Here is a 51,448-nt window from a genome sequence, read left to right as displayed (position 1 = left end):
AACACCATATTTGTTATCAACAAATCTAAGGTTTGTTATTTATGCAAATGATAACGCGAAAGAAGCCGGCCTTTACCGAGCTGTATCAGACCGGAGTTCTGACCCGTATTGTTGCAGTCAGAAACGCAGATAGCGGAGGCTGGCGACTGTTTGGCCTGTGGAGAGATAAGCAAATCGGGGTATACGTAGAGGCTGCGCGCGGAGGTGTCCGGGAATGGTCAGGGCTGAATTACCTGGCTAACTTCTGCGGCAGCTGCGGAATCAGTTTGTGGGAGGTTCACTGCAAGGTCGAGCCCAAGTTACTTCAGTGATTATTAGTCCATCACCTTAAGCCCGCTTTTGCGGGTTTTCTTTTTCTTGCCTGGAAAATAGTGGGTTGCACACTACACAAAATGTGCATTCTTTGTCGCGCTAGTGTTTTCTGCTACTTCATTTTACATGCAGTTAATTAAATTCTGAAATTGGCTTAATTCTTCTATCTGAGTGAAATAGGGGGTTGCACCAGAGAAAAAATGTGAATGACTTTTTTATATTTAGTGGTTTTCCATAATGCATTGAATTTATTGCTCTTTGTATTTTCATTGTCATTCTATTTTGTCTGTAAAAATAGGGTCTTGATGGACGATCTAAATATGTCATTGTATTCCAGAGCGTCGCGAGTTCATTTTTAGCCATCCCTGTACAGGAAAAGAAAAATCTACGATTTATGAAATATTCACAAGGTGCGGACTGATGAATAAGAAAGAAATGAATGAAGCAATGGACGTTTTGGGTACGTATGTTGTCAACCACCTTTCTGGTGGAGTTTATGTTGTAACCCCGCTTAATGAAGGAGAGATTGTAATCACAAAGGAATCTCACGAGGAGTGTAAAGTATTCTTCCGGAAGAAGAAAAAGTGATTTATACTAATCACCTCGGCTGAACACCGAACCTATCGCGCCATCACCGGAGTAAAGTGATGACGCAAAAACGCATCAACGCCATTTTACGCCGTGCCTCAGTGCGCGGTGTTTCCGTTTGTCTGTCGCATCCAGGTGGTGCGGTATGAGCAAATCAAAAACCAAAGCTGAAAAGCTGCATATTAGCCGCGTAGCCGCTCTGGGCTGCATAGTTTGCCGCAACCTTGAATACGGTGAATCACCCGCTGAAATCCATCACTGCAGTTCTGGTACTGGCTTGTCTGTCCGCGCTGATAATTTCCACGTAATCCCTCTTTGCCACGCACATCACCGCACCGGCGGCCACGGTGTTGCTATTCACGCTGGGCGTAAGTCATGGGAGGAAAAATTTGGTACTGAAGCTGAGTTACTGAGCCAGGTTCTCCAGGAGTTAGGGGAGACCACAGCATGACTAATCCTTACGGCGAATCTCTCACAGCCCTTCGCAACGCACCATCACATTATTTAAAAGAGGTTGGCGACCAGTGGCGAACGCCGGATCCGCTTTTCTGGGGTATCAACGCAATGTTTGGTCCGTTGATGCTGGACCTGTTTGCTGATGACAGCAATGCAAAATGTCCTGTCTGGTACACCGTAGAAGATAACGCGCTGACACAGGACTGGTCGGAAATGCTTTCCTCAATAGGTGGTGCTGCATTTGGCAACCCGCCATACAGCCGCTCTCAATATCATGAGAAGCAAGCTATCACAGGCATGACTCACATCATGCTCTACGCAGCTGCGCAACGAGATAAGGGCGGTCGCTATGTGTTCCTTGTGAAATCTGCAACGAGCGAAACATGGTGGCCGGAAGATGCGGATCATGTCTGCTTTATCCGCGGGCGAATTGGTTTCGATCTGCCTGTCTGGTTTAACCCTGCCAACGACAAACAAAGGCCAACCAGCGCGTTTTTTGCGGGTGCCATTGCTGTGTTTGATAAGACCTGGCGAGGAGAGAAATTCAGTTATATCAACCGCACCGAACTGGAGGCAAAAGGCCACGCATTTTTGGCGCTGGCGCAGTTTGCCATTGATAAAAAGGTGACCGCATGAGCCGTGACGCAATCGAGCGGATCCGCTACCGCTGGATGAAGCTTCGCCTTTGCCGTCATCGCGGCACTGTATTAGTTGACTACCGCATCCTCAAAAACTTTATACGCATCTGTCAGATCCGGGGAGAGACAGCATGACTCCAATGCAACGCCGTAGACATAATGCGGCCCTTAATGAGGTTGCCCTGGCTACGCATAAGCGCTATCTGGGGCGAGCAAAACTCTTGACCGGCATCCAGTCAGGCTGGATTAAATCATTGCTTACCGTATGGGGCGATACCATGCGCGGTGAAGCCGCGCCACGATTGCCAAGAAGCCATGAATGCTGGCGAGTTATTAGAGGAGATCGCTGGTCTGATAAATCTCTTGAGCGCTTTACTGCGGCAATTAAGCAGGCGAGGGAGGAGGGTTATCGCGGTCAGCATGCGTTAAATAGAGCACACGCAATTTTATGGCCGAAAACCACTACCAGCATAATAGATACCGCTATAAGAGATGATGATGCGGATTTCGTTGAGGAATGTGTGTTAAAGGCATTCGACACAACGGATCCGGTTTATATCGTAGGGGTGAGCTTTTACACCACTCGTAAAAAAGTCGCGGATATTGCCCGCGAGCTGGAACGAGCTGCTCCATGGCTTACGTTCAAGATGGCAAAGGATCGGGTTAACTGGTGCTTACAGGTATTTCAGGCGAAAACTTTCCTGTCTGCAAGGCAAAGCCTGAAAGCTGAATCTGAATGATTTTTAGCAATTAGTGCTTATTTTGTTATTGGTAGTTGATTTCAGGTCTAAAAATTAGATAATCCGTTCATGCTTGGCAGAGCTGCGCCACTCGGCAGCGACAAAAAGCGACAATTTGAACATAACGAGAACCCCGCCAATGCGGGGTTTTTGCTTTCCGGCGATCCGACAGGGGTATTCGCGAGATGCATTGCATCAGTACCCCTGTCACATCGTCGTAGAGCATTGAAACGAGTTTCATCAGATGTTAAATTTTTGGTGTGGTGAATCCCCCTATGCGGAGGGGCATTGCCAGTCTGATATGTTTTTTTGCGCATTGCGAGTCGTCTGTGGACTGGCGGCGACTTACCGGGAGGCACCCGGCACCACACCTAATAAAAAATGATGATAGCTGTAAGGCCCACTTCGGTGGGCTTTTTCTTTGGGCAAAAAAAAGCCCGCATGGTTTCATGCAGGCAAGGCAGTTACATTTAGATTTTGTCCCGGTATATGTTTTTTTGTCCGGAAGTCGAAAGATACTGTCTCGAATACATTTTGTAAATAACGGATTCAAATCACAAGGCCATGCATTTGCATGGCTTTTTTATTATCAGGTCCCGCAGGAATCATCATCGACACGCTTCGTTGTTAAATCCAGCCTGACGGGCCTGACCCTTTTCAAACACAGCTTCCCGATCTTTCATCGGAGGCGGTAACTATGGCTAAACGTATGCAAGACAAAGAGAGCATTGCCGGGATGTCCTGGCTGGTTCTGCTGATCATTGCTTGCTGGGGTGGACTTGTCCGCTACCTGATAGATGTGAAGCAGAGCAAGGCAACATGGAGCTTGATCAATGCTCTTGCCCAAATGGTGGTTTCAGGGTTTACCGGCGTTATTGCTGGCCTGGTGAGCATTGAAAGCGGACTGAGCATTTACATGATACTGGCCACTTCCGGAATTAGCGGGGCAATGGGTTCTGTTGCTTTGACCTATTTCTGGGAGCGCATTACCGGAGTCAAGGCGCCATGACAGCAGATCAGATTATCGAGGGCATCCTCGGTAAAGAAGGGGGTTACGTAAATAACCCGAATGATAAAGGCGGCCCAACGCGCTGGGGTATCACGCAGACTACCGCCCGCGCATATGGCTATAGCGGCGATATGAAGGCGTTACCACGGGATACAGCCAAAGCAATTTATCTGTCGCAATACTGGACTGAACCGAAGTTCGACCGCATTGCCGAGTTGTCGCCAGTAATTGCACAGGAATTGTGTGATACCGGCGTGAACATGGGGCCATCTGTAGCGAGTAAGTTTTTCCAGCGTTGGCTCACTGCTCTGAATATGCGTGGGAAGCTTTATCCCGACCTTATCCCGGATGGTGCGATTGGACCGCGAACTATCACCGCTCTAAAGGGGTATCTTTCTGTCCGCGGGAAAGAAGGCGAGCAGGTGCTGCTGAGAGCGCTTAACTGCAGCCAGGGCGCCAGATACCTCGAACTGGCGGAGGGCCGCGAAGCCAACGAAGATTTTCTCTACGGCTGGGTTAAGGAGCGTGTCCTGTGAAGATGATTATTTTCGCTTTGCTCGTGCTGGTGGCTGTGCTCGTTCTGTTACTTCTGCGCAAATATACCCGGCTGGAGTTCGTAGGCCATGCCAGCCTGCTGCTGAAAACGTGGTCTGTAAAGCTGGGAGCTATCGGCGCGCTGGTTGGTGTATGGGCACAGTCGTTCCCGGATGCTGCGCTGCACGCCTGGGCGATGCTGCCACCGGATATCAAAAGTATCCTGCCGCCAAACATCGTTGCGTTGATTAGCCCTGCGCTGGTGGTGCTGGCCGTGCTATCGCAATACGTGCGACAGCCAGCATTGAAAGATAAGGCCGACAAACTGAAGGAGCCGCAGCAATGAGCTTTGAAATTATCGCGGGGGTGGTGGTTGTCATCCTGGGTGCTATCGCTGGCGCGTTCGGCATTGGTCATGCTCGCGGGACCAGTAAGGCGGAAGCTAAAGCCGAACAGCAGCGTACCGAAGAAAACGCCGCTGCTACTGTCGCCGCGGCAGAACGCCGTGCTGAAGTCACGAAAGGGGCCAGTGATGTACAGGAAGACGTTAAGCGTATGGGCGATGACTATGTTGATCGCGAGCTGCGCGAAAGATTTACCCGCCCCGGTAGTCGTTGATACGGCCTGCAGCTGGGTGCGGATCATCTACCTGACCGACCACGATATCGACGTGCTGGATATGCAGACCAAGCGTGACATTCTGGCGCACAACAAAGCAGTGCAGGCTAACTGCCCACAACCAACCGAAAAGGCTACGAAATGAGTGAAGCAAAACCGCAGGACGGCACCACCGTAAAGGGTTATCGGACCCTTACCGCTGACGATATCGCGCAAATGAATGAGCTGAAAGAAATTAGCCGTGATTTTTGCGAGAAGCTTGATATCGAACGTACTCACCTTTCTCTGGAGGTTGTAGAGGTCAACTCTCAGGAGGCTATCGAGCGTGCTGAAGCGCTGCGTTGTCTCGCCATTGCGCGCACCAAAATGCAGGAAGCCTGTATGTGGGCATGCCGCGCAGTTGCCCGGCCAGATGCTGACTGTTAACCCCACTAAGGGATAAACCAGCCTTCATCCCCACGTGAGGATATTACAGAAGCCACTGACTGAGTGGCTTCGATGGTTTCTCTCGCTGGAAGATGCGCAGGACAAACTCGACAACTGGCGCAGGGAATATAATCATGAGAGAACGCATTCATCATTAAATGACATGACTCCGGCTGAATTCATCCGAAGTCTCCGGAAAGACGAAGATCTCTGATTTAGCACTGCACTGAATTTGGGCCAGGGTCAAAAAACGGAACTCTCAAAAAGTGCGTGGAACTAAAACGGGTGCGCTTACAGAACAACAATGGGCCTCGCAATAACGGCGAAGGTTATCTACAAGCTCGGTGTAATAGCAGGGCTTTATCATAAGGTAGAATAAAATGGAAAAACAAGATCTTGGGTTTATCTCCGTGACCAATACCGTTGATGAAATTAGCCGTATGTTTGTAGAAGGAATAATCCCACCAGAGGGCTCTAAGCTAGAGGTGGTGTTGTTCAAGAAAAAACATATTGACGAAAAATGTTCAATCACGCTAAAGCTACAATCTATCCAACCTCAAAAAGTTGATTGAGGTGTTGTTTGGAAAAATGATGCATTTAACTTGACATACAATCGAATGATTCCACCATTAATACTGGAATCAACGATAAGTGGAGAGTGAGGATGTACCAAAATTTAGCTAATGCAACATTTCAGGTAATTGCGGGAGATTCTTGCGGAAGTGGCTTCAGTTTCATGCGAGAAGACTTGGTTGTAACCAATTTTCATGTTGTGGCCACCTGTTGTGACTTACAGGAAATGCGACAAATTAATCCCGTTATTCTTCAAACTGAAGCGAATGAGCATATCGGTGCTCAAATATTGCATATTGATGGTGACAACGACTTTGCGATTATGCGATTGCAATCCCCTCTTCCTGGCGGGAGAACTGTTCTTCAGCCATCTGCTGGGTTTACTCCAACTCGAGGCAAAAAGTTAATCTTTGCTGGGTATCCGCACGGGATGCCGCAATTGTTAACCCATGAGGGAATAATTTCAGCCCCTCTTGAGAAGGGGATGTTTTCTATTGATGGGATGGTTAACGGTGGAAACTCTGGTGGCCCAGTAGTTGATGCAAGCACTGGTGACGCCATAGGTATGGTAACTCAGCGCCGTTTTATGTTGGGTGGAGATGCTGAGAAGTTAAGTAGGGAGGCCATTCAGCTAAGGAATTATTTAGCCCAAGCTTCACAGGGTATGAGCGTTGGAATTATGGGGATAGATTTTGGGCAGTTAGCTGATATGTTTGGTCGTTCTTTGCAGGTAGTTACCAAGATGCTTGAAATGAATGCCAACCCTGGTATTGGCGTAGGCTTCTCGTTAACGCCTATCATCAATGCGATTAGTAAATTTCCTGAAGATTAATATTTATACTATCGCATCACAAAGGCCACCTGCGGGTGGCTTTTTTAGTCGCATTACAACAGGCATTCATTGAGTGCCTGTGATAATGCTCATCTCATAAGGACGTAATCATGCCCGATTGAATGTTGAGTTAGCTGAAGGTAAAAAATCATTCTTGGTTTCCGATCCAAATGATAACAATGTATTCTTTGAAGTTTGTCGTGGTATCAAGGAGTTAGTAGTTTCAGGTGTTACTGACTCTCGCTTAGATTGATGTAATTCTTATGACTTTTTCGAAATGAAGCCACCGGCATTTGCTGGTGGCTTTTTATTGGAGTGAATATGGCTTCCAGTTCACCCTGGCATCATCTCTATAACACCAAACGTTGGTACCGGTTGCGTTATCACCAGCTTCAGAAGCAGCCACTCTGCGAGTTTCACCTCAGACGAAATCAGGTGATATCCGCAACCGTTGTTGACCACATCAAACCTCACAAGGGCGATGAAACCCTTTTCCACAACCCGGACAATCTTCAGTCGCTATGCAAGCGCTGCCACGACTCGGTTAAGCAACGCATGGAGAAGGGCGGAACGGTTACCGAGTTCGACAATGAAGGCAGGGTAATCTGGTAACAGGAGCGCGCAATGCAAGACCTGAAGATTGAATACCGGGATGGCAAGCTGGTGGAACTGAGCATTGATGGTGTGAGCTTTCTTTCTGCATCCGCCATCTCCTTCAGTCATACAGCAAACGAGACGCTACCAACGATCATCCTGACAATGTCTGTCGGTGTCGGTGAGCGACTGGAGCCCCCCAGCCCTCCCCGTGAACACCTGCGGATCATCGAGAAATGATAGCTTTTCTCATTATCAGCCCGACAGGGTGGGGGGAGGGGTAAAACTCTGGCGGCAATCGTAAAAAGACCGCGCCCCCAGTTATCTTTTCAAAAACGTCCAGAAAAAAAGGAAAAAAGCGATGGCACAGCGAGGCAGAAAATCTCTTGCCGCGACGACGGCTGTGTCGCTTCCGGCTCTGGCTGAAAGCAGGCTGCAGCCCTCGTTACACCTTAGCGATCCAGAGATAAACGTCTGGATCAGACTGGTTAACGATAACCCGGCCAGCTCATTTACTGAAACACATCGCGACATGATGGAAATGTACTGTCGGCATGTGGTGCAGGCGAGACTGTTAACCACTCAGATCGAGGAGTTTGAGCTGGAGTGGCTGGCTCGGGATGATGGGCTGAAGCGCTACGATAAATTGCTCACGATGCGCGAGCGTGAAGTGCGTTCTGCGTCTTCACTGGCAACGCGACTGCGTATCACCCGGCAGGCGACTGCTGATCCTAAAACAGTAGGACGCGCCAACAAAAATCTGCCGCGGGAGAAAAAACCCTGGGAAATTGAATAAGGCTCTTCGATGGCTAAAAAAACTCTGACAAGAGCCGAGAGGAATATCCTCTGGTGCGAAAGAAATATTTATATTCCCGAAGGTAAGTTTGTCGGCCAGCCGCTGAAAATGGCTGAGTTCATGAAGGATGACTTCAGAGCCATTTTCGACAACAAGCATGGTACACGTCGCGCAATCATCAGTCGCGGGCGAAAAAACGCCAAAACGGTGGAAACCGCCATGCTGATGTTGCTCTACCTGGTAGGGCCCGAGGCTGCACCGAACTCGCAGCTGTATTCTGCGGCACGCTCACGCGACCAGGCGGCCATTCTGTTTAACCTGGCCTCGAAGATGTGCCGGATGAACCCGGTACTAATGCAGTACGTTGCGATCAAGGATTCAGCTAAAGAAATCCACTGCCCTGAGCTGGGTTCTTATTACCGCGCACTGAGTGCCGAAGCTACCACGGCCTATGGTTTCTCGCCGCGATTTGTTGCACACGACGAACTGGGCCAGGTTCGTGGGCCGCGAGACCCACTTTATGAAGCGCTGGAAACCGCCACCGCTGCACAGGATAACCCTATTTCGATAATCATCAGCACCCAGGCGCCCGATGCGAGCGACCTGCTTAGCCTGCTGATTGATGATGGCCTGACCGGAGCCGATCCCCGGACGGTGGTCCGGCTTCAGACCGCGCCGGAAGATATCGATCCTTTCTCTGTCGAGGCCATCAGGCTGGCAAACCCGGCCTTCGATGTGTTCATGAACCAGAAAGAAGTGCTGGATATGGCCGCCAGTGCGAAACGCCTGCCGTCTCGCCAGGCAGAGTTTGAGAACCTTGTGTTAAACCGCAGGGTTGAAGCGAAAAGCCCGTTCGTTAGCCAGAGTGTCTGGCATATGAACAAGGAGGAACCCGGCGAACTTGCGGGGGCTACCGTATGGGGCGGGCTCGATCTTTCCAGCGTGTCAGACCTGACCGCACTGGTGCTGAACACCACGCAGGGCGATGTGCACTGTAAATTCTGGCTACCGGAGGAAGGGCTGGCAGATAAGGCGCGTAACGATCGTGTGCCTTATGACATATGGGCGAAGCAGGGCTGGCTAAACACGACACCTGGTAAGGCTATCGAGTATGGATTTATCGCGAGGGAGCTGCGGCGCGTTTTTGAGCTCTGTAACGTCAGGGCGCTGGCGTTTGACCGCTATAACATGCGCTTCCTTCGCCCGCATCTCATCGATGCTGGTTTCACCGATGTGGAGCTCGAACGATTCGTAGAGTTCGGTCAGGGGTTTGTTTCCATGTCGCCTGCTCTCAGGGAGCTGGAAGCCAAACTGCTCGGTGCGCAGCTGAAGCACGGCAATCATCCGATCCTCGAAATGTGCGCCAAAAACGCCACGGTAATCACTGACCCTGCCGGTAACCGCAAGTTTGTGAAAGGTAAGTCGAGCGGACGTATCGACGGCATGGTAGCGCTGGCGATGTCTATTGGCGCGCAGACCAGTGACGAGGTAGAGGAGCAGGGTGACGTTAATGATTTCATTTACAACTTTTTGAGCGTGTAAAAATGGCAGATACCGATTACAGCATTGACCTGCGGACGCGATCGCCATTCTGGGCGCGCATGGCCTCTATCCTGATCGGCGGCCGCCTGGTGACACCCGATAAGGGCTCGCAAATGGCGGGTACGTCAGCGCACGGTGTGGTTGGTGATTCTGTTGTGACTGATGAGCGTAATATGCAAATCAGTACGGTATGGGCCTGCATCAGGTTAATCTCCACCGTAACAGCATCTTTACCACTCGATGTTTATCAGACCAAAAATGATCAGCGCACGAAAGTGGACAACAGTCACCCCCTTGCGAAACTGCTGAGATTCCGTCCCAACAACTTCATGACCGCTCTTGAGTTTCGCGAAGCAATGACTATGCAGCTATGTGCCTACGGCAACGCCTATGCACATGTTGAGCGAAACGGTGTTGGTGACGTGATTAGCATGGTTCCACTGATGAGCGCCAATATGGAAGTTCGGCTCAGCGATAACGGTAAAAATATTATCTACCGCTACCGACGGGACACTGAATACGCTGACTTTTCACAGAAAGAAATTTTTCATCTCAAAGGATTTGGCTTCAATGGTCTGACTGGTCTTTCGCCGCTGGCGTTCAGTGCGAAGTCTGCTGGTGTGGCCATAGCGATGGAAGATAACCAGCGTGAATTTTTCGCCAACGGTGCGAAGTCTCCGCAGATCCTGATGACTGACGGCAAGGTGCTGACGAAAGAGCAGCGCGGGCAGCTGGAGGAAAACTTTAAGGAGATCGCTGGTGGTCCGGTCAAAAAGCGGCTTTGGATCCTTGAGAGCGGCTTCACCACGCAACCTATCGGCGTTTCGCCTCAGGATTCAGAAATTCTGGCTGCGCGTAAATTTCAGGTCGCCGAACTGGCGCGATTTTACGGCGTGCCTCCACATCTGGTCGGCGACGTGGACAAAACCACCTCCTGGGGATCGGGGATTGAACAGCAAAACCTGGGCTTTCTCCAGTATACCCTCAAACCCTACCTTGATCGGTGGGAGTACAGCATTGAGCGCTGGCTGGTCAAAGAGTCAGAACAGGGCATCATTCACGCCGAGCATAACCTCGACGGGCTGTTGCGCGGTGATTCAACAAGCCGGGCATCATTTATGCAAATCATGGTCAATACCGGGATTCGGACCGTTAACGAGGTTCGAAGGCTCGATAACCTGCCGCCGCTGCCCGGAGGTGATGTGGCGACACGGCAGTCGCAGAACGTGCCCATTACCGATCTCGGAACAAACAAAGAGCCCCGCAATGCCGGGGCTTAATTTTTATGGGGGCTATGATGCCTGACATTCAGAAGACGCTGGCTTTCGACCAGACAGAAATCAAGTTCATCGGCGACGGCAGTAAGGGAACATTTGAAGGGTATGCCTCGGTTTTTAATAACACCGACGCCGATGGCGACATTATTTTGCCAGGTGCTTTCGCTGGTGTGATTGCTAACCAGAGTCGCAAGGTGGCCATGTTCTTTAACCACCAGACACGTGCTATCCCGGTCGGTAAATGGGATGCCATGCATGAAGATGACAAGGGGCTATTTGTCCGTGGTCAACTTACTCCAGGGCTTAGCCTGGCCGAAGACCTGAAAGCTGCCATGCAGCATGGCACGGTTGAAGGGATGTCTGTGGGGTTTTCCGTTGGGCCTGATGATTACACCGTTGGCACGTCAGGGCTCATCTTCAAAAACATCTCTTACCTGCGGGAAATTAGCGTCTGTACTTTCCCGGCCAACGAGCTCGCTGGCGTAACGGCCATGAAGAGCATCGACAGCATCAAATCTATTCGCGATGCGGAGGCCTGGCTGAGGGATTCAGTCGGGCTTTCGCGTTCAGAAGCACAGGCATTTATTGCCCGTGTTAAGTCTGCAGGCCGAAGCGAGTTCGGTAGCGACGACATTGACGCGCTGGCACAGCGCATTAACTCATTTGCCGCTAACCTGCGGACACCTTAACGGAGTGACACATGTCTGAATTATCTGTACTGGAAAAAGCTATCGAAAACTCCCAAAAAGAAGTAAAGGAGCTTATCGAAGAACAGCGTAAATCCATCAACCAGACAGGTGAAATCAACAAGCAGCTGCAGATCGATCTGACGAAAGCACAGGAAGAACTGAAAGCCACCGGCACCCGCCTGTTCGATCTTGAGCAGAAACTGGCCGGAAACTCTCCTGATCAGACTGCGCAGAAGTCATTTGCTCAGCGCGTATCTGAAGACCTGATGAAGGGCTGGGACGGCTCGCGTACCAAAGCGAAAGTTACCAGTTTTGATAAAGCGATTGGTTCGGGCGCAGCGTCGGCAGGTGCCCTGGTCCAGCCGCAGCAGCTGCCGGGTATTCTTATGCCTGGTCTTCGCCGTCTGACCGTGCGTGACTTGCTGGCACAGGGGCGTATCACCAGTAACGCGCTGGAATACGTGCGCGAAAACGTGTTTACCAACGCTGCAGCACCAGTGGCAGAAGGTACCCTCAAGCCGGAAAGCAACATCACTTTCACCAAAGAAACGGCGAACGTGAAAACTATCGCCCACTGGATCCAGGCATCGCGCCAGATCATGGATGATGCCCCGGCCCTCGAGTCTTACATCAATTCCCGCATGATGTACGGACTGGCGCTGGTGGAAGAGAACCAGATGCTGAACGGGGACGGTACCGGCGATAACCTGCAGGGGCTCAACGTAGTAGCGAACGACTACGAAACCACACTCAACGCAACCGGAGATACTGGCGCTGATGTTCTGGCACACGCCATCTATCAGGTATCGCTGAGTGAGTTCGAAGCCGACGGCATCATTCTGAACCCTGCGGACTGGCACCGTATTGCTCTGCTGAAGGACGCTAACGGCAATTACATCCTCGGTGGCCCGCAGGCGTTTGCCTCGAAAGTGCTTTGGGGCCTTCCGGTGGTGTCGACCACAGCGCAGACGGCAGGAAAATTCACCGTTGGCGCGTTTGGCCTGGCGTCGCAGGTTTGGGATCGCATGGATGCCACCATCGAGATCAGCAACCAGGACCGCGATAACTTCGTTAAAAACATGCTGACCATCCTTTGCGAAGAGCGCCTGGCGCTGGCCCACTATCGCCCGGCAGCGATTGTGACGGGTGATATTGCTGTCAGCACTGGTGCATAACAAAAGGGCGCGGCCAGCAATGGCCGCGTAAATGCGATGAAAATTAAAGCTCTCCGTATGTTCTCGCATTATCACCTGGGTACGGTATCTCAGGGGGAAATCCGCGAGGTGCATAAAGAAATCGGCGAAGTACTGGTGAAACTGCATCTGGCCGAGGCGGTTGAGCGGGAAAAGGCAACGGACTCTGGTTCTGCGGAGCCTGCTAAAGCCAAACCAGGGGGTAAAGGTGGAAATAAGCGAGGAACAGCTGGCGCAGATAAAGGCGCATCTGAAGGTTGATGGTGACGACGAAGATACGCTTATTGCTGCCTATGCTTCGGCCTCCGTCGATTATGTTGAGCGGTTCTGCGACGGTGCGCTGGTCGAAACATTAACGCCGCCAGTGGAAGGGGAAACTCAGCCCCGTGAGGTTATTTTTACTTCCGGCATCTGGGCGGCAATGCTTTTGCTGATTGGACACTGGTATGCGAACCGCGAAGCGGCAGCGCAGAACCTATCGGAAGTTCCGCTGGGCGTTGAGGCGCTGCTGATTAGGCACCGGAGGTGGAACTAATGGGCTGCTCAGGATGTGCTAAACGGCGTGAGTGGTTAAAAAAGTGGACGAAAATAGCCTATGAACGAGCAACTGGTAAACGCGCTGATAGCAGCGCTGAGAGAACAAACAGCAGCACAGAGAGAGCAGACGGAAGCGATAAACCGCCTGGCTGAATCAAACGTGGCCCTGTGCGATGTCATTATCCAGTCCCTGGCTGGTGAACTGGATGAGGCACCGGAGCAGCAAACCTATCTGAGCGGTAAACCCAGGGGGTAACATGCAGGCCGGGAAATTGCGTCACAGGGTTACCCTGCAGGAGCCGGTAAAAGAGCAGAACCCGACAACGGGAGCCGTAATTAATACCTGGCGAGATGTCGCAAACATCTGGGCCGAAGTATCCCCCTTGTCAGCGCGGGAGTTTATAGCGGCACAGGCATCACAGGGTGAGATAACAACGCGCATAACGATTCGTTACCGGGCGGGCGTCACCAGAAAGCACAGGATTCTGTATCGCGATGGTATTTATAACATTGAAGGCGTTTTACCAGACCCGCGCAGCGGCAGGGAATATCTGACGCTGCCCTGCTCAGAAGGGGTGAACGATGGCTGATGGTGTAGAGGTTAACCTTACCGGGCTTGAGTCGGTGCTGGGCAAGATGGATGCCGTCTCACAGGTGACCCGCAATAAAACCGGGCGTGCAGCGTTGCGCAAAGCAGCAAACGTCATCAGGGACAGGGCGCGCAATAATGCCGCGCGGGTTGATGATCCTCTCACCAAAGAGGCTATCTACAAAAACATTGTGGTCAGCTTCAGCAGCAAGGCGTCTCGCAGAACCGGCGATCCAACGTTTCGTGTTGGGGTGATGGGCGGCGCCAGGCAATACGCCAATACAAAGGCTAACGTCCGAAAAGGCAGGGCGGGTAAAAGTTATAAAACTGCCGGAGATAAAGGTAATCCAGGTGGTGATACCTGGTACTGGCGATTTCTGGAATTCGGGACCGAGCACGCAGCGGCGAAACCCATATTGCGGCCGGCAATGAATGGCGTGGATACTGACGTTATTAATATTTTCGCTTTGGAACTGGAAAAGGCTATCGATCGTGCCGTCCGTAGCGCAGCCAAAAAAGGAACGTCCGTATGATTGCTCCAATATTCTCTGTCTGCGCGGCAAGCCAGGCAGTAAAGGAATTATTGGGTACCAACCCCGTCAGGCTCTATCCCTTCGGGATGCAGGACGACAATATCGTCTATCCCTATGCCGTGTGGCAAAACATTGGTGGCTCTCCTGAAAATTACCTGAACCAGCGGCCTGATGCCGATCACTACTCTCTCCAGGTTGATGTTTACGGTGATACCGCAGCTGACGTTATCGCCGTGGCCCGCGCATTGCGTGATGCAATTGAGGGGAAAGCCTATATCAGCCGTTGGGGAGAGCAAAGCCGTAATGATTCCACGATGAAATACCGCTATTCCTTCGACGTTGACTGGATAACGACCAGGTAACCAACAAACCCAAACTGACCCGCAACAAGCGGGTTTTTCTATTTATGGAGACTAAAAAATGTCTGTATTAACGCAAGGCACGCAGCTATTTGTGCTGAAATCTGGCGTGGTCAGCGAGGTTGAATGTATCACCAGCTTCAACCCCGGCGGCAACCCGGCCGATCAGATTGAAGATACCTGTCTGAGTGAGCGGGATTCCAGAACCTATAAAAAAGGGCTGAAAACGCCAGCTTCAGCAACTGTCGGGCTGAATGCCGACCCGAAAAACGCCAGCCACATTATGCTTCATGGGCTTTCCGAAACTGATGATCAGACACCGCTAACCTTTGCTATCGGCTGGTCAGATGGTACCAGCGCCCCTACCGTTGCAGCTTCCGGCGATGAAGATGCTGTTGATGGTCTGGTGCTTCCGTCTGATCGCACCTGGTTTATCTTTCAGGGCTACGTTTCCGATTTCCCGTTTGATTTTCAGGCAAATGCCGTGGTTACCACCTCCGCAACTATCCAGCGCTCCGGATCGGCGGTCTGGGTACCTAAAGCAGCAGCGTAATGATTTGCCCGGTCTGCCGGGCTTCTTGATTCAGGAGAAGAAATGAAACTTACTCTCGACACATTAAAAGAGTCCGGGGCATTCACTGGCCGCCCGGTAGAGAAAGAAATAAAATGGAAAGGTCGTGACGGGAAAGAACATATCGCAACCGTCTTTGTGCGTCCTATGGGTTACCACACCACAAAAGCCGATCTGCTGGCTTATAACGGGAAGTCCGATCCGGTTGCAGAGCGCATCGCTGGTAACATTTGCGATGAAGAAGGTAAGCCAATTTTCACGGCGGCTGATATCCTTGGAACTGCTTCTGAAGAACGTGGTGCACTGGATGGCCCGATTGTCGTTGCTTTGCTATTGGCTATGCAGGAAGTCAACGAGCTGGGAAAGACTACGAACTCACAGGAGAAGACGAGTTCTGGTGTGAGTTAGTCATGAACGGCATCGGTGGGCGAACGATCGCGGAGGCTCAGGAGCGAATAAGTCTTCGTGAGTTTCAGATGTGGGTAAAGTACCGCGATAAGTATGGTCCGCTTAACATTATGATGCGTACTGAGTGGGGCGCAGCGTTGGTTGCTTCCGTTCTGGCAAATATCAATAAGTCTACGAACATACCGCCATACAAGGTCAGCGACTTCGCCCCGCATATCAATGAATCCGCTGTATCGCTTGAGGACGCGATGAAAACGTGGGAATGATTGTAGTTTTGGGATTTTAAAAATCCTGCTACCCTTTTGATAACTATTATCACGAGGGAATGATATGAAGAGTTCAGGACAGTTGTTATCTCTGGTTGGCGTAGTTCTTGCAGTATATTCATTGTTCTTTATGGATGTGAGTGTTGATGTTGGTGATGGTTCAAGGGTGAATAACCTTGGGCTAATGGCACAACAGCAAAATTATTTATTAATTGCTATTGTGCTTTTTCTTGCTGGTATTTTTATATCTTTTTCAGGGAAAAAACGTTCATTACCAGAAGTAGACTTCACAAAAATAGAATCGTGCTCTGCAAATGATTTTATTTCTTCAAAGGATGGTGAGCCATGCCTAAATATATTGGCTGTAGATAATCTAGCTCTTATGTTTTTGAAAAAACATGGTTCAAGTAGCGTTAATGATATCCTTTTGATGAACATGCCTTTAATCGATAGGTTGGAACGAGATCTCCCGGATTCATTAAGGAAAGATTTTGTATCCACCCTTAAAAGGAGGTTAAAGGATAATTGTTAAAATAAAGCCCGCTTTTAGCGGGTTTTTTTCTCTTGGAGAATTTATGGCTGGCAAGTCACTAGGTACTCTTACTATCGACTTGATTGCAAAAGTTGGTGGATTTGTTTCAGGGATGGATAAAGCTGAACGTGCATCAGCCAAGTGGAGTAAGCAGGTACAAGATGATGTGGCAAAATCTAGTGCAGCGCTTACAGGGATAGGGGCTGCTGCTATTGCTGCTGGGCTGGCTGTAGGTGCCTCCGGATTTCAATTGCTTAAATCAACATCAAGGCAAATATCAGAAACTGATCGCTGGGCTAAATCATTACAGCTATCTACTCAAGAGCTTCTCGCTTGGCAGTTTGCCGCTGAAAAGGCTGGTGTATCGGGTGATCAAATGGCTGATATCTTTAAGGATATTGGCGATAAAATTGGCGATGCAGTATTAAATAAATCTGGTGAAGCTGTAGATGCACTTAATGCCCTTGGATTATCAGCTGAAAAACTATCAAAAGTTAGTCCGGATAAACAATTGCTCGCTATAGGGGAATCTCTAGAGAAAATTAGTACTAATGCCGAGAAAACAACGATTCTTGAAAGTTTGGGTAATGACCTTTCAAAATTGCTTCCTTTGTTTGATAACAATAATAAAAAACTTAAACAGTTTATTGATCTTGCTAAAGATTATGGTGTTGCTCCCGATCCATCCTCTATTGATGATTTAGTGAAGGTAAACCAGCTCTTTGAAGATATGGAGGCTCAAGTCGCTGGGCTCAAAATTGAGATTTCGGCAGGGTTAGCTAAAGTCGATCTAAACCCTTTACAGAGTTCACTTGATAAACTTCACGATGTACTGACTGATCCTGTTGTTCTTCAAGGTATTTCTGATCTTGTATCAGAAGTTGCCAAGCTTGCCGGATGGCTTGTAAAAGCGGCTGCGGGAGCTGGCCAACTTGCCTCTAGCACTGGTAACCGTTTCGCGGCACTTAGCGGTAAAATTGACCTCTCGAATATTGACCAGGTCAATGAACGTATTACTTATTTGCAAAAAAGCCTTGAGGGAAGGAATGGTTTTTACTCTAAAGGTGAGTCGATGTTTGGTTGGCTTACCGGAGTAGATGACAGCGCAAAAGCCCTCAATGATGAGTTACTTTCTCTTATAGAAAAAAGGGATAAACTTTCTAATGCCAGCAGGATATCTATACCTCTTCAGGCTGCAACAGTAGGAACTGACAACCCGTTTGCACTACCTGCGGGAAGTACGAATGGTAAGCCTGCTAAAACACCAGTAAATAAACTTGATAATGCTTATAAAGCTGTGGAGCAGAGCTATCTACGTCAGATTGTATTAACCGATCAACTTACTGGTAAAACGAAAGAAGTCACAGAGCTTGAAAAACTGCGATTCGATTTATCTACTGGAAAACTTGTAGGTATTAATAAAGAGCAACAGATTAGGCTGGAAGGGCTTGCATCTGAAATTGATAAATACAATGCCCTGTCAAAATTCCGTGATTTACAGGATGAGTTATTAACACCTGAAGAAAAGCTCCTTAAAACCACGAAAGAACGCTTTAAAGTCCTGAAAGATATTCAGGGATTGCCCGGAGTCAGCAAGGAAGAAGTAAAAAAAGCAACCAAAGCTATCACCGAAGATTCATTTGCCGATATGCCTAACTTTACTGGTATAGACCCCATGTTTGGTGGGCAACTCGGTGAGCTAAGAAAAGTCGATGATGCGCAGAAAGAGCAGGAAAAGTGGTATCAGAACCAACTTGATTTGCTTGAACAGAACCGACAAGCACGCTCTGACCTTAATGAAGAATGGGACGCCAGAGAACTTGAGTTAAAGAAAAAACACCAGGATGAAATGAACAGGCTCGACGATGCCCGCAATCAACTGATGTTAAGTAGTGTTGTTGATGGTCTGGGATCAATGGTTGATATGACTCGTACTGCTTTTGGGGAGCAATCAGGCATATATAAAGCAGCATTTGCTGTTCAAAAAGCTGCAGCTATAGCTCAATCAATTATTGCTATTCAGCAAGGGATCGCTATGGCGGCCGCTAACCCATTTCCCTACAACCTTGCAGCTATGGCTAGTGTTGCAGCCTCAACAGCGAGTATCGTATCCAACATTTCTGCTGTGGGGATGGCCCACGATGGGCTTGATAGTGTCCCAGAGACGGGTACATGGCTCCTGCAAAAAGGCGAGCGAGTTACTACTGCTAAAACCAGCGCAAAGCTGGATGCCACTCTGGATAGGGTCGCGACTCAGTCAACCGGTGGTGCTATCTATGCTCCAAGTCTTAGTTTTAATGTCAATGGTGATCCCTCGGATGTGCAAATTGCCATGATGAAGAAAGCTGCTTCGGATGGTGCTCAGATGGGATATCAAAGAGCAGTTCAGTCTGTAGCCAGCGGGCAAGGTGATTTGCATAAAGCTCTGATGGGCAAAACAAATGCGGGCAGGAAATTACGCTGATGGCAATTTCAACCGATATTAACTACCCGGCGGAATATCTTCCGTGTCCATTAAAAGAAAACTTTGGCCTTAAACCAACATCACCACTGAAAAGTAGCACGATGGTTACCGGCCGCCGAAGACAGCGGCGGGCTTATACGTCTGTTCCTTCACAGACATCAGTCGCCTGGATATTCACTGATGGTCAGGCTCAACTTTTTGAAGCCTGGGTAAGGGATATCACCATGGATGGGGCGAACTGGTTCAATATGCCGTTATTAACGCCCCTGGGTCAGCAGGATTATGTTTGTCGATTTACTGATGATTTCTACGAGGGACCTACTCCCGAAGGGGGAAAATACTGGCGGTATACTGCGACACTTGAGCTTTGGGAAAGGCCAATTCTTCCTCCCGGCTGGGCAGAGTTCCCTGATTTTATAGTGAACAGCGACATTCTTGATTTGGCAGTTAACAGGGAGTGGCCTGAAGCATGACGATACTCAATCGCCTCTATGCCAGCAGCGGGCCGGAGGTCATCATTGAAACGCTGCAGATTAATATCGGTGATGCGGTTCATTACCTGTGCAAAGGCTATGAAGACATTACAGCCACCACCGAGAATGGCGATACCGTAACGTTTATTGCCTGTGCGATGGATATTGCATTACCAGCCCGTAACGCTGATGGCACACAGGATTTGAAGTTTGCCCTTTGCAATATTGATGGGGTTGTTTCGACTGCTATTCGTAACGCTATCAATAACCGTAATCCGGCATCGCTGACGTATCGTAGTTTTATCTCAACGGATTTAACGGCACCTGCTGCTGTGCCCTATACCCTGGCGATTAAGTCCGGATACTGGACGGCTACCGAGGTGCAGATTACCGCTGGTTACATGAATGTTCTGGATACAGCCTGGCCGCGATATCGCTATACGCTCCCATCATTCCCCGGTCTGCGTTACATCAGCTAAGGAATCCCAATGTTTAACCCTGATAAATACCTTTCGGTCACCTGGCTGAAAGGCGGCAGAGTGTATCCGCAGCTCGACTGCTTCGGCATTGTGAATGAAATCCGTGCGGACCTTGGACTACCTCTCTGGCCTGAGTTCGCCGGGGTGACCAAAGACGGCGGCGGACTCGATCGCGAAGCGCGCCGGATGATGCTTTCTCTGAAACGTTGCGACCCCTGCGAAGGTGCCGGGGTGGCCTGTTATTCCGGCTCAACCGTCACCCATGTCGGTATTGTCGTCAGTATCGGTGGCTTGCTGCACGTGGCGGAATGCAATCCGGGGACAAACGTCACCTTTCTGCCGTTGCCGCGGTTTAAGCGGCGCTTTGTCAAAGTGGAGTTCTGGCAATGACCATTCGTTTTTATCCGTCGCGGCTGCCCGGCGAACCACTCGAAACGCATGAGCATGGCGTTACCAGTATTCGCAACTGGCTGGTTACCAATGTTGAAGAGTATGAAGATAGGGAAGTGTCCCCGCTGGCCATTGAGCTTGATGGCCAGCTCGTACCTCCTGGTGAATGGGCGTTTCGCATCATCCGGCCAGAAAGTGATGTCCGCATATATCCAGTGCCATTTGCTACCGGCTTCGCCATAGCCAGCCTCGTTATTGCAGTAGCGGCTGCAGCCTACTCCATATACATGATGAACAATATGGACAGCGGTGGCTACACGTCATCCACAGGGCGCAGCCTCGACCTGAACCCCGCGAAAGCAAACAGTGCGAAACTGGGCGATGCGATTCGTGAAGTTTTTGGCCGCCGCCGCATTTACCCGGATTATGTTGTTCAGCCTGTCACCCGTTATGATCCCGCGGACCCGACCATCATGCATGTTCATATGCTTGTCTGTCTGGGGGCGGGTCATTTTGATTACTCAGAGGGTGATATCAGAGTCGGGGATACACCAAAAACGTCTTTGCCGGGGTTCAGTCATACAAACTATCCACCCGGAGCCGATGTTTCCGGCGATGAGCGTAGCGAAAATTGGTTCAATTCGACTGAGGTTGGGGGAACATCCTCTGGCTCCGGGCTTGATATGGCGCAGACCTCACCAGATTCAGACGACATTATCGCGGACAGCATGACGGTATCCGGCGCGAACGTAACGTTCACTGGACTTGATACGGATGACGACGATGATGAAGATGAGGACGATAACGCGCTGCCTGAAAGTTGGGTCGAAGGCACTATTGTGGAGATTAAAGCCCCCACCAACTTCCTTATCTCCACCTCGTCAGGTTACAGCGTATTTGCAAGCAAGCTCCTGACTGAAATCGCGCCGGTAGTAGGGATGCCGGTGACGTTGAGTTTTAACAGTGTTGATTACGATCTCTTTATTGCAGCTTATACGCCGGGGCAGGATGCCGTTCCGGGAGAGGGGGGCAGTGCAGCTAAAATTCAGGCCAGCGCAGCGCCGACGACTTACGATTACTCGCTGGGCAGTACAACCTTTACGGTGACCTGGCACGGAACGACTTATACCGTCTCTCTGGTTGCCGATTATGTCAACATGTCCGGCCTTCTGGCTGCAATTACTGAAGGGCTGACCGGGTCCGGCCTGGTGGCGCAGGATAATGGCGGAACGGTACTGATCACAGAAGAGGCAAGCCCGTTTGCGGGCGGAGAAATCACCTCATCCTCGCTCCCGGTAGCGGTCTTTGGCGATGCGCCTGTTTATACCGCTGGCAGTGAATCAACCGGCGGAAGTGCAGCTATCACTGCAAACGTCACATTAGCGTATAACAGCGCGACGGGTACGCCTTTTTCGGGGATGCCGGAAGGTACCCAGCGTCTTTCTCTCTCTCATCGGGGTAATGAGTACCAGATAATTTCAACTGATGGCACAACGGCTACCGTTGCGCGTCTGGTTAATGGTGCGGTTGATGCCTCCTGGCCAGGTTTTTCAGCGCGTACGATGATTGATTATGAATCCACCGGGCTGAATGACAGTGATTCCTGGATGGGCCCCTTCCTGGCAAGCCCTGATAATGAAACTGTTGATATGTTTGAGGCGAATTTTTCATTCCCCAGCGGAATCTGCGGCTTCGATAACAAGGGCAAGAAACGCATCCGACATGTTGAGTGGGAAATCCAGTATCGGGTTTATGGTTCAGGTGCAGGCTGGATCAGTAAAACAGGTGAGTATGCGTTAAAGAACGTAAACGGCCTCGGGTTCACAGAGCGGATTGTGCTGGACTCACCGGGTCTTGTCGAGGTGCGTTGCCGCCGTCGGAATGAGCAGGGAAGTAATAACGCGCGCGACAACATGTACTGGCAGGCTCTTCGCGGGCGTCTGCTGACACGCCCTTCATCCTACCCCGGAGTGACTCTTATGGGCGTGACTGTGGAGACCGGCGGGAAACTTGCTGCACAGTCGGATCGCCGGGTTAACGTTGTGGCCACGCGTGTATATGACTCAGGCGCTGCGAGGTCAATTTCGGGCGCATTAATGCATGTGGGCAATTCTCTCGGCCTTCAGATGGATACGGAAGCCATCGGCGTGCTGGAATCGACATACTGGACGCCTGATGGTGAGTATTTCGACTGTGCTACCGGAGACAGTATTTCGGCGCTGGAAATGCTGCAGAAGATTACCAACGCAGGGAAATCCTATTTTTTGCTGAGTGACGGACTGGCGTCCGTCGGGCGGGAGGGGGTCAAGCCCTGGACAGGAATAATCACTCCACAGGAGATGACTGAGGATCTGCAGACCGGCTTCACCGCGCCGTCAGATGATGATTATGATGGCGTCGATGTGACCTATATTAACGGGACCACCTGGGCAGAAGAGACGGTCCAGTGTCGCACCAGTGATAACCCCACGCCGGTTAAAATTGAGGATTATCAGCTTGATGGTGTACTTAGCCGGGATCGCGCGTATCAGATTGGTATGCGTCGCCTGATGAAGTACCTGCAGCAACGGGAGACCTATCAGACGACAACTGAGCTGGACGCGCTGTGCTACAACGTTGGCGATCGCATTGTTCTGACAGATGATATACCGGATTCAGCGACGACAATCAGTTGTCTCGTTGAATCCTTATCAACTGTCAATGGCGTGACGACGATGACGGTATCCGAGCCCCTGAACTGGACGTATCCGAATCCCAGAGCATTAATCCGCTATCAGGATGGTTCGGCCTCAGCGTTGATGGTCGCGACGAAGGTGGGAGACTATCAGCTGTCAGTGCCTTATCTCAGTAAGTTCGACAAGATAGATTTTTCGACGGCATCCATTGAACCGGTCAGGCTGGTTTTTTGCGATTCTTCCCGCGTGGGTTACAACGCGATAGTGTCGGAAATAGCTCCGCAATCTGATGGGACGTGTCAGGTTACCGCCAAAGAGTACCGCGCGTCATTCTACGACTACGACAACGCCAGCTACCCCGGCGACGTTGCATAAAACTGAAACATCTCTCAACAACCCGCTTCGGCGGGTTTTTTGTTATAGGGCGACTATGAGCACATATAAAACCGGCAACCCGTTGGGTTCGGCGGCTGTAAAGGATTTATTTGATAACGCCGAGAACCTCGACTTTGCACTTAACAGCCTGACCGCCTTAATCTGGACCGATCGTCTGGGCAAAACGCGTCGCTCGTTCTTCGGAATGGAGTCGGCATTTGTCACGCAGCTCACCAGCCAGGAAAGTCGGTTCAATACCTTCATCCAAAGCTCGGGCTATCAGATTATCGGTGATTACACTGCTGGCCCGTTGACGCTCACCGAGTATAACCAGCTCATTCGCTATAACAATGAGTTGTATAAACTCACCGCAGCGACAGATATCCCGTTTACCACGGCTGGTAATACTGACGAAACATGGACCGATACTGATGCTGCGCATTTTGTATCTGTCGGTGATGCAGCGCTTCGCCAAAACCTGGGTTCAGGCGACGGCGCTAAACTCGTTGGTGGAATAGGATTTGTGTCTCCGGAAATGTTCGGCTACCTGCACGGCGTGACGCCCGACGCCGTTCCTTACTTTCAGGCTGCTGTCGATGAAGGACACGCCAGAGGACTTCCCGTGCAACTGACGGGGAAATACTACGCCACAACGTATCCCCATAAAGTCACTTTGCCAGGCGATGACGGGACCGCTTACCCAGGGTGGGTGGCTGCGGGGAATGATGCAAATATTGCCGCGGAACCTGAAAATCATATTTATGCGGCTATTCGACTTTATCCCGACTCCGTTATTATCGGCGACAGTATGCAGAACTGCGCGTTAATTGGAGACTGGGATTCGGATACGCCTGTGATTAACAATAACCAGCACATTGGTTATTTTATTTCCGGTGACTCATCAGACGGTTATATCCGCCCTCAACTGGTAAATCACGGTGTACGCAACTTCTTTATCGGTCGCTACGGGAATGGCGTTCTTGACCGGTCCACTGAAGATAATTTCCTCATCCGCGATTGCTGTCTGACGGGCTGGTTTATGGGGGCCGACTCCGTTTGCAATGGTTTCGTTGTCGCCCGTGATTGCTTTACCGGCGACGCCTATGGCGGGGCGTGGACGCAACGAAATGCCGCAGTCACTATTCCGTATCTCCCTCCCTATCCGGCGGCAGAGATTTTCAAAGTAGGCTGGGTCGATGCTATCCGGTATACGAAATATCACTTTTACGGCAAGCCCCGGCTGTTTGGTCCTGCAGATGAGGCGATTGATACCTGGTTCGATACGTATATCTATAAATCCGCCAACTCTGCGCGAACCTCCGCAGGCGGCAGGCTGACAAACAATACTGCCAGCGGCTATTCAGCGCGTTCGTTTCCCGGCATTGCGGGCCGGGCATTCACCGTTCTCAGTCGTTACGGCCGTGCGGTGAACGGGGTCTGCCTTGACGATGTGAAAGTGCTGGGGACCCACCGCGTCCCGTTCTACACCGACGCAGGCAGTTACAACGTGATTCACACGTCCTACGTTGAAAAGACCTGTCTCGTAGATACCACAACGACAACTATTGCCGGTAATCAGTTCTATACCGACTATCAGGACCCTTGGAATGCGGCACTGACAAAAGCGCCCGCGATGGTTTGCGAGGGTGGTATCACTGTCGACAGGACTGTCGTTTCTGCTGGCGTGGCTACACATCCGTTCAGCCAGAAACCAGCAACAATCAACGGCCCGCTCATCATCAATCCGTTTCGTGATGACACAGAGGACTACTCGGCCGCGCAGATCGCAGAGTGGAACAGCGCCGAAGGGAAAACGGTATACCTCTATGACTGGCGCCGTCAGTACAGCGTCCAGCGCCCGATACGGTTTTTTGATAACACACAGGAAGCATTCCAGTATTACAAGGGTGTCTGGACGCCGGTTGTCAAATGCGGCTCAGAAGTCGTGACGCTGAATACCACCGTGGGAACCTACCGCCGCTCAGGGCGTTTAGTGCATGCGACTTTCAGAATCGAAACCACGTCAATGGCGCTGACGACAGGTGGCGCGGTAGTGATATCAGGGCTCCCGTTCACGGTTGCCGCACTGAGTGACGGGGGATTAACGGTGTCCCCGATAATTTGCAGTCGTGCCGGCTCGGCAATCATCATTGCGCAAACGAACCCGACCACAAAAGAGATTCTACTGTTAACCAATAGCTCGCCTGCCGCTTTCTCAATTACAGGCGGAACAGGTTTGACGATTTACGGCTCAGTTCAGTACGTTCTGACAGAATGAGGATTTTCCATGTTTACAATAGAGAAAGAAGTTGCGGTTAAACAGGTGACGGCTGATGGTATTGCGGTTGGCACTGCGATGCTCAAAGTTACCCTGACATACACCATCGAGAGGATCGAGCTTGAAGGGGCGAACGGTATCGCTTTTTACACTGTTACGTCTGGCGCGGATGCTGAGGGAGTAAGAAATTACATCCCATTTACCTATTCAGGGAGCGGCGATCCGCTGCCTGAGGCCGAGGCAGCGCTAAAGTTAACAGTTGAATGATATTTTCCGCCATTACAGGCGCGAAATATCACATATCAACCGTCAAGGGAGTGACTTTTTAATACTGCGTCCACTTCTCCAATCGGGTTGCCACTTCCAGAGTAGGTAAACTGTACCGAAATCTCACTGGTATCGTCATAGCCTGTAATCTGCGTTCTCACTCTGGCAGTGGCAGAGAGGTCCGCGTTAATCGTCACTGAAATTACGGTGTAGGTCACCTCAATATTCTGTTCTTCAGAATCAACAGCTATGCCTACTTCTGGATAAAATGAGCGTGTTTTTGCTGAAATGGTTTTTGTCACTGGCATGATTACCCCTTACGGTATCAGTAATTCAATCTGGCAGGCCGCATACAGCAAATCGTTATTGCTGGTATTCACCTGAATCGTATTGCTTCCCTCCCTAACCTCCATCTGTGTGAACAACTGGATAGGGTCCTCACTGCCCTGCGTGAAGTTACCCGAACCGACAACAACCTGGTCATTCAACGTAACCTGCAGGGTACCTGTGCCCGTCCACTGATTAGTGGGGCTTGTATTAAGCAGCGTGATTCTTACCCCAACCGCACGACGCGATATCTGCGAATACAGGCGTGGTTTCAGTAGCGAGGTATTTACCGTTCTCGCGGGGAGGCTGATCCCCATAGTGTTGCGCATTCTTACGTCTTTAAAACCTGCAGTCGTCCAGAGACTGGCGGTAACAGTCGCGTTGGCATTTGGTTCATTGCGGTCGATGAGTCTGAATCCTGAGCCACTCACTGTTAGCCAAATCGTTGAACCATTTATTGTGTTATCTGTCACTGTCTCCTGGAGGCCGGACTCTCCTGCTATAAGGTTGGACGCACAATACAGGGCGTAATAACCATTTTTTATCTTATTATTGCTAACCGTTACTCCATGAATATTTCCAGCAGACTGATAACCAATCGTGTTGCCGAAATTCTGTGTCATGGCAAGAGATACTGTGTCGTCAAGCTCTTCTGGTAATGCGCTGGTCAGCGTGACTTTCCACATTCCATCAGGATGCGATGCATTATCCTTCGGGTATCCCGTTTTTGTGCTGTCCCATTCAACTGCGCTAACTGAATATACGACATCATCAAACTTGATGTTATCGCCAATAAGATGCTGAAACTCAGCAAGGTAGGGAGACCAAAATACACCTCTGTTGGTCTGGTCTATTTCAAAAATATTATTGTAGGGTGACGTGTATAAATATTCCGGCACATCAATCAGGTCGATATCGTTATCAGAGAATGTCGCATTACGGGCACCATTCGCAAACATACCCCTCGCACAACTGAGTACAGTGTTTGCTTTAAACGCCGTGCTTCTTACAGCGTAATCTGACGTCCGATATGCTGATAAGGCTGTGTGGGAAAATGAAACCGTATTGTCGTTAATCTCAGACTCAAGGCACTGGTCTACAACACAAATTCCACGGAAAGTGTAACTAATGAAATTACCCCATACCTTTACTTTCGTCATGCCGGAATAGTACGGCTGCCCTTCCACCTCGACGCCATATAGCCCGATATATTCAAACCGGTTGCAATAAATGTAACCGTGACTCCCGCCCGTCACCAGGTTAACACCGGACTCACGCAAACAGTGATGAACGTAGTTGTGATGGAACTTAACGTTGCTCTGATATAGCCCCCGACACCCATACCCGAATACGTTATGAAGTTGCGTGCCATAAATCTCACCACCATCACATGCGCGGATAAGGAGAGCATATTCCTCACCTTTATGAGTACCATCATCATTAGTAGTGGAGAGCTTCATCGCCCCCTGAATCTCAAGGCCGAATATTTTAATACCAGGACAATCAAGGCACGACAGAACTCCGGTCATTGCCACTCTGGGGTCTGTTTCAGCAACGTCATAAACAGTGTAAACGTCGCGAAGCTCTTTTGCTGAAATTACGCCGCCCATGCCATCAATGGTTAGTCCAGTCTTGCCTTCACACTTCACCGGGCCTGATGTCAGGTGATAGCCACGAATTTTAACCGTAAACCCATCAGGCACCACTTTAAACAGCGTCGTCAGACGTTCCCGCGCATCAACACCGTCATTGTCGCCCAGCCCGGCATCGTAGGTAGTGATAACGGTATCCGTAAATTTACGGCACCATCCGTTAAAAACAGTTACGCCGTTGTTTACGTCCGCCAGAGAACTGACGTAATGGAACTCACCGCCGCCTGAAAGCTCGCTGCTGGACGCGGCCCAGCCATCATGGTAGCCGAGCAATAAAACGCGGTCGCCGTCTTCACCGGCCAGCGCTGCCAGAGCTGCTGCGCTACGAACCTGGCCTAGTAGTTTAAAGCCGTCGCCTGAACCCAGGTTTACGCGAACAATCCCGGCAATTTACAATCAGCTATTTCAAAGGGTTGCATAATGCTGATTGGCTACGCGCGGGTATCTACCGGCGACCAAAACCTCGATTTACAGAAAAACGCACTGGTTCGCGCAGAATGTGAACTAATTTTCGAAGATACCGCCAGCGGGAAAAATGCGAAGCGGCCCGGATTAAGGAAAGCTATTCGCCGTCTTCGACCTGGTGATTCGCTGGTGGTCTGGAAACTGGATCGTCTCGGTCGCAGCGTACGCGACCTCGTTACGTTGGTATCTGAACTACAGGAGCGGGGAATTCATTTTCGCAGCCTGACCGACAGCATTGATACCAGCACGCCAGCAGGCCGCTTCTTTTTCCACGTCATGAGCGCTCTGGCGGAGATGGAGAGGGAATTGATAGTGGAGCGCACCCGCGCCGGTTTAGCCGCTGCAAGGGAGCATGGGCGCATCGGTGGCCGCCGCCGGATAATGACCACCGAAGTTGTGGAACGCTGCAGGCGCATGCTGGAAAACGGAGCTACACGCCAGCAGGTGGCCGACGTGATCGGCGTAGGGGTTAAGACGGTTTACAAATATTTTCCGGTAGGCGAGTGAGGTAGGGTGATAGCCCTGTTTGATAAAAAAAATCCCCGGAGCAGGCACACTCAGGGGAAAAAACTTCATTACATTATTGCTGCGTGCGTCTCCGCGCGGAGTATATCTTCTGAGAAAACTCCTGATGTTTCCAGATAATTCTGGTCTGAACAGTTAAGTTAAAGTTCCGGTTGCATGGGTATGTTTTTACTTAAGGGGTCCTGGAGCTGTTGAAGTGCTCGGAGTTGCTATGCACACGATCAACAGCTTGAGGCTGGATACTACCCCTGTTTGAAGGGGAGTGTGATTAACCGCACGTTAACTACTGTTGCCTGAAATTCACATCTGAGATAATAACCTCACGAATAATAGAGCAAAGCGCGTTTAAATATGAGCAGTAAGAAAACGTTAACGTTCATGCAATTTTTGATAATAAATAGTCAACTCGCCGGCATCTCAGATACTTGGGCTGATTTGTGGGTATTGATTTTCCATACGAGCCTTGGTGCGGGCAGGCTGCTGTCTCTTCGTTACGATGACATAGATGGCAATTCGATACTGATACGAGAGAGGGGGAGACTGAAAGCACTGCGCGTTGAAATTCCACCTACGGTGATGGCGATGATAGCGCGGCGACGGGAAAGGCATCCAGAGGATATTTTTGTGTTCCAGAGCCATTCAAATCGTGTGAAGAACGAATGCCGGCCAGTAACACTCATTGCTTTCAATACCGCTTTAAACCGGGCTGCAAAATCCTTATCGGGAGTCACCGTGAGCAGTGGTAGCGCAAGAAACGTATCTCATTAATCGCCCATAAGCACCTGCTGGCAAAGTAGTCAACTTGCAACCCCTTAGTGGGTTATTTGTAAGCTATGAGAATGGTTATTGCCTCAGACCCTTAGGGGGTAAAATTGGGGCAAATTTTGGGGCAGAATAACGTTTGGGGCACGATTTGGGGCAATCAAATGTCCGCATTTGTCCGTATTTGACCAAAAGTCAACAGCGCTATCTCGTTGAAAATATTGCAGATCATTGAATTTGCTAAACTAATTTTTTGCATGCCATAATAAAGTTAATATTTAGGCAACCGCGATCAAAAAAATTGCGCTGTTTGCAGCACCGGGCGAGGTTATTGCGTAAACTTTAAAAACTTTACCAACTCGCTGTTTCTTTAAGGTCATTTGTACGCTTTACTCACCGGCTGCTGCGGCGCGGAACGAGTGTGGCGGCATATTTTTGTTTGGAAAGGATACTTGGGTGGCTCTTATGACGCATGATGCTTTTTCCCTTCGCGGCCTCGCGGCAGGCTGCGCACTTTTACTTCTCGTTGCGCCTGCGGTGCAGGCTGCGGAACAACTCCCCGATGCGCCATCCATTGACGCGCGAGCCTGGATCCTGATGGACTATGCCAGCGGCAAAGTGCTCAGCGAAGGCAATGCCGACGAAAAACTCGACCCGGCGAGCCTGACCAAAATCATGACCAGCTACGTTGTCGGCCAGGCGTTAAAGGCGGGTAAGATTAAGTCTACAGATATGGTGACCATCGGACGCGATGCGTGGGCCACCGGTAACCCGGCGCTGCGCGGCTCTTCGGTGATGTTCCTCAAGCCGGGGATGCAGGTGTCGGTAGAAGATCTTAACAAAGGCGTCATCATTCAGTCCGGCAACGACGCCAGCATCGCGATAGCCGACTACGTGGCGGGCAGCCAGGACGCGTTTGTCAGCCTGATGAACGGCTATGCGCAGAAAATGGGCCTGACCAATACCACCTTTATGACCGTGCACGGTCTGGACGCGCCGGGTCAGTTCAGTACCGCCCGCGATATGGCGCTGCTCACCAAAGCGATGATCCATGACGTGCCGGAAGAGTATGCGATCCATAAAGAAAAAGAGTTCACCTTCAACAAAATCCGCCAGCCGAACCGCAACCGCCTGCTGTGGAGCACGAACCTCAACGCTGACGGGGTGAAAACCGGGACCACCGCCGGGGCGGGCTACAATCTGGTTTCTTCCGCGACGCAAAACGATATGCGCCTGATTGCCGTCGTGCTCGGCACCAAAACTGACCGTATCCGTTTTAACGAATCAGAAAAACTGCTGACCTGGGGATTCCGCTTCTATGAAACCGTGACGCCGATTAAACCCGATGCCACCTTCATTACCCAGCGCGTCTGGTTTGGCGATAGCAGTGAAGCGAAGCTGGGGGCGGGCGAGGCGGGTTCCATCACGCTGCCGAAAGGCCAGCTGAAAAACCTCAAGGCCAGCTACACCCTGAACGATACGCAGCTGACCGCGCCGCTGACCAAAGGGCAGGTGGTCGGCACCATCGACTTTAAACTGAATGATAAAACCATTGAGCAGCGGCCGCTGATTGTGATGGAAGCGGTGAATGAAGGCGGTTTCTTTAGCCGGATGATCGATTTCGTGCTGATGAAACTGCACGGCTGGTTCGGCGGTTGGTTCTCTTAAAATGCAGGCCGCGCCCTGCGGGGCGCGGTTAGTAAAGCAGTGAAATTTGTTTTTCCTTCGCCAGCGCGAGCAGATCGTCATCCGGACACACGTCGCTGGCTATTACGTCAAACTGCGATAAATCCCCCATCCGCGCCGGCCGGACTTTGCCGAATTTACTGTGATCGACAACCAGCACGTGGTAGCGAGCGCTTTTCATCGCCCAGTGTTTGACCGGCAGCTCTTCCAGGTTAAAACAGGTCGCGCCCTGCTCGCAATCGACGCCCGCGGCGGAATAAAACGCGATGTCCGGGCACAGGTGGCTCAGCGTATCCTGCAGGCTTAGCGGTTTAAAAATGGCGTTGCTGGCGTGGAACTCGCCGCCGCACAAAATTGCGCGGCACTGGGGCTTTTCCTGTAAGGAAAGAAAGGTATTGAGCGAATAGCAGACGCCGGTAAAGGGCAGGGCGCTATCGATGGCGTCGATGATCCACGGCGTGGTGGTCCCGCAGTCAAAAAAGGCCATCTGGTGGGGCTCAAGCAGCTTTGCCGCATGGCGGGCTGCGCGGCGTTTTTCATCCACAAGGCGCGTTTTCTGATCGCTCAGCAGATAGTGCGTTGCGCTGCGCGGCTCCAGAACGATATAGCCGCCCAGCAACACGACCGGGCCGCTGTGGCCGTTGAGGTCGCGACGAATGGTCATCTCTGACACGCCAAGCAGGGTGGCCGCTTCTTTTAGATGGAGTTTATCACTGCGCTTGAGTGCCTGAATAAGCTGGCTGATGCGTTCGTCACGACGAGTTTCCATATTCCCTCTAAGCTGAAAGCGCCCTGCATTGACAGGGCGTCAGCGGCGATTTTACCTGCCGGAAGAGGCTTAGTCACGCGCAGGAATCGGGCGCTGCCGCAACTTTACCGGCTGGTCAGGAACGTCTATTCGCGCACCCAGCCTTTGCGAATCGGCAGCGAAAAGAACAGGCGGTACAGCCGCTGCAGATGCTGATAGAGGGTTTTTCCGCCGCTTTGCCACAGCAGTTGGGCGCTAAGGCAGGCGATCATCGCGGTGAGCAGCCCGCCCAGCATGTCCATCGGCCAGTGAACGCCGAGATAGACCCGGGACCAGGCAATCGCGCAGGCAACGGCGATAAGCAGCGCGCCCGACCACAGGCGGTGCCAGAACATAAAGGCCAGCGCAAAGGTAAAGCAGATAGTACCGTGATTGCTTGGGAAGGAGTTATTGGGTGAATGATGCAGGAAGTTATAGCCCACACCGGCGGCAAACGGACGTTCATGCGGAAAAAACACGCCGAATATCCATGAAAGCGTGAGGCTAATCGCGAGCGCCATCATCACCTTAAATACTAGCTGACGCTGGTTTGGCCCCCAAAGCCATAAGGCGAATACCAATAATGGCACAATAATAATCAGGTCTTTGGCGATAAACGTCGCGATTTCAATTGCCCACCACGGCGACGCGGGGGTGGCATTGAGGAATGCAAACAGCGAGTAGTTAATATTTTCCAGCATACATCCAGGCTCTTGGGTCCGTTAGCAACAAGCCGCCCACCTTAAAAAACGGTGGCGATAAGGTAAAGCAGTATTGTCTTAATTATCAGTTTGTTATGAATGAAAGTGCACATGTGGCTTCGTTAACAGACTGAGTAAAGGAGTATATAGCCTGTAATCTAATTGAAACATAAACGAAATATATACAGTGGGATTTTCATTCGGTGATGGCGACGCGGTCTCTGCGTGGCGATATTTCTCTTCATCGCTCACAATTCACTATCTCCCCGGCACGACTTTCATTAAACTTTGCGCGGTTTTATTTAAATAAGAGATTTCATGCACAATTCTTCGCTTTCAGGCAAACGCCTCGGACGTCAGGCGCTGCTCTTTCCGCTGTGCCTGGTGTTATACGAATTCGCCACCTATATCGGCAATGACATGATCCAGCCGGGAATGCTCTCGGTGGTGGAAGAGTTTGGCGTGGGCAATGAGTGGGTTCCGACCTCAATGACCGCCTATCTGGCCGGCGGTATGTTTTTGCAGTGGCTGCTGGGGCCGCTTTCGGATCGCATCGGCCGCCGTCCGGTCATGCTGACCGGGGTGGTGTGGTTTATCGTGACCTGCCTGGCGACGCTGCTGGCGCAGACGATTGAGCAGTTCACGCTGCTGCGCTTTTTGCAGGGCATCAGCCTGTGCTTTATCGGCGCGGTTGGCTATGCGGCGATACAGGAGTCTTTTGAAGAGGCGGTGTGCATCAAGATCACGGCGCTGATGGCCAACGTCGCGCTGATTGCGCCGCTGCTTGGGCCGCTGGTGGGCGCGGCCTGGGTTCATCTCCTGCCGTGGGAGATGATGTTTGTCCTGTTTGCCGTGCTGGCCGCTATCGCCTTTTTTGGGCTACAGAAGGCGATGCCGGAAACCGCCACCCGCATGGGCGAGAAGCTATCGGTTAAAGAGCTGGGGCGTGATTATCGTGAGGTGCTGAAAAACCTGCGCTTTGTCGCCGGCGCGCTGGCCACCGGCTTTGTCAGCCTGCCGCTGCTGGCGTGGATTGCCCAATCGCCGGTGATCATCATCAGCGGCGAGCAGGCGACCAGCTACGAGTATGGTCTGCTGCAGGTGCCGATATTTGGCGCGCTGATTGCCGGTAACCTGGTGCTGGCGCGCCAGACTTCCCGCAAGACGGTGCGTTCGCTGATTATTCTCGGCGGCTGGCCAATTATGATCGGCCTGCTGATCTCCGCCGTCGCGACGGTGGCGTCAACCCACGCGTATCTGTGGATGACCGCCGGGCTGAGCGTTTACGCCTTCGGGATTGGGCTCGCTAACGCCGGGCTGGTACGCCTGACGCTGTTTGCCAGCGAGATGAGCAAAGGAACGGTGTCGGCGGCGATGGGGATGCTGCAAATGCTGATCTTTACCGTGGGTATCGAAGTGAGCAAGCACGCCTATGAGGCTGGCGGCAGCGGACTCTTCAGCTTGCTCAACCTGCTGAGCGGGGTGCTCTGGCTGGCGATGACGGTCTACTTCCTGAAGGATAAACGCGTAGGCAGCTCCCTCGAACCGCAGTAATCTTCAGATGCCCTGCTGCGACGTTACGCGCCGCAGCAGGCGCGGCCTCAGGCGAACGGCGCTTCGCGATTAAGCACTTTATCAATAATATGCAGCACGCCTTCTTCGTTATTGTGCGGCGCGCGGTAGCCGGCGACGGCCTTCACCGGCGCGGCGGCGTTGGCCATGGCGAAACCGAAGCCGGCATGCTGCAGCATTTCGATATCGTTGCCGCTATCGCCAAACGCCACCACTTCATGGTTCTCGATGCCCCAGCGTTCCTGCAGGATGCGCAGTCCGTTGGCTTTGTGCACGCCGGGAATAATCAGGTCAATGCTGCCGTAGCCGGTAGCGACCGCGGTCACCATATCGCCAAGCGCAGCGTGCAGCTTCGGCTGTATCTGCGGGATCAGCTGGTCCGGGACGTTGAGACCGAACTTCAGAATTTCATCATCAGCAATATGATTAAAGTCGTCGACCAGTTCGAGGCGATGATAGTACTTCGCCGCGACAGCTTTCAGCTCATCATTATACTGGTTGAGGGTATAAGCGCTGCGCTTACCGCAGGCGATGATTTCAATGTTGGTCAGCGTCTGGAGATGGTCGATAACGGTATTGAAATGTTCCTGCGGCATTCGGCAGTTAAACACGTCTTCTCCGGCGCTGACCACCCAGCCGCCGTTTTCGGCGACAAAAGCTATCTCATGGGCCACTTCGGGGAAGAAGGAGATAAGCTGGTAATACTGGTTGCCGCTGGCGACGACGAAGCGGATGCCCTGCTCGCGCATCCGTTGATACTGGGCGAGGAAGCGCTGACGGTTATAGGTTTTGGCATCACTCAGAAAGGTGCCGTCCATGTCTACCGCAATCATTTTGATGCTCATTAACTGTTCTCCATCACGGGTTCAGATTGTGGCTTCGCTACCGCGCGGGCGACGATGGCCGCGACCAGCACGAGTGCCAGCACCACCATCATGGCGCTGCGCAGGCCGAAGTGTTCGCCGAGAAAGCCCAGCAGCGGCGGCCCGACGAGGAAGGCGAGGTAACCGGTAATCGCCACCACGCTGACGCGCTTCGGCGCATCGGGGCCGGTGTCGCTGGCGGCAGAAATGGTCAGCGGGAAGCCCAGCGACGCGCCGAGGCCCCATAATAGTACGGAGAGTCCGGCGACCCACGGGTTATCGACGAAAATAATCAGGCCAATGCCCAGGGCGCCCATTACCGCGCTGGCGCGAACCACCGTCACCCGGCTGTAGCGGTCAATAAACCAGCCGCCGGTAAAGCGGCCAAGGGTCATGCCGAGGGTGAAGCCTGCGTAAATCAGCGAGCCGGAGGTTGGGCTGAAGCCGTGGCCGTCAACCATCAGCAGCGGCAGCCAGTCGTTGGCGGAGCCTTCAGCAAAGGCCATGGCCAGGACGATCACGCCAATCAGCAGCAGTTGGGCATCGCGCCATATCGGCAGGCCTTTGCCTTCATGGCGCGCCGCTTCCGCCGCATTTTTGCCGGTACCTTCAGGGATCGCGCGAATGGCGATAGCAATGGGGGCGACGGCCACCAGCGCCGCCAGCAGGATGTGCGGCGCGGCGGGCAGGCCGAAGCCGGTTACCGCCATACCAATCCCGGCGCCGATGAGCGTACCGAAGCTGTAGAAACCATGCATCATCGGCAGGACGGTTTTATTCATCTCACGTTCAACGGCGGCGCCTTCGACGTTAATGGCCACTTCCGCGGAGCCAAAGCTGGCGCCGAAGATGGCTAAGCCGATAGCAAACAGCACCGCCGAGGTAAACCATAGCGCGGCGCTGAGCACCAGCATGCCGACCACCGCGCAGGACATGGTGGCGCGAATCACTTTACGGGTGCCGAATCGATTGACCAGCCACGCTGAGCAGAGGATGCCGCTCATCGAACCTATTGATAGTCCAAATAATACAATCCCCATTTCCGCCGTCGATAGCGCGAGCAGATCGCGAATCGCCGGCGTGCGGGTCGCCCATGAGGCCATGAGTAATCCGGGGATAAAAAAGAACATGAAGAGCGCCCACAGCCTTAGCTGGAGGGCTCTGCGGGAGGTTTGCGCTGTCATCCGTAAATGCCCGAGAGTGAAGAGATGCAGACAACAGTAGCAAGGTTGTGTACATTTGTACATCCAGGCAGGCTGCCGCGGAATGCTTTTTTATTGACCTCTATGATTCGATTCAGCCTGAGGCATATTTGACGCGTACGCCGTGGGATTCAGCATCTGTTTAAATGAAAGAGGAAAAGGGGATGGCCCGTCGACCAAACGACCCGCAGCGGCGGGAGCGGATTTTGCAGGCGACGCTGGACACGATCGCGATACACGGTATCCACGCGGTCACGCACCGGAAAATCGCCACCTGCGCGGGCGTGCCGCTGGGCTCGCTGACCTACTATTTCAGCGGCATTGAGGCGCTGGTCGAAGAGGCGTTCAGCCTGTTTACCGGCCAGATGTCGGCGCAGTATCAGCAGTTTTTTGCCGATGTGCATAGCCGCGAAGAGGCCTGTGACGCCATTGCGGAGCTGATTTTTAGCGCCCAGGTGACCACCGCGCGCAATATGGAGCTGATGTATCAGCTATATGCTTTTTGCAGCAGCCAGCCGAATTTAAAAGCGGTCATGCAGAACTGGATGCTGCGCAGCCAGCAGACTCTTGAGCAGTGGTTTGAACCGGCAACGGCCCGCGGCCTTGACGCCTTTATCGAGGGGATGACGCTGCACTTCGTGACCGACAGAGCGCCGCTATCGAGAGAAGCGATTCGACTGATGGTAGACCGGCTGGCGGGAGCGTGAGCAGGGCGCAGAAAACAAAAAACCCATCAACCTTGAACCTAAGTGGCGGGGTTGATGGGCTCCACAAAATGGGGACATCAAAGAAAAGCAGTGGCACTACTTATGACTGATGCCAGCAAAAAAAGTTCTGCGTATGCGCGTTTTTTTTCTTAAAAAATTCACTGTAGCCCCGGCCAGATGATGACAATCAGCGTACCTGCCAGGGTTAACAACACGTTAGCGATGGCGTAGGTCCCCGCGTATCCCAGCGCAGGAATATTGCTGCGCGCGGTATCGCTGATGATTTCCATCGCCGGCGCGCAGGTACGAGCCCCCATCATGGCGCCGAAGAGCATCGCCCGGTTCATGCGCAGCACGTACGCGCCGAACAGGAAGCAGATAACCACCGGCACCAGGCTGACGATAAGGCCCGCCGCCAGCATCTGACCGCCGACGGCGCCGAGGCCGTTATTTATGCCGGCGCCCGCGCTGAGCCCCACGCCTGCCATAAACACCATCAGGCCGAACTCCTTCACCATATTCAGCGCCCCCTGCGGAATGTAGCCAAACGTCGGATGGTTGGCGCGCAGGAAACCGAGCATAATGCCGGCAAACAGCAGACCGGCGGCGTTACCGATGCCGAAGCTGAACGAGCTGAACTGGAAGGTGATCATGCCGATCATCAGGCCAACGATAAAGAAGGCGCAGAAGGCGAGCAGGTCGGTCACCTGGCTGTGGATGGAGATAAAGCCGATACGATCCGCGACGGTTTTAACGCGACGCGCGTCGCCGCTGACCTGCAGCACATCGCCCTTGTTGAGCACCACGTTATCGTCGATAGGCATTTCGATCTGGCTGCGGATAACGCGGTTTAAGAAGCAACCGTGATCGGTCAGCTTCAGCTGCGCCAGGCGACGGCCGACGGCATTGTGGTTTTTGACCACGATCTCTTCGGTGACGATGCGCATATCGAGCAGATCGCGGTCGAAGACCTCTTTGCCGTTACGGAAGCTTGGGTCGAGGCGGGCATGGGCATCCGGGTAACCCACCAGGGCGATATCATCGCCCATCTGCAGCACCGCATCGCCGTCCGGGTTTGCGAGAATGCCGTTGCGGCGGATGCGCTCAATGTAGCAGCCGGTCTGGCGGTAAATGCCCAGCTCGCGCAGGTTTTTACCATCAGCCCACGCCACCAGCTCCGGGCCGACGCGGTAGGCGCGGATCACCGGCAGATAGACCTTGCGCCGGGAGTCGGTATCGAGGCCGCGCTCGCGGGCGATTTGCTGGGCGCTGGTTTGCAAATCCTGATGCTGCAGCTTCGGCATATAGCGGGCGCCGACGATCAGGCTGACCAGGCCAATCAGGTAGGTCAGCGCATAGCCGAGGCTCAGATGATCGAGCGAGAGGGCGAGCTGATCGCTGGGCATGCCGAAGTGCCGTAGCGTATCCCCGGCGCCCACCAGCACGGGCGTGGAGGTCATGGCGCCGGCGAGCATCCCGGCCGTCAGGCCGATATCCCAGCCGAAGAGCTTACCCAGCCCCATGGCGATCAGCATCGCGCTGCCGACCATCACCAGCGCGAGCATCAGGTAATTTTTGCCGTCGCGAAAAAAAATAGAAAAAAAGTTGGGCCCCGCTTCCACGCCGACGCAGAAAATAAACAGCATAAAGCCGAGATTGAGGGCATCAGTGTTAATACTGAAATGCTGTTGCCCTAATAATAGGGAAACCACTAAAACGCCAATGGAATTACCAAGTTGTACCGACCCGAGACGCAGTTTCCCGAGGCAGAGTCCTAATGCAAGCACAACGAACAATAACAGGATGTAATTCCCGTTTAACAAATCTGCGACGTTTATATTCACGAAAGCCAACTTCTCATTTACTAGTAAGTTGTTGAAGGAAATGGTTATTTGGTCTAAGGTTGGTCCAGTGTTCGCGTTGTCCCGAACGCTATTCTGGCATCCCGTTATAACCAGCAAAATATAGTCGACAGTTTAATCTTTCCTGGAGGCTGCGGCTAGTAACAATCGTGTTTACATTGACGGGATCTTTTATTGGCATGGATTGCCAGAATCTTTATCTGACTGGGCGAAGTGGAAGTTGGTTAGAGGCAAAATCAGGAGGATGTCGTGAAATCTGAGCGTGCTTGGGCCGGTATTATCTGTGGGTTCTTTCTATTTATCGTGGTTTGTTTATCACTACTGTTACATATGAAAGGCGCCTTTCGGGCTACCGGTCACCCTGAGCTCGGGCTGCTGTTCTTTTTGCTCCCCGGTGCGGCGGCAAGCTGCCTCTCTCCCGGGCAGCGGGTACTGCGTCCGCTTATTGGCGCGATGCTGGCTGCACCTGTCTGTCTGGTGGTTATGCGGCTTTTCTTTGTGACCGAGCGTTCTTTCTGGCAGGAACTGGCGTGGCTGTTTAGCGCGGTGTTCTGGTGCGCGCTGGGCGCGCTGTGCTTTTTGTTTATTTGCGCCTGGCTTGATACCAGACGCAGGCACTCGTCAGAGGAGTGAGCCGTCTCAGGCGAACAGGCCGAGATTCTCTTTCGCCCAGGCTTCAAAGTCAGTGCAGCCGCCAATGTGCTTCTGATCGACAAAAATCTGCGGTACGGTTTCAACCGGTTTACCCACGGTTTTTTCCAGGTCGGCTTTGCTGATGCCTTCTGCGTGAATATCAATATAGCGATAGTTAAAATCATCACGCTCGTTGCTCAGTTTTTCCGCCAGCTCTTTGGCGCGAACGCAATAGGGGCAGCCTGGACGGCCAAAAATTACCGTAAACATAGTCCTTCTCCTTAAACCTCAGCCGGATGGCGAATGCCGCGTATCATGCCGCGTTATGTCGAGGAGGGAAAGAAGGTTCTGCCTTTTGCTTCGATGGCTTAAGGCTATGTTTGGTAAATATTCTGCTGATGAAACCGCTATACTCCCCTGATACGCGACCGGTTTTTGCCCGGGAGCGTGCATGATTTTGACCGAAGGAGCGTTATGCGATCGCCCGCTGCATTACCAAAAAGCATTCTGGTAGTCGAGATTATCGGCATGGTGCTGTTGACCCTGGCCTGGCTCTCGCTCAACCAGTACGTCAGCCTGCCCGAGCCGTTTTCCAGCCCAACGGCGGCGCTGCTGATGATCTTCGCGGGGATCCTGCTGATGCTTCCGGCCGCCGTGGCGTTAATGTGGCGAGTGGCGAAAGTGATTGCCCCGCAGTTGACGCAAACGAAAACCCCACCTTCTTCATTGCCTGACAGAGAAAAACGAGATGACGCCGACCATTGAGCTGCTGCGTAGCCACCGTTCTATTCGCCATTTTACCGACGCGCCGATAAGCGACGAACAGCGCGCCGCGATTATTGCCAGCGCGCAGGGCGCTTCCAGCTCCAGTTTTTTACAATGCTCCTCAATTATTCGCGTTACCGACCCGGAAATACGCCAACAGCTGGTCCCGCTGAGCGGCGGCCAGCAGCACGTAGCGCAGGCCGCTGAATTTTGGGTATTCTGCGCTGATTTCAATCGCAATCTGCAAATCTGCCCGGACGCTCAGCTGGGCCTCGCCGAACAGCTGCTGCTGGGCTGCGTCGATACCGCGATTCTGGCGCAGAATGCGCTGGTGGCGGCGGAATCCCTTGGCCTCGGCGGCGTCTATATTGGTGGCCTGCGCAACAATATTGATGCGGTGACCGAGCTGCTGAAGCTCCCGCAGCACGTACTGCCGCTGTTTGGCCTGTGCCTTGGCTGGCCGGACGATAACCCGGAGGTGAAACCGCGCATGCCGTCGGCGATGCTGGTGCATGAAAATCACTATCAGCCGGTGGACGACGCGGTGCTTGCGGAATATGACGAGCAGATAGCGCAGTATTATCTCTCTCGCGGCAGCAATACGCGTCGCGATACCTGGAGCGACCATATCCGTCGGACTATTGTTAAAGAGAGCCGTCCGTTTATTCTGCAATATCTGCATAAGCAGGGATGGGCTACGCGCTGATTGCGTGTAAACTGCCCTCGGTCTGACGCAAGGAAATTCCGCAGGTCAGCGCTAATTGACTACCAGAGGCCCGCCAGAGCGGGTCTTTTCGCAGAGGTGCAGGGTGAAAATTGCCATATTATCCCGGGATGGAACGCTTTATTCATGTCGACGCCTGCGCGAAGCCGCGCAAAAACGCGGACACCAGGTGGAAATCCTCGATCCGCTTTCCTGTTATATGAACGTCAGTCCGGTGGCCTCGTCGATTCACTATAAAGGTCGCCAGCTCCCGCATTTTGACGCCGTGATCCCGCGCATTGGCACGGCGATCACTTACTATGGTACCGCGGCGCTGCGTCAGTTTGAGCTGCTGGGCAGCTATCCGCTGAATGAATCGGTGGCGATTACCCGCGCCCGCGACAAGCTGCGCTCGCTCCAGCTGCTGGCCCGTCAGGGGATCGATCTGCCGCTCACCGGTATTGCCCATTCGCCAGACGATACCAGCGACCTGATTGCCATGGTTGGCGGCGCGCCGCTGGTGGTAAAGCTGGTGGAGGGTACCCAGGGCATCGGCGTCGTGCTGGCCGAAACGCGCCAGGCGGCAGAGAGCGTCATCGACGCTTTTCGCGGCCTGAATGCGCATATTCTGGTGCAGGAGTATATCGCCGAGGCGAAGGGGCGGGACGTGCGCTGCCTCGTGGTGGGTAATGAAGTGGTGGCGGCAATTGAACGGCGGGCGAAGGAGGGGGATTTTCGCTCTAACCTGCATCGCGGCGGCGTGGCGTCGGTGGCGTATATCAGCGAGCAGGAGCGTGAAATGGCCATCAAGGCCGCGCAAACGCTCGGGCTGGACGTGGCCGGCGTTGATATCCTGCGCGCCGCGCGCGGTCCTCTGGTGATGGAGGTCAATGCTTCTCCTGGGCTGGAAGGAATTGAAACCACCACCGGCGTCGATATTGCCGGCAAAATGATCGCCTGGATCGAACGACAAGCCACGCCCGGATTTTGTCTGAAAATGGGCGGATAATTCCCTTTCACGACACCGTCATGGTACAGGACGCTTTTTTTGCGTAAGCTATGGCGTCGCATTTTTCACAGTAAGAGGTCACAGGTCATATGGATTCACTGGTCGTTCCGGGTCTTGATACGTTACGTCAATGGCTCGACGAATTGGGCATCAGCTTTTTTGAGTGTGATTCCTGCCAGGCACTGCACCTGCCGCATATGCAAAATTTCGAAGGCATTTTTGATGCCAAACTTGACCTGGTGGATAACGTGGTGCTTTTCTCCGCGCTGGCAGAGGTGAAACCCTCCGCGCTGCTACCGCTCTCCGCCGATCTTTCTGCGATTAACGCCAGTTCGTTGACGGTGAAAGCTTTCCTCGATATTCAGGATGATAATCTGCCGAAGCTGGTGGTGTGCCAGGCCTTGACCGTCGGCGTCGGCGTGACGATCGATCAGTTCGCGTGGTTTTTCCGCCAGAGCGAAGAACAGATATCGATGGTCATCCTCGAAGCCAGCGCCAATCAGGTGCTGTATAAGTCTGAGGAAGAAGAGCCGGTGGCTGAGAATATTCAGTACCATTTTCTTCACTAAGCCTGTCGAAAAATAGCGCAGCCACTGCCATAGCGGCTGCGTATTACATGCTTTTATTCTGCTATTAACCTTCCGAAAAAGAATTTTTCACCGCCATTCCGCCGCTTTCGGCTTATCACATAGACCCTTATTGCATAAAAAATTGATAAAAGCCGTTTTTTTACCTGGGCTATAGCCTCTTATTCTGGCTACAGTTATTCTGACGCTGCTTCCAGTTGCGGGCAACCATTCCGGGAGAGGTCCTCTCTCCTTTTCTTAGGCAATGAAAAAATATGCATGATTATTGCATGCGAACAAGTGCGTATATTCAGCCCGCTTGTTAACGGGCATTGAGAAGGAATAAGAGATATGACCGCCTTTGGTAAAAAATGGTTAACAGGTCTGGTTACGGGTGCGCTGATGGCCGTTTCTGCCGGTTCGCTCGCAGCCGAACAAAAAACCCTACATGTTTATAACTGGTCTGATTATATTGCGCCGGATACGGTGGCGAATTTTGAAAAAGAGACCGGTATTAAAGTGGTGTATGACGTCTTTGACTCCAACGAAGTGCTGGAGGGTAAGCTCATGGCGGGCAGCACCGGTTTTGACCTGGTGGTGCCGTCGGCGAGCTTCCTTGAGCGCCAGCTGGCGGCCGGGGTATTCCAGCCGCTGGATAAAAGTAAGCTTCCCAACTGGAAAAATCTCGACCCGGAAGTATTGAAGCTGGTCGCGAAGCACGACCCCGACAATAAATACGCGATCCCGTACCTGTGGGCGACAACCGGCATAGGCTATAACATCGATAAAGTGAAAGCCGTGCTGGGCAAAGATGCGCCGCTGGACAGCTGGGATCTGGTGATGAAGCCGGAAAACCTGGAAAAGCTGAAAAGCTGCGGCGTCTCCTTCCTGGATGCCCCGGAAGAGATTTTCGCCACCGTGCTGAACTATCTCGGCAAAGATCCTAACAGTACTAAAGCCGATGATTACACCGGCCCGGCGACCGATCTGCTGCTGAAGCTGCGTCCGAATATTCGCTATTTCCACTCCTCTCAGTACATCAACGACCTGGCGAACGGTGATATCTGCGTCGCTATCGGCTGGGCGGGCGACGTATGGCAGGCGGCTAACCGGGCGAAAGAAGCGAAAAACGGGGTGAATGTTTCCTACTATATTCCGAAAGAGGGCGCGCTGGCGTTCTTCGACGTCTTCGCCATGCCGGCGGATGCGAAAAACAAAGATGAGGCTTATCAGTTCCTGAACTATCTGATGCGTCCGGAGGTTATCGCCCACATCAGCGATCATGTCTATTACGCTAACGGCAACAAAGCCTCTGTTCCGCTGGTCAGCGAAGCGATCCGCAATAACCCGGCCATTTACCCGCCGGCTGACGTCTTCGCCAAGCTGTTCACCCTGAAAGTCCAGGATCCGAAAATCGACCGCGTGCGTACTCGCGCGTGGACGAAGGTGAAAAGCGGTAAGTAATTCTCCGTGAGTTGTAGGCCGGATAAGCGTCGCGCTGCCGGCAACAGGCGCACCGCGATGGTGCGCCTGCACCATGATTTGATTTCTGCCGGAGAACACCCCGTGAATGATGTGATTCCTCGCCCGCAGGCGAAAACCCCCAAAGCGCTGACCCCGCTGCTGGAAATCCGTAATTTAACCAAGTCCTTCGATGGCCAGCACGCCGTCGATGACGTCAATCTCACCATTTATAAAGGCGAAATTTTTGCCCTGCTGGGCGCATCCGGCTGCGGCAAGTCAACCCTGCTGCGCATGCTGGCGGGATTTGAACAGCCTACCGCCGGACAGATTGTCCTGGATGGCGTCGATCTGGCGCGGGTGCCGCCGTATCAGCGGCCGATTAATATGATGTTCCAGTCCTACGCGCTGTTTCCCCATATGACGGTGGAGCAGAATATCGCCTTTGGCCTCAAGCAGGACAAATTGCCCAAGGCCGAAATCACCAGCCGGGTGCAGGAGATGCTGGCGCTGGTGCATATGCAGGAGTTCGCAAAGCGTAAACCGCATCAGCTCTCCGGCGGCCAGCGTCAGCGCGTGGCCCTGGCCCGCAGCCTGGCGAAAAGACCGAAACTGCTGCTGCTTGATGAGCCAATGGGGGCGCTGGATAAGAAGCTGCGCGACAGGATGCAGCTGGAAGTGGTCGATATCCTTGAGCGCGTCGGCGTTACCTGCGTGATGGTGACCCACGATCAGGAAGAGGCGATGACCATGGCGGGGCGTATCGCCATTATGAACCGCGGCAAGTTCGTGCAAATCGGCGAGCCGGAGGAAATCTACGAGCACCCGACCACCCGCTACAGCGCGGAGTTTATCGGCTCGGTCAACGTCTTTGAAGGGTTGGTGAAAGAGCGGCAGGAAGATGGCCTGGTGCTGGACTCTCCGGGCCTGACCCATCCGCTGAAGGTCGATCCCGATGCCTCTGTCGTCGATAACGTGCCGGTGTGGGTGGCCCTGCGCCCGGAAAAAATCATGCTCTGCGAAGACCCGCCCGCGGATGGCTATAACTTCGCGGTGGGCGAGGTTATCTATATTGCCTATCTCGGCGACCTGTCTATCTACCATGTGCGCCTGAAAAGCGGGCAGATGCTGAGTGCTCAGCTGCAAAACGAACACCGTTACCGTAAAGGGGCGCCCACCTGGGGTGATGAGGTGCGTTTGTGCTGGGATGCCGATAGCTGCGTCGTGTTGACGGTGTAAGGAGAGGGCGATGAGTACATTAGAACCCCCGTCAGGCGTAAAAAAACCTGGCGGTTTTGCGCTGTGGCTGGCGCGGCTGCAGATGGCCCACGGGCGCAAGCTGGTCATTGCGCTGCCCTACGTGTGGCTGATCCTGCTGTTTCTGCTGCCGTTCCTGATCGTCTTTAAAATCAGCCTGGCGGAGATGGCGCGGGCGATCCCACCCTATACCGACCTGCTGGAGTGGGCCGACGGTCAGCTTACGTTAACGCTGAATCTCGGGAATTTCCTGCAGCTCACCGACGATCCGCTCTATTTTGAAGCGTATCTGCAATCGCTTCAGGTGGCGGCGATCTCGACGTTCTGCTGCCTGCTGTTGGGGTATCCGCTGGCGTGGGCGGTGGCGCACAGTAAGCCATCGACGCGAAATATCCTGCTGCTGCTGGTGATCCTACCCTCATGGACCTCCTTCCTGATCCGCGTCTATGCCTGGATGGGGCTGCTGAAAAGCAACGGCGTGCTGAACAACTTCCTGCTGTGGCTGGGGGTCATCGACCAGCCGCTGGAGATCCTGCACACCAACCTGGCGGTCTATATCGGTATTGTTTACGCCTATCTACCGTTTATGGTGCTGCCGATCTATACCGCCCTCACGCGTATCGATTACTCGCTGGTGGAGGCGTCGCTGGATCTGGGGGCCCGGCCGCTGAAGACCTTCTTCCAGGTGATCGTTCCGCTCACCAAAGGCGGGATTATTGCCGGGTCGATGCTGGTGTTTATTCCGGCAGTCGGGGAGTTCGTTATCCCGGAACTGCTGGGCGGGCCAGACAGCATTATGATTGGCCGCGTACTGTGGCAGGAGTTTTTCAATAACCGCGACTGGCCGGTGGCGTCGGCGGTGGCGATCGTGATGCTGTTGCTGCTGATCGTACCGATCATGTGGTTCCACAAGCATCAGCAAAAACAGGTGGGGGAACACGGATGAATAATTTACCGGTAGTCCGTTCGCCGTGGCGAATTTTGATTCTGCTGCTCGGCTTTACCTTTCTGTATGCCCCGATGCTGATGCTGGTGATTTACTCGTTCAACAGCTCAAAGCTGGTGACGGTATGGGCGGGGTGGTCGACGCGCTGGTATCGCGAGCTGTTTCATGACGATGCGATGATGAGTGCGGTAGGCTTAAGTCTGACCATTGCCGCCTGCGCCGCGACGGCGGCGGTGATCCTCGGTACCATTGCCGCAGTGGTGATGGTGCGTTTTGGCCGCTTCCGCGGTTCAAACGGCTTTGCTTTTATGATCACCGCGCCGCTGGTGATGCCCGATGTGATTACCGGCCTGTCGCTGCTGCTGCTGTTTGTCGCGCTGGGGCATTCAATTGGCTGGCCGTCGGATCGCGGCATGCTGACCATCTGGCTGGCGCACGTCACCTTCTGTACCGCGTACGTCGCGGTGGTCATTTCATCGCGCCTGCGTGAGCTGGACCACTCTATTGAAGAGGCGGCGATGGATCTGGGCGCCGCGCCGCTGAAGGTCTTTTTCGTCATTACGCTGCCGATGATTATGCCGGCGGTGGTCTCCGGTTGGCTGCTGGCCTTTACGTTGTCGCTCGACGACCTGGTTATTGCCAGCTTTGTTTCCGGGCCGGGGGCGACGACGCTGCCGATGCTGGTCTTCTCCAGCGTGCGCATGGGGGTCAACCCGGAGATTAACGCCCTGGCGACGTTAATCCTCGGCGTGGTCGGGATTGTTGGTTTTATCGCCTGGTATTTGATGGCCCGCGCGGAAAAGCAGCGGGTGCGCGATATCCAGCGTGCAAGAAGCGGCTGAACCACCTAAAATCTGCAATAGAGTTAACATCGGCGCCGCATTTGTGGCGCCGTTTTCATGGAAGACTTTACGTTGGGATTGTTTACTAAAACGCGTTCGTCTCATGCTCGTCTTAACGTTCCTGCGCTGGTGCAGGTGGCGGCCTTCGCCATTATTTTAATCCGCGGCCTGGATTTGCTGATGATCCTCAACCAGCTTGGCGTTCAGGGAATCGCGGATTTTGTCCATCGCAGCGTGCAGACGTGGGCGCTCACCCTGGTGTTTCTCTCAAGTCTGGTACTGGTATTTATTGAAATCTGGTGCGCGTTTTCGCTGGTAAAAGGGCGCAACTGGGCGCGTTGGCTGTTCCTGTTGACGCAGATTATCGTGATTGGCTACCTGTGGGCCGCTTCATTGGGCTACGGTTATCCCGAGCTGTTTAGTATTGCCGGGGAATCGAAGCGCGAAATCTTTCGCTCCCTGGTGCTGCAAAAACTACCGGATCTGCTGGTGCTGGCGATGCTGTTTGTGCCGGCCCCGTGCCGACGCTTTTTCCGTTTACAGTAACGGTGATACAATCCCCGCCCCTGTTTTTTTGAAGGTCTTGTTATGCATTGCGCACTTTATGACGCGGGCCGCTGCCGCTCCTGCCAGTGGCTGGAACTGCCGGTATCCCAACAGCTCGCCGATAAAATGGCCGATCTGCGCGCGCTTCTCGCCGATGCGCCCGTCGCTGAATGGTGCGCACCGGTTTGCGGGCCGGAAAGCGGGTTTCGCAACAAAGCGAAAATGGTGGTCAGCGGTAGCGTGGAGCGCCCATTGCTCGGGATGCTGCACCGTGATGGCGCCCCGGAAGACCTGACCGACTGTCCGCTTTATCCGCAAAGCTTCGCGCCCGTCTTCGCTGCGCTCAAGCCGTTTATCGCCCGCGCCGGGCTCACGCCCTATAACGTTGCCCGCAGGCGCGGAGAGCTGAAGTACATTCTGCTGACCGAAAGCCGGCTCGACGGCGGTATGATGCTGCGCTTTGTCCTGCGTTCGGAGACCAAGCTTGCCCAGCTGCGCGCCGCGCTGCCGGAGCTTCAGGCGCTGCTGCCGCAGCTGCAGGTGATTACCGCCAATATTCAGCCGGTGCATATGGCCATCATGGAAGGAGAGCGGGAAATTTTCCTCACCGACCAGCAGGCGCTGGCGGAAAATTTCAACGGCGTGCCGCTGTGGATCCGCCCGCAAAGCTTCTTTCAGACCAACCCGGCGGTGGCCAGCCGCCTGTATGCCACCGCTCGCGACTGGGTGCGCCAGCTGCCGGTCAACCATATGTGGGATCTCTTCTGCGGGGTGGGCGGCTTTGGTCTGCACAGCGCAACGCCTGAGATGCGCCTGACCGGGATTGAAATTGCCCCGGAGGCGATCGCCTGCGCGAAGCAGTCGGCGGCGCAGCTCGGGCTGAATAATCTGCATTTTCAGGCGCTCGATTCCACGCAGTTTGCGACCGGCGAAGGCGACATTCCCGATCTGGTGCTGGTGAATCCGCCGCGTCGCGGTATCGGCGACGGCCTGTGCGACTATTTAAACCGTATGGCGCCAGGCTTTATTATCTACTCCAGCTGCAACGCCCGGACGATGGCGAAAGATATCGCTCGCCTGGCCGGTTATCGCATTGAGCGCGTCCAGCTGTTCGATATGTTCCCCCATACCGCCCACTATGAGGTGCTGACCCTGCTGGTTCGCGAAGTATAAACAAAATGTGAACTCTTCAGGCGGTGAAGATCGGGTAAGCTTGGCTAATCAGAACGTAAGAATAGCGGAGTGCTGCCGGTGGCAAAAAAAATCCTGTTGGTTGAAGATGATGAAGATATCGCCGCGTTGCTGCGCCTGAATCTGCTGGATGAGGGTTATCAGATTGTCCACGTGGCGGACGGAGCCCAGGCCCTGCGCCTGCTGGAAAAAGAGCTTTGGGATGCGGTGATCCTCGACCTGATGCTGCCGGGCGTAGACGGTCTGGAAATTTGTCGGCGCATTCGTCAGCAAACCCGCTATCTGCCGGTGATTATTATCAGCGCTCGCGCCAGCGAAACCCAGCGGGTACAGGGGCTGGAGATGGGAGCGGATGATTATCTGGCCAAACCGTTTTCGATTCTCGAACTGACCGCCCGGGTCAAAGCGGTGTTCCGTCGTCAGGAGGCGATGGGGCAGAATCTGCTGATGGATGCCGGTCGTATCGCCAGCCATGGTTTAAGCATTGACCCCTTGTCGCGCGACGTTAAGCTGCGCGGCGAGACGGTGGATCTGACGCCGCGCGAGTTCGACCTGCTCTACTACTTTGCCCGCCATCCGGGGGAGGTCTTTTCCCGCCTTGAGCTGCTTGATCGGGTGTGGGGCTATCAGCACGACGGCTATGAGCATACGGTCAATACCCATATCAACCGCCTGCGCACCAAAATTGAGCGCGACCCGGCGGAGCCGGACATCATTCTGACCGTCTGGGGAAAAGGCTATAAATTTGCCGTGGAGCGCAAAGAGGCGCAGCCATGATCCGCCGTCTCAGCCTCAGCCAGCGCCTGGCGCTGGTGTTTACCTCACTGCTGCTGCTCTGTGCCGTAGCCGTTTGTCTGATCCAGCTGTACAGCAGCGCGCAGTACGGCAATGTCATGGTCCAGCGTCTCTCCGCCGGGCTGGCGCAGCAGATCGCCGCCCGCGAGCCGCTGCTGGACGCTCAGGGGCAGGTTGATCGCCGGATGCTGAAGCCGCTTTTTGATCGGCTGATGACCTTCAATCCTAGCGTGGAGCTGTATCTGCTTTCGCCCGACGGCGAGCTGCTGGCCGACGCCGCGCCGCCGGGGCATATTAAGCGCCAGCGCATCGATCTGGCGCCGGTGCAAACGTTTCTTTCCGGCGGCGCCTGGCCGGTGTACGGCGACGATCCGCGCAGCCTTGATAAGCAAAAGGTGTTTAGCGTGGCGCCGCTGCGCCAGGACGGCCAGCTGCGCGGCTATCTCTACATTATCCTGCAGGGCGAAACCTTTAATGAACTGGCGGCAAGCGCCTGGCAGAAAACCTTGTGGAGCCTGCTGCTGTGGACTCTGCTGCTGGTGGCCGGTCTCGGCGGGCTGGCTGGCTGGCTTGCCTGGTTCTGGGTAACGCGCCCGGTGCGTCAGCTCACCGCGCTGGTGGCAACCGACAGCCAGGACAGTATTCATGCGATCAAGGCGCTGGCGGCGCAAACTCCGGAGGCGAACCCGGGGAATGAAGTGGCCGTGCTGCATAATCGCTTTATTGAACTGGCCCGCCAGATTGCCGGGCAGTGGGACCGTCTGGCCGACAGCGATCGCCAGCGGCGAGAATTTGTCGCCAATATCTCCCACGATTTACGCACGCCGCTCACCTCTTTGCTGGGATATCTGGAAACGTTAAGCCTGAAGGCCGATCGCTTGACGATGGAGGAGAACAAGCAGTATCTGAATATCGCCCTGCGCCAGGGGAACAAGGTCCGCCATCTTTCTCAGCAGCTGTTTGAGCTGGCTCGCCTGGAGCACGGCGGGATTAAGCCGCAGCCGGAAACCTTCGTGCTGGCTGAGCTGGTGCAGGATGTCGCGCAAAAATTCGACCTGGCAATCGCGACGCGCAATATCGGTTTACAGCTGGATCTGGCCACCGGGCTACCGCCGATAACGGCGGATCTCTCGATGATTGAACGGGTGCTGACTAATCTGCTCGATAACGCCATTCGCCATACGCCGGAAGGTGGGCTTATCCGCCTGACGGCGCGTCGCTCAGGTCCGGAGTTTATCGTCGAGGTGGCCGATAGCGGACCGGGCGTTGCCGGTGAGCTGCGGGCAACCTTGTTCGAACGGCCTTCGGTGCTTGAACCTGGCGCGCAAAGCGCATCACGAGGGGGACTGGGTTTGATGATTGTGCGACGGATGCTGCAGCTGCACGGCGGCGATATTCGCCTGCTTGAAGCGCCGGCAGGGGCCTGTTTCCAGTTTACCCTGCCGGTTTAAGGTGGCGGATTGGCCGATCGCGATACCGGTCTATCGCTGTCTGCGGGCCGGTAGCCCGGGTAAGGCGTTTACGCCGCAGCCCGGGAAATGCGTCGGGATTGAGACTTTGGTGCGGCTTCGTCCCGGGCCGCGCTGCGCTTGCCCGGGCTACGGGGCCAC

62 protein-coding genes and 2 pseudogenes are annotated in these 51,448 nt (G+C 53.3%); 56 read left to right on the top strand and 8 right to left on the bottom strand.

Going from position 1 to position 51,448, the window contains the following annotated elements; translation table 11 throughout:
• Nucleotides 1–732: 732 nt before the first annotated feature.
• From ABLU87_RS23580 to ABLU87_RS23395, 38 genes and pseudogenes are all read left to right on the top strand, one after another.
• Complete coding sequence (locus ABLU87_RS23580; RefSeq protein ID WP_155774241.1) at nucleotides 733–900, top strand: hypothetical protein; 168 nt, start codon at nucleotides 733–735, stop codon at nucleotides 898–900.
• A 145-nt stretch (nucleotides 901–1,045) separates the two neighbouring features.
• Nucleotides 1,046–1,351, top strand: a complete 306-nt coding sequence (locus ABLU87_RS23575; protein ID WP_064362838.1) for a Ref family recombination enhancement nuclease — start codon at nucleotides 1,046–1,048, stop codon at nucleotides 1,349–1,351.
• Nucleotides 1,348–1,989, top strand: a pseudogene (locus tag ABLU87_RS23570) (phage N-6-adenine-methyltransferase); the annotation flags it as partial. The gene ABLU87_RS23575 and the pseudogene ABLU87_RS23570, both read left to right, overlap by 4 nt.
• A complete protein-coding gene (locus ABLU87_RS23565; RefSeq protein ID WP_122117798.1) occupies nucleotides 1,989–2,129 on the top strand; it encodes a YlcG family protein in 141 nt (46 codons plus the stop codon). The pseudogene ABLU87_RS23570 and the gene ABLU87_RS23565, both read left to right, overlap by 1 nt.
• The gene (locus ABLU87_RS23560; RefSeq protein ID WP_004849274.1) at nucleotides 2,126–2,734 is read left to right on the top strand and encodes a hypothetical protein; all 609 of its coding nucleotides are present in this window, start codon (nucleotides 2,126–2,128) and stop codon (nucleotides 2,732–2,734) included. Before ABLU87_RS23565 ends, ABLU87_RS23560 begins: the two co-directional genes overlap by 4 nt.
• A gap of 709 nt (nucleotides 2,735–3,443) precedes the next feature.
• Entirely contained in the window at nucleotides 3,444–3,743 is a 300-nt protein-coding gene (locus tag ABLU87_RS23555; protein ID WP_031280382.1) for a phage holin family protein, read from the top strand.
• A complete protein-coding gene (locus ABLU87_RS23550) occupies nucleotides 3,740–4,279 on the top strand; it encodes a glycosyl hydrolase 108 family protein (RefSeq protein WP_122117692.1) in 540 nt (179 codons plus the stop codon). The genes ABLU87_RS23555 and ABLU87_RS23550 overlap by 4 nt, the downstream gene beginning before the upstream one ends.
• Nucleotides 4,276–4,623, top strand: a complete 348-nt coding sequence (locus ABLU87_RS23545; protein WP_122117693.1) for a hypothetical protein — start codon at nucleotides 4,276–4,278, stop codon at nucleotides 4,621–4,623. Before ABLU87_RS23550 ends, ABLU87_RS23545 begins: the two co-directional genes overlap by 4 nt.
• A complete protein-coding gene (locus ABLU87_RS23540) occupies nucleotides 4,620–4,895 on the top strand; it encodes a hypothetical protein (RefSeq protein WP_122117694.1) in 276 nt (91 codons plus the stop codon). The genes ABLU87_RS23545 and ABLU87_RS23540 overlap by 4 nt, the downstream gene beginning before the upstream one ends.
• Nucleotides 4,846–5,040, top strand: coding sequence for a hypothetical protein (locus ABLU87_RS23535; protein WP_122117695.1), 195 nt, complete (start codon nucleotides 4,846–4,848; stop codon nucleotides 5,038–5,040). Before ABLU87_RS23540 ends, ABLU87_RS23535 begins: the two co-directional genes overlap by 50 nt.
• On the top strand, nucleotides 5,037–5,321 hold the full coding sequence (locus ABLU87_RS23530; RefSeq protein ID WP_032433018.1) for a hypothetical protein: 285 nt from the start codon (nucleotides 5,037–5,039) through the stop codon (nucleotides 5,319–5,321). Before ABLU87_RS23535 ends, ABLU87_RS23530 begins: the two co-directional genes overlap by 4 nt.
• 67 nt (nucleotides 5,322–5,388) lie before the next feature.
• Nucleotides 5,389–5,535 (top strand): annotated as a pseudogene (locus ABLU87_RS23525) (integrase core domain-containing protein); the annotation flags it as partial.
• A gap of 166 nt (nucleotides 5,536–5,701) precedes the next feature.
• A complete protein-coding gene (locus ABLU87_RS23520; RefSeq protein WP_122117696.1) occupies nucleotides 5,702–5,893 on the top strand; it encodes a hypothetical protein in 192 nt (63 codons plus the stop codon).
• Between the two features lie 92 nt (nucleotides 5,894–5,985).
• The gene (locus ABLU87_RS23515; protein WP_122117697.1) at nucleotides 5,986–6,726 is read left to right on the top strand and encodes a serine protease; all 741 of its coding nucleotides are present in this window, start codon (nucleotides 5,986–5,988) and stop codon (nucleotides 6,724–6,726) included.
• A gap of 321 nt (nucleotides 6,727–7,047) precedes the next feature.
• A complete protein-coding gene (locus ABLU87_RS23510; protein ID WP_049109190.1) occupies nucleotides 7,048–7,338 on the top strand; it encodes an HNH endonuclease in 291 nt (96 codons plus the stop codon).
• Nucleotides 7,339–7,350: 12 nt separating this feature from the next.
• Nucleotides 7,351–7,560 (top strand): serine acetyltransferase, encoded by a 210-nt coding sequence (locus tag ABLU87_RS23505; protein WP_122117698.1) that lies wholly within the window; start codon nucleotides 7,351–7,353, stop codon nucleotides 7,558–7,560.
• Between the two features lie 121 nt (nucleotides 7,561–7,681).
• Entirely contained in the window at nucleotides 7,682–8,116 is a 435-nt protein-coding gene (locus ABLU87_RS23500; RefSeq protein WP_004143905.1) for a hypothetical protein, read from the top strand.
• 9 nt (nucleotides 8,117–8,125) lie between these two features.
• Nucleotides 8,126–9,658, top strand: a complete 1,533-nt coding sequence (locus ABLU87_RS23495; protein ID WP_122117699.1) for a terminase TerL endonuclease subunit — start codon at nucleotides 8,126–8,128, stop codon at nucleotides 9,656–9,658.
• Nucleotides 9,659–9,660: 2 nt separating this feature from the next.
• Nucleotides 9,661–10,938: a phage portal protein gene (locus tag ABLU87_RS23490; RefSeq protein ID WP_122117700.1), complete on the top strand. Its 1,278-nt coding sequence runs from the start codon at nucleotides 9,661–9,663 to the stop codon at nucleotides 10,936–10,938.
• 17 nt (nucleotides 10,939–10,955) lie between these two features.
• Complete coding sequence (locus ABLU87_RS23485) at nucleotides 10,956–11,624, top strand: HK97 family phage prohead protease (protein ID WP_004184715.1); 669 nt, start codon at nucleotides 10,956–10,958, stop codon at nucleotides 11,622–11,624.
• Between the two features lie 11 nt (nucleotides 11,625–11,635).
• Nucleotides 11,636–12,799 (top strand): phage major capsid protein, encoded by a 1,164-nt coding sequence (locus ABLU87_RS23480; protein WP_031591503.1) that lies wholly within the window; start codon nucleotides 11,636–11,638, stop codon nucleotides 12,797–12,799.
• A gap of 36 nt (nucleotides 12,800–12,835) precedes the next feature.
• Nucleotides 12,836–13,078 carry a hypothetical protein gene (locus tag ABLU87_RS23475; protein WP_142927833.1) on the top strand — a complete coding sequence of 81 codons (243 nt, stop codon included), beginning with the start codon at nucleotides 12,836–12,838 and terminating at the stop codon, nucleotides 13,076–13,078.
• Nucleotides 13,026–13,352, top strand: a complete 327-nt coding sequence (locus tag ABLU87_RS23470; RefSeq protein ID WP_017880223.1) for a head-tail connector protein — start codon at nucleotides 13,026–13,028, stop codon at nucleotides 13,350–13,352. The genes ABLU87_RS23475 and ABLU87_RS23470 overlap by 53 nt, the downstream gene beginning before the upstream one ends.
• 60 nt (nucleotides 13,353–13,412) lie before the next feature.
• Nucleotides 13,413–13,610, top strand: coding sequence for a hypothetical protein (locus tag ABLU87_RS23465; protein ID WP_122117701.1), 198 nt, complete (start codon nucleotides 13,413–13,415; stop codon nucleotides 13,608–13,610).
• Between the two features lies 1 nt (nucleotide 13,611).
• On the top strand, nucleotides 13,612–13,944 hold the full coding sequence (locus tag ABLU87_RS23460) for a phage head closure protein (RefSeq protein ID WP_122117702.1): 333 nt from the start codon (nucleotides 13,612–13,614) through the stop codon (nucleotides 13,942–13,944).
• Nucleotides 13,937–14,476 (top strand): HK97-gp10 family putative phage morphogenesis protein, encoded by a 540-nt coding sequence (locus tag ABLU87_RS23455; protein WP_101868365.1) that lies wholly within the window; start codon nucleotides 13,937–13,939, stop codon nucleotides 14,474–14,476. The genes ABLU87_RS23460 and ABLU87_RS23455 overlap by 8 nt, the downstream gene beginning before the upstream one ends.
• Complete coding sequence (locus tag ABLU87_RS23450; protein ID WP_064365502.1) at nucleotides 14,473–14,838, top strand: DUF3168 domain-containing protein; 366 nt, start codon at nucleotides 14,473–14,475, stop codon at nucleotides 14,836–14,838. Before ABLU87_RS23455 ends, ABLU87_RS23450 begins: the two co-directional genes overlap by 4 nt.
• A gap of 58 nt (nucleotides 14,839–14,896) precedes the next feature.
• Nucleotides 14,897–15,388, top strand: a complete 492-nt coding sequence (locus ABLU87_RS23445; RefSeq protein WP_017146242.1) for a phage tail tube protein — start codon at nucleotides 14,897–14,899, stop codon at nucleotides 15,386–15,388.
• Nucleotides 15,389–15,430: 42 nt separating this feature from the next.
• Nucleotides 15,431–15,814 (top strand): phage tail assembly chaperone family protein, TAC, encoded by a 384-nt coding sequence (locus ABLU87_RS23440; protein WP_053064752.1) that lies wholly within the window; start codon nucleotides 15,431–15,433, stop codon nucleotides 15,812–15,814.
• 2 nt (nucleotides 15,815–15,816) lie between these two features.
• Nucleotides 15,817–16,080, top strand: a complete 264-nt coding sequence (locus ABLU87_RS23435) for a phage tail protein (RefSeq protein WP_122117703.1) — start codon at nucleotides 15,817–15,819, stop codon at nucleotides 16,078–16,080.
• A gap of 64 nt (nucleotides 16,081–16,144) precedes the next feature.
• Complete coding sequence (locus ABLU87_RS23430) at nucleotides 16,145–16,612, top strand: hypothetical protein (RefSeq protein ID WP_075912885.1); 468 nt, start codon at nucleotides 16,145–16,147, stop codon at nucleotides 16,610–16,612.
• Between the two features lie 43 nt (nucleotides 16,613–16,655).
• The gene (locus tag ABLU87_RS23425) at nucleotides 16,656–19,076 is read left to right on the top strand and encodes a phage tail tape measure protein (protein ID WP_196942101.1); all 2,421 of its coding nucleotides are present in this window, start codon (nucleotides 16,656–16,658) and stop codon (nucleotides 19,074–19,076) included.
• Nucleotides 19,076–19,549 carry a hypothetical protein gene (locus ABLU87_RS23420; RefSeq protein ID WP_025108045.1) on the top strand — a complete coding sequence of 158 codons (474 nt, stop codon included), beginning with the start codon at nucleotides 19,076–19,078 and terminating at the stop codon, nucleotides 19,547–19,549. The genes ABLU87_RS23425 and ABLU87_RS23420 overlap by 1 nt, the downstream gene beginning before the upstream one ends.
• Entirely contained in the window at nucleotides 19,546–20,028 is a 483-nt protein-coding gene (locus tag ABLU87_RS23415; protein WP_196942100.1) for a DUF1833 family protein, read from the top strand. The genes ABLU87_RS23420 and ABLU87_RS23415 overlap by 4 nt, the downstream gene beginning before the upstream one ends.
• 9 nt (nucleotides 20,029–20,037) lie before the next feature.
• Nucleotides 20,038–20,418 carry a hypothetical protein gene (locus ABLU87_RS23410; RefSeq protein ID WP_049592238.1) on the top strand — a complete coding sequence of 127 codons (381 nt, stop codon included), beginning with the start codon at nucleotides 20,038–20,040 and terminating at the stop codon, nucleotides 20,416–20,418.
• A complete protein-coding gene (locus tag ABLU87_RS23405; protein ID WP_122117965.1) occupies nucleotides 20,415–23,468 on the top strand; it encodes a host specificity factor TipJ family phage tail protein in 3,054 nt (1,017 codons plus the stop codon). Before ABLU87_RS23410 ends, ABLU87_RS23405 begins: the two co-directional genes overlap by 4 nt.
• A 55-nt stretch (nucleotides 23,469–23,523) precedes the next feature.
• A complete protein-coding gene (locus tag ABLU87_RS23400) occupies nucleotides 23,524–25,746 on the top strand; it encodes a hypothetical protein (RefSeq protein WP_196942099.1) in 2,223 nt (740 codons plus the stop codon).
• Nucleotides 25,747–25,755: 9 nt separating this feature from the next.
• Nucleotides 25,756–26,013, top strand: coding sequence for a hypothetical protein (locus ABLU87_RS23395; RefSeq protein ID WP_049076030.1), 258 nt, complete (start codon nucleotides 25,756–25,758; stop codon nucleotides 26,011–26,013).
• A gap of 35 nt (nucleotides 26,014–26,048) precedes the next feature.
• Here the strand turns inward: ABLU87_RS23395 and ABLU87_RS23390 are convergent, their stop codons facing one another.
• Nucleotides 26,049–26,321: a hypothetical protein gene (locus tag ABLU87_RS23390; RefSeq protein WP_122117997.1), complete on the bottom strand. Its 273-nt coding sequence runs from the start codon at nucleotides 26,319–26,321 to the stop codon at nucleotides 26,049–26,051.
• Nucleotides 26,322–26,330: 9 nt separating this feature from the next.
• Nucleotides 26,331–28,265 carry a right-handed parallel beta-helix repeat-containing protein gene (locus ABLU87_RS23385; protein WP_196942098.1) on the bottom strand — a complete coding sequence of 645 codons (1,935 nt, stop codon included), beginning with the start codon at nucleotides 28,263–28,265 and terminating at the stop codon, nucleotides 26,331–26,333.
• Nucleotides 28,266–28,412: 147 nt separating this feature from the next.
• Between ABLU87_RS23385 and ABLU87_RS23380 the strand changes: the two genes are divergently transcribed.
• The 3 genes from ABLU87_RS23380 (at nucleotide 28,413) to dacC (ending at nucleotide 31,412) form a co-directional block, all read left to right on the top strand.
• Nucleotides 28,413–28,964, top strand: coding sequence for a recombinase family protein (locus ABLU87_RS23380; protein WP_122117895.1), 552 nt, complete (start codon nucleotides 28,413–28,415; stop codon nucleotides 28,962–28,964).
• Between the two features lie 369 nt (nucleotides 28,965–29,333).
• Nucleotides 29,334–29,750, top strand: coding sequence for a hypothetical protein (locus tag ABLU87_RS23375; RefSeq protein ID WP_025108037.1), 417 nt, complete (start codon nucleotides 29,334–29,336; stop codon nucleotides 29,748–29,750).
• Between the two features lie 459 nt (nucleotides 29,751–30,209).
• Nucleotides 30,210–31,412, top strand: a complete 1,203-nt coding sequence (gene dacC, locus ABLU87_RS23370; protein WP_032721350.1) for a serine-type D-Ala-D-Ala carboxypeptidase — start codon at nucleotides 30,210–30,212, stop codon at nucleotides 31,410–31,412.
• Between the two features lie 28 nt (nucleotides 31,413–31,440).
• Here the strand turns inward: dacC and deoR are convergent, their stop codons facing one another.
• Together deoR and ybjG are read right to left on the bottom strand one after the other, a co-directional pair.
• A complete protein-coding gene (deoR, locus tag ABLU87_RS23365) occupies nucleotides 31,441–32,199 on the bottom strand; it encodes a DNA-binding transcriptional repressor DeoR (RefSeq protein ID WP_004849345.1) in 759 nt (252 codons plus the stop codon).
• Between the two features lie 125 nt (nucleotides 32,200–32,324).
• Nucleotides 32,325–32,918 carry an undecaprenyl-diphosphate phosphatase gene (gene ybjG, locus ABLU87_RS23360; protein WP_004849347.1) on the bottom strand — a complete coding sequence of 198 codons (594 nt, stop codon included), beginning with the start codon at nucleotides 32,916–32,918 and terminating at the stop codon, nucleotides 32,325–32,327.
• Between the two features lie 318 nt (nucleotides 32,919–33,236).
• Here ybjG and ABLU87_RS23355 point away from each other — a divergent pair, with 318 nt between their 5' ends.
• Entirely contained in the window at nucleotides 33,237–34,472 is a 1,236-nt protein-coding gene (locus ABLU87_RS23355) for an MFS transporter (RefSeq protein WP_032748874.1), read from the top strand.
• 47 nt (nucleotides 34,473–34,519) lie between these two features.
• On the opposite strand, the gene ABLU87_RS23350 is transcribed toward ABLU87_RS23355, so the two are convergent.
• Nucleotides 34,520–35,335 carry a Cof-type HAD-IIB family hydrolase gene (locus tag ABLU87_RS23350; protein ID WP_025108033.1) on the bottom strand — a complete coding sequence of 272 codons (816 nt, stop codon included), beginning with the start codon at nucleotides 35,333–35,335 and terminating at the stop codon, nucleotides 34,520–34,522.
• Nucleotides 35,335–36,537: an MFS transporter gene (locus tag ABLU87_RS23345; RefSeq protein WP_025108032.1), complete on the bottom strand. Its 1,203-nt coding sequence runs from the start codon at nucleotides 36,535–36,537 to the stop codon at nucleotides 35,335–35,337. Before ABLU87_RS23345 ends, ABLU87_RS23350 begins: the two co-directional genes overlap by 1 nt.
• Before the next feature lie 182 nt (nucleotides 36,538–36,719).
• On the opposite strand from ABLU87_RS23345, the gene ABLU87_RS23340 reads away from it, so the two are divergent.
• Entirely contained in the window at nucleotides 36,720–37,262 is a 543-nt protein-coding gene (locus ABLU87_RS23340; protein ID WP_009653296.1) for a TetR family transcriptional regulator, read from the top strand.
• Nucleotides 37,263–37,420: 158 nt separating this feature from the next.
• Here the strand turns inward: ABLU87_RS23340 and ABLU87_RS23335 are convergent, their stop codons facing one another.
• Nucleotides 37,421–39,106 carry an aspartate:alanine antiporter gene (locus ABLU87_RS23335; RefSeq protein WP_004849356.1) on the bottom strand — a complete coding sequence of 562 codons (1,686 nt, stop codon included), beginning with the start codon at nucleotides 39,104–39,106 and terminating at the stop codon, nucleotides 37,421–37,423.
• A 267-nt stretch (nucleotides 39,107–39,373) separates the two neighbouring features.
• Between ABLU87_RS23335 and ybjM the strand changes: the two genes are divergently transcribed.
• A complete protein-coding gene (ybjM, locus tag ABLU87_RS23330; protein ID WP_004849358.1) occupies nucleotides 39,374–39,757 on the top strand; it encodes an inner membrane protein YbjM in 384 nt (127 codons plus the stop codon).
• Nucleotides 39,758–39,763: 6 nt separating this feature from the next.
• Here the strand turns inward: ybjM and ABLU87_RS23325 are convergent, their stop codons facing one another.
• Complete coding sequence (locus tag ABLU87_RS23325) at nucleotides 39,764–40,027, bottom strand: GrxA family glutaredoxin (RefSeq protein WP_004100567.1); 264 nt, start codon at nucleotides 40,025–40,027, stop codon at nucleotides 39,764–39,766.
• 204 nt (nucleotides 40,028–40,231) lie between these two features.
• Here ABLU87_RS23325 and ABLU87_RS23320 point away from each other — a divergent pair, with 204 nt between their 5' ends.
• From ABLU87_RS23320 to ABLU87_RS23265, 12 genes are all read left to right on the top strand, one after another.
• Entirely contained in the window at nucleotides 40,232–40,522 is a 291-nt protein-coding gene (locus tag ABLU87_RS23320) for a YbjC family protein (RefSeq protein WP_122117710.1), read from the top strand.
• The gene (nfsA, locus tag ABLU87_RS23315; protein WP_025108025.1) at nucleotides 40,506–41,228 is read left to right on the top strand and encodes a nitroreductase NfsA; all 723 of its coding nucleotides are present in this window, start codon (nucleotides 40,506–40,508) and stop codon (nucleotides 41,226–41,228) included. The genes ABLU87_RS23320 and nfsA overlap by 17 nt, the downstream gene beginning before the upstream one ends.
• A gap of 103 nt (nucleotides 41,229–41,331) precedes the next feature.
• A complete protein-coding gene (rimK, locus tag ABLU87_RS23310; protein ID WP_009653278.1) occupies nucleotides 41,332–42,234 on the top strand; it encodes a 30S ribosomal protein S6--L-glutamate ligase in 903 nt (300 codons plus the stop codon).
• A gap of 89 nt (nucleotides 42,235–42,323) precedes the next feature.
• Nucleotides 42,324–42,803, top strand: coding sequence for a YbjN domain-containing protein (locus ABLU87_RS23305; RefSeq protein ID WP_004849367.1), 480 nt, complete (start codon nucleotides 42,324–42,326; stop codon nucleotides 42,801–42,803).
• Nucleotides 42,804–43,151: 348 nt separating this feature from the next.
• Entirely contained in the window at nucleotides 43,152–44,264 is a 1,113-nt protein-coding gene (gene potF / locus ABLU87_RS23300; RefSeq protein WP_014228600.1) for a spermidine/putrescine ABC transporter substrate-binding protein PotF, read from the top strand.
• Nucleotides 44,265–44,366: 102 nt separating this feature from the next.
• Nucleotides 44,367–45,500, top strand: a complete 1,134-nt coding sequence (gene potG / locus ABLU87_RS23295; protein ID WP_004134592.1) for a putrescine ABC transporter ATP-binding subunit PotG — start codon at nucleotides 44,367–44,369, stop codon at nucleotides 45,498–45,500.
• 10 nt (nucleotides 45,501–45,510) lie between these two features.
• Nucleotides 45,511–46,464 carry a putrescine ABC transporter permease PotH gene (gene potH, locus ABLU87_RS23290; RefSeq protein ID WP_014228601.1) on the top strand — a complete coding sequence of 318 codons (954 nt, stop codon included), beginning with the start codon at nucleotides 45,511–45,513 and terminating at the stop codon, nucleotides 46,462–46,464.
• Complete coding sequence (gene potI, locus ABLU87_RS23285; RefSeq protein WP_004130847.1) at nucleotides 46,461–47,306, top strand: putrescine ABC transporter permease PotI; 846 nt, start codon at nucleotides 46,461–46,463, stop codon at nucleotides 47,304–47,306. The genes potH and potI overlap by 4 nt, the downstream gene beginning before the upstream one ends.
• A gap of 57 nt (nucleotides 47,307–47,363) precedes the next feature.
• On the top strand, nucleotides 47,364–47,852 hold the full coding sequence (locus ABLU87_RS23280) for a YbjO family protein (RefSeq protein WP_004100588.1): 489 nt from the start codon (nucleotides 47,364–47,366) through the stop codon (nucleotides 47,850–47,852).
• A gap of 42 nt (nucleotides 47,853–47,894) precedes the next feature.
• Nucleotides 47,895–49,025, top strand: a complete 1,131-nt coding sequence (gene rlmC / locus ABLU87_RS23275) for a 23S rRNA (uracil(747)-C(5))-methyltransferase RlmC (protein WP_032748882.1) — start codon at nucleotides 47,895–47,897, stop codon at nucleotides 49,023–49,025.
• Nucleotides 49,026–49,103: 78 nt separating this feature from the next.
• Nucleotides 49,104–49,820, top strand: a complete 717-nt coding sequence (locus ABLU87_RS23270) for a response regulator transcription factor (RefSeq protein WP_004849381.1) — start codon at nucleotides 49,104–49,106, stop codon at nucleotides 49,818–49,820.
• Nucleotides 49,817–51,289 carry an ATP-binding protein gene (locus ABLU87_RS23265; protein WP_025108021.1) on the top strand — a complete coding sequence of 491 codons (1,473 nt, stop codon included), beginning with the start codon at nucleotides 49,817–49,819 and terminating at the stop codon, nucleotides 51,287–51,289. The genes ABLU87_RS23270 and ABLU87_RS23265 overlap by 4 nt, the downstream gene beginning before the upstream one ends.
• Nucleotides 51,290–51,448: the final 159 nt, after the last annotated feature.

The sequence above is a fragment of the Klebsiella sp. CB_Kp196 genome (assembly GCF_040061575.1).
Lineage (GTDB): Bacteria > Pseudomonadota > Gammaproteobacteria > Enterobacterales > Enterobacteriaceae > Klebsiella > Klebsiella michiganensis.
Note: the sequence above shows the minus strand (reverse complement) of the source record. Positions and strands in the feature narration are given on the sequence as shown.

Excerpts from the sequence above, each read along its gene's own strand:
- ABLU87_RS23580 (WP_155774241.1), top strand. The coding sequence starts at position 733 with ATGAATAAGAAAGAAATGAATGAAGCAATGGACGTTTTGGGTACGTAT.
- ABLU87_RS23505 (WP_122117698.1), top strand. The coding sequence starts at position 7,351 with ATGCAAGACCTGAAGATTGAATACCGGGATGGCAAGCTGGTGGAACTG.
- ABLU87_RS23550 (WP_122117692.1), top strand. The coding sequence starts at position 3,740 with ATGACAGCAGATCAGATTATCGAGGGCATCCTCGGTAAAGAAGGGGGT.
- ABLU87_RS23345 (WP_025108032.1), bottom strand. The coding sequence starts at position 36,537 with ATGACAGCGCAAACCTCCCGCAGAGCCCTCCAGCTAAGGCTGTGGGCG.
- ABLU87_RS23350 (WP_025108033.1), bottom strand. The coding sequence starts at position 35,335 with ATGAGCATCAAAATGATTGCGGTAGACATGGACGGCACCTTTCTGAGT.
- ABLU87_RS23395 (WP_049076030.1), top strand. The coding sequence starts at position 25,756 with ATGTTTACAATAGAGAAAGAAGTTGCGGTTAAACAGGTGACGGCTGAT.
- rlmC (WP_032748882.1), top strand. The coding sequence starts at position 47,895 with ATGCATTGCGCACTTTATGACGCGGGCCGCTGCCGCTCCTGCCAGTGG.
- ABLU87_RS23420 (WP_025108045.1), top strand. The coding sequence starts at position 19,076 with ATGGCAATTTCAACCGATATTAACTACCCGGCGGAATATCTTCCGTGT.
- ABLU87_RS23565 (WP_122117798.1), top strand. The coding sequence starts at position 1,989 with ATGAGCCGTGACGCAATCGAGCGGATCCGCTACCGCTGGATGAAGCTT.
- potF (WP_014228600.1), top strand. The coding sequence starts at position 43,152 with ATGACCGCCTTTGGTAAAAAATGGTTAACAGGTCTGGTTACGGGTGCG.
- ABLU87_RS23435 (WP_122117703.1), top strand. The coding sequence starts at position 15,817 with ATGAACGGCATCGGTGGGCGAACGATCGCGGAGGCTCAGGAGCGAATA.
- ABLU87_RS23440 (WP_053064752.1), top strand. The coding sequence starts at position 15,431 with ATGAAACTTACTCTCGACACATTAAAAGAGTCCGGGGCATTCACTGGC.
- ABLU87_RS23535 (WP_122117695.1), top strand. The coding sequence starts at position 4,846 with ATGTTGATCGCGAGCTGCGCGAAAGATTTACCCGCCCCGGTAGTCGTT.
- ABLU87_RS23390 (WP_122117997.1), bottom strand. The coding sequence starts at position 26,321 with ATGCCAGTGACAAAAACCATTTCAGCAAAAACACGCTCATTTTATCCA.
- ABLU87_RS23380 (WP_122117895.1), top strand. The coding sequence starts at position 28,413 with ATGCTGATTGGCTACGCGCGGGTATCTACCGGCGACCAAAACCTCGAT.
- ABLU87_RS23305 (WP_004849367.1), top strand. The coding sequence starts at position 42,324 with ATGGATTCACTGGTCGTTCCGGGTCTTGATACGTTACGTCAATGGCTC.
- ABLU87_RS23325 (WP_004100567.1), bottom strand. The coding sequence starts at position 40,027 with ATGTTTACGGTAATTTTTGGCCGTCCAGGCTGCCCCTATTGCGTTCGC.
- ABLU87_RS23405 (WP_122117965.1), top strand. The coding sequence starts at position 20,415 with ATGACCATTCGTTTTTATCCGTCGCGGCTGCCCGGCGAACCACTCGAA.
- dacC (WP_032721350.1), top strand. The coding sequence starts at position 30,210 with ATGACGCATGATGCTTTTTCCCTTCGCGGCCTCGCGGCAGGCTGCGCA.
- nfsA (WP_025108025.1), top strand. The coding sequence starts at position 40,506 with ATGACGCCGACCATTGAGCTGCTGCGTAGCCACCGTTCTATTCGCCAT.
- potH (WP_014228601.1), top strand. The coding sequence starts at position 45,511 with ATGAGTACATTAGAACCCCCGTCAGGCGTAAAAAAACCTGGCGGTTTT.
- ABLU87_RS23520 (WP_122117696.1), top strand. The coding sequence starts at position 5,702 with ATGGAAAAACAAGATCTTGGGTTTATCTCCGTGACCAATACCGTTGAT.
- ABLU87_RS23495 (WP_122117699.1), top strand. The coding sequence starts at position 8,126 with ATGGCTAAAAAAACTCTGACAAGAGCCGAGAGGAATATCCTCTGGTGC.
- ABLU87_RS23340 (WP_009653296.1), top strand. The coding sequence starts at position 36,720 with ATGGCCCGTCGACCAAACGACCCGCAGCGGCGGGAGCGGATTTTGCAG.
- ABLU87_RS23430 (WP_075912885.1), top strand. The coding sequence starts at position 16,145 with ATGAAGAGTTCAGGACAGTTGTTATCTCTGGTTGGCGTAGTTCTTGCA.
- deoR (WP_004849345.1), bottom strand. The coding sequence starts at position 32,199 with ATGGAAACTCGTCGTGACGAACGCATCAGCCAGCTTATTCAGGCACTC.
- ABLU87_RS23320 (WP_122117710.1), top strand. The coding sequence starts at position 40,232 with ATGCGATCGCCCGCTGCATTACCAAAAAGCATTCTGGTAGTCGAGATT.
- ABLU87_RS23400 (WP_196942099.1), top strand. The coding sequence starts at position 23,524 with ATGAGCACATATAAAACCGGCAACCCGTTGGGTTCGGCGGCTGTAAAG.
- ABLU87_RS23560 (WP_004849274.1), top strand. The coding sequence starts at position 2,126 with ATGACTCCAATGCAACGCCGTAGACATAATGCGGCCCTTAATGAGGTT.
- ABLU87_RS23445 (WP_017146242.1), top strand. The coding sequence starts at position 14,897 with ATGTCTGTATTAACGCAAGGCACGCAGCTATTTGTGCTGAAATCTGGC.
- ABLU87_RS23555 (WP_031280382.1), top strand. The coding sequence starts at position 3,444 with ATGCAAGACAAAGAGAGCATTGCCGGGATGTCCTGGCTGGTTCTGCTG.
- ABLU87_RS23355 (WP_032748874.1), top strand. The coding sequence starts at position 33,237 with ATGCACAATTCTTCGCTTTCAGGCAAACGCCTCGGACGTCAGGCGCTG.
- ABLU87_RS23480 (WP_031591503.1), top strand. The coding sequence starts at position 11,636 with ATGTCTGAATTATCTGTACTGGAAAAAGCTATCGAAAACTCCCAAAAA.
- ABLU87_RS23280 (WP_004100588.1), top strand. The coding sequence starts at position 47,364 with ATGGAAGACTTTACGTTGGGATTGTTTACTAAAACGCGTTCGTCTCAT.
- ybjG (WP_004849347.1), bottom strand. The coding sequence starts at position 32,918 with ATGCTGGAAAATATTAACTACTCGCTGTTTGCATTCCTCAATGCCACC.
- ABLU87_RS23465 (WP_122117701.1), top strand. The coding sequence starts at position 13,413 with ATGAACGAGCAACTGGTAAACGCGCTGATAGCAGCGCTGAGAGAACAA.
- ABLU87_RS23515 (WP_122117697.1), top strand. The coding sequence starts at position 5,986 with ATGTACCAAAATTTAGCTAATGCAACATTTCAGGTAATTGCGGGAGAT.
- ABLU87_RS23425 (WP_196942101.1), top strand. The coding sequence starts at position 16,656 with ATGGCTGGCAAGTCACTAGGTACTCTTACTATCGACTTGATTGCAAAA.
- ABLU87_RS23475 (WP_142927833.1), top strand. The coding sequence starts at position 12,836 with ATGAAAATTAAAGCTCTCCGTATGTTCTCGCATTATCACCTGGGTACG.
- ABLU87_RS23265 (WP_025108021.1), top strand. The coding sequence starts at position 49,817 with ATGATCCGCCGTCTCAGCCTCAGCCAGCGCCTGGCGCTGGTGTTTACC.
- ABLU87_RS23450 (WP_064365502.1), top strand. The coding sequence starts at position 14,473 with ATGATTGCTCCAATATTCTCTGTCTGCGCGGCAAGCCAGGCAGTAAAG.
- ABLU87_RS23460 (WP_122117702.1), top strand. The coding sequence starts at position 13,612 with ATGCAGGCCGGGAAATTGCGTCACAGGGTTACCCTGCAGGAGCCGGTA.
- ABLU87_RS23500 (WP_004143905.1), top strand. The coding sequence starts at position 7,682 with ATGGCACAGCGAGGCAGAAAATCTCTTGCCGCGACGACGGCTGTGTCG.
- ABLU87_RS23575 (WP_064362838.1), top strand. The coding sequence starts at position 1,046 with ATGAGCAAATCAAAAACCAAAGCTGAAAAGCTGCATATTAGCCGCGTA.
- ABLU87_RS23415 (WP_196942100.1), top strand. The coding sequence starts at position 19,546 with ATGACGATACTCAATCGCCTCTATGCCAGCAGCGGGCCGGAGGTCATC.
- ABLU87_RS23375 (WP_025108037.1), top strand. The coding sequence starts at position 29,334 with ATGAGCAGTAAGAAAACGTTAACGTTCATGCAATTTTTGATAATAAAT.
- ABLU87_RS23485 (WP_004184715.1), top strand. The coding sequence starts at position 10,956 with ATGCCTGACATTCAGAAGACGCTGGCTTTCGACCAGACAGAAATCAAG.
- ABLU87_RS23510 (WP_049109190.1), top strand. The coding sequence starts at position 7,048 with ATGGCTTCCAGTTCACCCTGGCATCATCTCTATAACACCAAACGTTGG.
- potI (WP_004130847.1), top strand. The coding sequence starts at position 46,461 with ATGAATAATTTACCGGTAGTCCGTTCGCCGTGGCGAATTTTGATTCTG.
- ABLU87_RS23410 (WP_049592238.1), top strand. The coding sequence starts at position 20,038 with ATGTTTAACCCTGATAAATACCTTTCGGTCACCTGGCTGAAAGGCGGC.
- ABLU87_RS23490 (WP_122117700.1), top strand. The coding sequence starts at position 9,661 with ATGGCAGATACCGATTACAGCATTGACCTGCGGACGCGATCGCCATTC.
- ABLU87_RS23540 (WP_122117694.1), top strand. The coding sequence starts at position 4,620 with ATGAGCTTTGAAATTATCGCGGGGGTGGTGGTTGTCATCCTGGGTGCT.
- ABLU87_RS23455 (WP_101868365.1), top strand. The coding sequence starts at position 13,937 with ATGGCTGATGGTGTAGAGGTTAACCTTACCGGGCTTGAGTCGGTGCTG.
- ABLU87_RS23530 (WP_032433018.1), top strand. The coding sequence starts at position 5,037 with ATGAGTGAAGCAAAACCGCAGGACGGCACCACCGTAAAGGGTTATCGG.